We start from the raw sequence: 45573 nt of genomic DNA, 5'->3' as shown, positions 1-45573 counted from the left end.
GTATTCTGATTTACCGATTACATATGTCTTTTTCATTATCTAGAATCTAGCGTTTTTACTATTTTAATACAGCTAATGGATCCCATCCATTAGAGTCTTAATTCATCCAAATTAGGAGAAGATTATTACTTTTTTTGCATTCTTTTCCCAATGCAATTCTCTTCCACTTCCACTTATTCCGTTTAGATTCAGCATGCCTCTTTTGGTTCGTTTCAAGAACGAAGGTAAGCCGTGTTACGGATTCTAAAGGCCATAGCGAGTTTTGAAAAAATAATATCTAGCCCCTTCGGTAGTATTTTTTTTCCAAAAACCTTTTATCCTCCTAGACACTAACCTTCTTCTGTTCCCGAAAACGAAGCAAAAGCATACTCCGGCTCTTTAGACGAAGAAAAAAAATGTCAGCTATGAGAATTAAAACGCATTGGAAACAGAATAAAAAAGACAATGAAAACAAGCACCTCCTCCCATTGCCGAATAAATCTAAAAAATCTATTCAAGGACCATTAAAACATTAAAGACATGACACATCAATTAAATATCTCAGAATTTAGGGTTTATGTTGGGACATTCCATAAGTACAATAATGGATCTCTATATGGTAAATGGCTTGAATTATCTGACTATTCAGACATAGAAGAATTTTACGATGCCTGTAAAGAACTCCACACAGACGAGGCAGATCCAGAATATATGTACCAAGATTACGAAAATCTTCCAGATGAGCTAATTAGTGAGTATGGTATTAGTGCGAATATTTTTGAAGTCCTTGAAGCAATAGAGGGAATGGATGAACGTCATCGGGAACCATTTTTTGTATGGTGCAATAACCGTAGTAAGAACTTAGCCAAGGAAGAAATCTATGTCCTCATATCCAATTTTGAAGAAGACTATCAAGGGGATTACGATGATGAAGAGGATTTTGCAAGGGAGATCGTTGAAGAGCAGTATAATATACCCTCAATTGCCAAACAATATTTTGACTACGAGGCATTCGCACGGGATCTTTTCATGACTGACTATTGGTTTGAAGACGGCTTTGTTTTCCGTGAATCGTAATTAATTTTTTAACCAGGCGATTCGTCCTTGGGTCGCCTATAAAATTCAAACAGATGAAAACAATAATTAACAAGAATAATATAGGGGTACTGACATTTAGAAAATTCGATGAAAATGTATTGCTGAATTCCAGCTTCGATATCGAACAGCTATTCAAAATTATCTTATATGATGTAGATTTCGAACGATTCGAGATATTCGACAAAAACAAAAAATTACTGCTGACAACAAATAAGTTTGAAGATGAACTTGATGTTGTTATTATTCATCCAGCGAAAGTAGAGCGTGACGAAGAGATTAAATGGACAAATTTCAACGCCTATCACACTCCTATGTATACCTATGGTAAAAAAATCGAATGGAAGGTGAACGGTAGGATCTTTAAAACCAAGAAATCAGCCGCGGCCTTTGCGCAGTTCTTGATTAGTGATGTAGCTTCAATCATAGAAAAATTCATTGACCGAGGCTAGCGGGAAAAAACTAAAAACAAATTTATAAATCAGGAAATCATGCTTAATCAAAATTTTTCAATAGAAAGTGTTCTATTTGGGATAGAAAATATCAAAGGACCAATTCAACTGGTTCAATTTGCAAACCGCTTGGCATCACATGAGGGTATTAGGTCATTTAATAGAATGGCGGTTATAAAATTATCCAACCTCAAAATAAATAAGGCCCTTCCAAACTCTGTTCCGACAGATGAGACTTTGATAATAGCGAATGAGATAGGTCCGTACTTGGATATTTATTTGTGTATCAGAAGTGGAAAAAGTTGCTGTAGAATCGCTACGGCACATTTTCCTGGTGGTGAAGTTTATATACATGACGAGTATCGGCATACTATACTCTTAGACAAACTTAGCGATGAGGAAATCAAATGTCCATTTAATATTGTTTGTGACGATCCTTCCATCATTCAGCCAAAACCTATTTTTACAGAGTTGTAAATTATTTTAAAAGGAGGATTATGTCTTTTATAATTCTCCTTTTTAATAAAAGAAAAGGCCCCTGCACTTTCGCACAGAGACCAGGTTCTCAAATCTTAATATTTTCTATTAAACTTGAAAAGTTAATTGACAATTTTTCAAGTTTAATGTTATGCCTCTATGAACTTTTATTGTCCTTAATAATCTCGATTAGCTCTTTCACAAGATCTTTAAGGCCGATATCGCCGGAATAAGTGCCAATATAGCAATTTACACTATTATTATAGTTACCTGATCCTGTATTTATATATATCGGTTGTTTATTTGATGTTAGAAAAGCTGGTAATGGGATATTGTAAACTTGGGAGAGCTTAGCGGCTTGTTCATAGTTGGGAACTTTGTTTCCAGAAGCAATGTCTCTGAATTCATCTATATTAATATCCGCTAAGGTAGCTACTTCATCGTTACTCCAACCCCTTTTCTTGTTTTCATTTTCAATAATTACTGCTGCTAGCATGATGTGTTATTTTTGATTATTTAATATTCTTTCAAGCAAGTTCGTGAATTTCTCACGTTCTTTCCTGGATTGCTCTATTTCATCTTTTAACAACTGGAAGATTTCCTTATTTAACTCTCCATTACTATTGTCATATTTTTCAATATTACTCTGAATACTGTTATGATAGTTCCCCTGACCGTTGTTATAATATACTGCGCTTGCTTCAGAAGCATAAAAATATTCAGGATCAATTTCATAGAGCTTAGCTAACTGTTTAGCTCTTTCAACCGTCAATCTTATTTGTTCAGCTTCTAATTTATAATAAGTGGATTGGCTAATCCCAAGTTCTGTTGCGATATATTCTTGACTAAAACCTTGATCTTCTCTTAATTTTCTCAATTTACTTCCAATATTCATAACAATCTATATTAATTGGTAATAATTATGAATAATTATATTCATAATTGTAATTGCAAATATACTGTAAAATGCTCAATTTTACGTGATTTATATTTGTAAATGTGAAATAATTTATTTGCTTATAAAAGTATTAATGTAATAAATTGGAATAGATTATTAAAAATAATAATCTTAATTTTGAGAACTTCATTGTCTAAATGACAGAGTTTTCATTCAAGACTCTCGTTCATGAAAACCGGCTAAATTTTCAAATGGATACGAGATGATAGGATGAGTGCACTGTTCCGACCATATTTATGGCTCCGGGACTGTGTTCCTATCAGCTGCACGTATCCAAGGTCCTTAGCCGGTACCCCATGAACATGCAGACGGGCACAGTCCACGGAGCCAATTTTTTCGCTAATGCGAACCTAAATATGGTATGAATAGAAAACAATTATTTAAGAATATTATAAGATCTCCTGAATAATCTTTCCGAGTAGCCGGCAATGTTTGGCTCTACAGCTATAGGTGCAAATTACCAATAATAAACTTTTTGTGAATCCCACTGAAAGCCCTCTAGCTATTAATTAATCAATTTTATTAAATACAGGTTAGGCTTGAAAAAATAACTGATCATTCAGTATGGAATAGCTATGCCCTAATCTCACGGTTAAATATTCGAAAAAGATGCCCAATTATAACCACTTAGTCCTATTGGACTTGGAGATTTATGAGATTTACCGAACAGGATATGATCCTGTAAGAAACGTTAAAGACTTTTTGGAACTGTATTCCCTAAGTATGATTCACGAATATATAGTAGCATTACAGACATATGTTAGTAATGAGGAAAAAGTAAATCTACAACTGTCTGAATTTTCTGTCTATCTGCTCCGTGTATTGATAGCATATTTCATCATCCATACATCTGAACACGATTTGTGTAAAGTCTCAATTTCGGTAGATCCAAAGCAGTAAGAGTTAGAGGCATTTAAAAGGATCTATGATTTCTTTCAACGTTTATCCCCTTCTAATCCCAATTCCTAGAATTATGAAAAAGACACATCTACATTCCAATAGCAGCACACTGCTATTTATCCACATACTTAAGATCGCAGTACTTGTGATCCTGTATACTTTAGTTTCTATGTTTAGTTTATCAGCTCAAACGCCCCGCAAGGACAGCGGGGCCGATGGGCTATCTGAGTTGAAGGCTTTAAAAATTGGCGACAAGGTTCCTCAATCACTCTGGGATACGCCATTGCAGGTGGTCAACCATCCAACTGGTCAGAAAACAATAAAGCTCAGCGAGTACCGTAATAAAAAGCTTATTGTATTGGATTTTTGGGCTACTTGGTGCAGTGCTTGCATCGCTGCGATGCCACGCATTAAAGAACTAGAAAATAAATATCAAAAAGATGTTGAAGTTATTGCAGTAACGCGAGACGAAGCTTCAAAAGCACAGAAATTTTTAATGACAAATGAGACTATAAAATCTCTCGGGATCTACTCCATTGTTGCAGACACACTGCTTCGAACAGTATTCCCGCATCAGCTAATACCACATTATGTGTGGATCTCGTCAGAGGGGCTGCTTGGAGCGGTAACGTCCAGCAGTCAGTTGACCGAAGGAAATATAGTCAATTTCTTGGCTGATAAGACAGCACAGATTCCTTCCCGTGAACTGATCGATCCCGAGAGACCACTTTTTTTATCGGACAAAATGCAATTAGATGATCTTAGTTTTTTCTCCGTACTGACCCGAGATGCGGTAGATGGGCTTCCTTCTGGGAATCGCTATCGTAAGGAAAATGGAATAATCAGAGGTCGTGCAATTACAAACTCTTCCCTAGAATTTTTATTTTCATCGGCTGCCAGGGGAATTTTGCAGGCGAAGGGCAAGCAGCTGCTGGACAAGGAGATATTTGTAGAAGTGAAAGATTCCTCACGTTTTTATCCGGTCACAGATAGGGATATACTATCCAATGTATTTAACTACGAACTTGTTGTGCCTCTGGAAAAGGCGGATTCTCTCTATCAGTATATGCTGGCAGACCTCAATCGCTATACATCGTATAGAGCTAGCTTGGAAAAACGCAAGATAAAATGTTTGGCATTGCGCAGAAAAGGGGACTTGAGCTTAATCCGGTCGAAAGGGGGGAAACACGAAAATACGCTTCCCTTTAATAAACCTTCAAAAATAACCAACTATCCGCTATCGTCCTTGGTCTTGCGTCTCAACGATCTGGATTGCTTTGCGCTGCCTGTCATTGATGAAACTGGATATATGGATCATATAGACTTGTCTTTTTCAGGCGATTTAGATCCTAAGATACTTAAGCCCGAACTGAATGCACAGGGATTAGATCTCAAAGAGGTAACTCGGACACGTGAGGTGCTGGTGATCGGGGATAAATATTAAAAGCGTAATGAAAATAAGGTCATGAAAACAATAATATTCTGTATAATAGTACTTTTGTTGCAGTGCCATCTGTCATTTGCACAAAAAATATTTTTGGGCGAACTGCGCTCTAAAAATGATGATATCCCAATTGTGGGGATGAGCGTTAAGATGCTCCAAACGGGCGAAACTATACAGACAGATCAGAAGGGAACTTTTAAGATTCCTATTGGGGATAATCTCCTGCAAATTGAGATAGGAGGTATTGGATTTAAAAAAATAACAGCTTCTATTTCAAAGGATACCTTGAACAAGGTCTTCTATCTTGAAGCCAATACGATCTTGATGGATGAGGTACAAGTGTCCACTGGATACCAGACCTTACACCGTGAACGGATGACGGGTTCCTTCAACCAACTGGGGGAGAAGCTGCTGTCGCAGCAGGTGAGTACGGATATACTGAGCAGATTGGAAGCTGTAGCGAATGGACTGACCGTAGATCGGGGGACTTCGCGCAATGGTCGGATAGATATTCGTGGCATCAATACACTATCGGCGGGAATGATGGGGCCATTGATCGTGGTCGATAATTTTCCCTATGATGGTGATCTTGATAACATCAACCCTAATGATGTGAGCACGATTACCATTTTGAAAGATGCGGCCGCATCCTCCATCTGGGGAGCCCGGGCAGCTAATGGGGTGATCGTCATCACTACTAAGAAAGGACATTTTGATCAGCCTATTGTAATCAACCTGAACAGTAATGTGCGTATTGCCAGTAAACCTAATCTGTCTTATCTACCACAGATATCGTCCAGTGATTTTATTGATGTGGAAAAGTTTTTGTTTGAAAAGGGCTATTATACTTCGCAGGAAAATTCTGCCAGCCATCCGGCTTTGTCGCCAGTGGTTGAATTGTTGATCCACCAGCGAAACACGGGCGAGAGCCAACAGATAGATGAAGCGATTGACTATCTTCGGAAATATGACGTGCGTGATGATTTCTCCAAGTATCTTTACCGCCCTTCCGTACAACAGCAATATAGTCTGGATCTCTCCGGTGGCAATGGCCGCTTTGCGTGGATAGGCTCGGGCGGATGGGATAGGAATGTAGATAATCTGGACGCCAAAATGGATCGGTATACTATACGGTTGCATAATACTTACCGCCCTTGGGACAGACTTTCGCTGACCAGCGGAATACAGTATACCTTTAGAAAAAATAAAGCTGGGCGACCGGGATATGGTGATATTGGCAAAAGTGCTGGTTCGCTCTATCCCTATGCTCGCTTTGCAGATGAGGATAGTAACGTGCTTCCGGTAGATATTGATGTAAGGTCGCTGTGGGCTCGTCAGCAGGGAAATAGTAGTTTACTGGATTGGAGCTATTATCCGCTCAATGATTATAAAAACCAACAGAGAACGACGACCACGGATGATGTTTTGCTCAATTTTGGCGCTAACTATCGTATTATACAGGGATGGGATATAGATGTCAAATATCTTTTTGAACGGCAGTATACAAATGGTTATAATCTGTACGATGCAGAAAGCTATATCGCACGTAACATCGTCAATCGCTTCACCCAGTTGGATCCGCAAGGCAATAGAACGCTTATTGTTCCAGATGGGGCAATATTGGATCAGTCGAACGCACGGCTACAGTCAAAAAACCTACGTGTGCAGACCAACTATACTAAGACTTGGGGCGACCATCAGTTGGCAGCCATAGCAGGCTGGGAGATCAGACGCTCACATACGACAAGTGACCGGTCACGTCTTTATGGGTATAATCCAGCTAAGCTAACGTATGGCAATGTGGATCTGGCAAAACAGTATCCTGTATTGAATAGCAGTTCATCCCAGTTTGTGACAGATAACACGGGGATTACCGATGGGACAACAAATTTTATCTCCAATTTTGGGAATGCCTCCTATACGTTCAAAAAGCGGTATGTGGTATCTACGAGTTTACGCCGCGATGCTTCCAATTTATTTGGGCTGCGGACCAACGATCAATGGAACCCATTTTGGTCTTTGGGTGCCAGCTGGCACCTGTCTGAGGAGCCCTTTTTTCCAAAAGAATTATTTCAGAATCTGCGGCTTCGCTTGACCCACGGGGTGTCGGGTAATATCAACCCCGAAATGGTGGCAGCTACTACAATCAGTTACATCGGTACAAATTCATTTACCAAAAGCCCTATCGCAAACATATCCAATTATTATGATTCGGAATTGCGGTGGGAGAAGACCCGAATGACGAATCTTGCCGTTGATTTTACAGTATTGGCTGGTAGGTTGTCAGGTAGCGTGGATCTGTTTTTTAAACAGTCCAAAGATTTATTTGGGCCCGCTGTACTTGACTATACGGCTGGCATTGGGCCTACGAAAATAAAAAACGTGGCTGATATTAAGGGGAGCGGAATTGATATTGAGCTCAATAGCAAGAACTGGGAAAACCAGCATTTTCATTGGAACACACGTCTCAACCTCAGTACAGTCCGTGATCAGATTACGGATTATCATCTCTCCAATTTACAGGGAAGTAATTTTATTAGCACAGTTTCTCTTGCCCGTATCTCTGGTGTCATAGGCAAGCCAGTCTATGGAATGTATTCTTACCGTTGGGGTGGGTTGAATCCTGAAACTGGTCAGGCTCAGGGTTATCTGAATGGTGAACTGAGCAATGATTATGCTAAACTTGTAGGGACAGGTACGCAACTGGATGATCTGGTGTATCACGGTTCTGCGAGTCCCCGTGTCTATGGATCATTGGGCAACTCATTTACTTATCGAGGTTTCTCCTTAGACGTAGCCCTGCTGTTTAAATTTGGCTATTACTTCAGACGGCCATCGATCAATTATCAGCAGCTTTTTAGCAATTGGACGGGGCATAAGGACTATGCAGCACGCTGGCAGCAGCCGGGGGACGAGACAACAACAGACGTGCCGGCACTGATCTATCCGACCAGTAGCAATGCCAATAATTTTTATGCGGGCTCCGAGGTGCTGGTTGAAAAAGGTGATCATATACGCCTACAGTATATCAATTTGAGCTATGAACTGAGCCGTCTTCCCAGATTCAAGGAAATGTTCAGACGCTGTGAACTCTTTGCTAACGTAAGTAATCTAGGACTGGTCTGGCGTGCAAATAAAAAAGGCATCGACCCCGATTATAACTTTGGATTAAATAGACTCAGGCCGCCTGCGATATATGCTTTAGGACTGCGGTTTGGACTTTAATAACGAACGAAAAATAAAAGAAATCATGAAAATAGATAGACTGATCAGGACAATTATTTGGATTGGCTTTGCCCTTATGACGGCAAGCTGTGAGAAATATCTGGAGGAGCCCTCCAGCAAGAGCTTTGCGGTCATCGAGACGCTCAATGACCTTGAAGCTCTGCTGGATCATTCCTCCATGAACCTTTCACCTAATGCGCAGGAAATCAGTGCTGACAACTATTACCTGAGCGATAATAGCTGGAACGCACTGCAATTTGAACAGGAACAGAATATGTATATCTGGGCGAATAACAATGTGTTTAGAGACGGTAATAGTACCAACGACTGGAGTAATATCTATCGTGCGGTTTTTACCGCCAATACAGTACTCGAAAGTCTAGATGCGATACCCGTAAAATCGAATGAAAAGGAGCGGCGGGATCGAATTAAGGGAGCCGCATTATTTTTCAGGGCATTTAGCTTTTTGGATGCGGTGCAGATCTGGAGTGTAGCATATGACCGAAATACTGCTGATAAAGATGTCGGTATCCCACTGCGGCTCCGCTCCGATTTTAATATTACATCGCCGCGGGCAAATGTAGCCGAAACTTATGATCAGGTAGTTAAGGATTTAAAAGCCGCTGTGCAGTTGCTCCCCGAAAAGGTTGCTTCGAAAACAAGGCCATCTAAGCCAGCGGCATATGGTCTGTTGGCACGTACTTATCTCTGGATGGGAGAGTATAACCAGGCAAAACTGTATGCGGACTCTTGTTTGATGCTAAATAATGTGTTATTGGATTATAAAACGTTGAATAGTGCTTCAAACTTTCCGGTTCCAAGGCATAATGTAGAGGTAATTTTGGAGCGACAAGGATCAACGGGGTTGATTTTAGGGGTACAGAATGCGAGGGTACTGCCAGAGATTTATGAGAGTTTTAAGGAGGATGACCTGCGTAAAACGGTCTTTTTCGCAAAAGGAAATGATGCTCAAATTGCTTTTAAAGGTTATTATTTCGGTTTTTCAGCGCTAATGACAGGAGTAGCTACTGATGAAATTTTGCTGACCAGAGCTGAATGTCTGGCACGTATGGGAATGTTGGATGAATCTTTGACAGATCTAAATAAGTTACTTAAAAGCCGCTGGTCTGATCAGGTCAACTTTGAACCTGTGGATGTTAGACTGCGGGACGATGTACTTCGAATAATATTGGAAGAGCGTCGAAAGGAATTGTTGTTTCGTGGTCAGCGATGGATGGATATCAAAAGGCTGAATAGGGAAGGTGCGGATATAAGTCTACAGCGTACAGTTAATGGTAAAGTATATGAGTTGAAAGCAAACTCGCCCCGATTTGCTTTACCGCTTCCCGATGATCTGCTTGGATATTATTAATTACAAAAAAGGAGAGCATCGTGTGTGCTCTCCTTTTCTTCCAATGGATGTGTAGACAACCGTTAAGGCGTAACGTAAGGACGTTTTGTTGGACTGTCCTGCATGATGCCCGAGACTCCCCGAGAATTCAGGTAGTCTTGGAAATCGCTTTCGTTTTCGGGAGCATTATTAACTGAACAAGGTAAATCTGTTCCTTGATCACATTGCTCATGCGGGCTTCCCGTGTCGCTTCTTTCCCAATTGTCAACATTAAGAATTTCAGCATTTGAGTTTCCACCTTTGTAAAACCATGTTGTGGTAAACTTAACTTCTTTTTTATCATTGTCGTTTTTCATCACTACACCTGCAGCATACGTACCGATTGCTAGCAGTGCTAAGATTAAAGTGAAGAGTGATGCCTTCACTGCAAATTTATTTTTCATCATAATCGTGTTTTTTGATTATGATGCTAAATTACAGTAATATGAATTCGAGCGTTAGGTAGAAAGGGAAGTGCAGGGAGGTAGAAAAGTATTTAATCATTGCTAAGATTTGTTTTTTGAAATTGTTTAAAGTTTAAAGAAGTAAGACCGGTTTGCTTTTTAATAAAAGCATTCATTTCGGTTGTACTACTAAAACCACATTCTTCTGCTGTGGCCAGTAGTTTATCGTTACTAACAATTATAGAAGCAATATGGTCTAATAAAACCTGATGTCGGTAACTAATAAATTTACATCCGTAATGTTTTTTATGCTCTTCATTTAGATGATGCCTAGTTACTATGAGAACCTCAGCAATATCACATAATCTAGCCTTAGCCCCCTGATGCAGAATCATCAATTGTAGTAAATTGCGAGCTCGGTCAATCAGCATTTCATGTCCATCATCACGTAATTTAAATCTACTGAGTTGAATTAGAAAGATAATGTGCTTTAAGATCAAATGCTCGTTGTCCAGTATATTGGGATTGATTCTGCTAAATAGCAATTTTAATTGACGTTTAGTGATTTCACCTACACGAAAAGTGACACTAGTAATCGACCGTTTTGACTGCGCCTTTTTAGCGATTATCAAATCTTGCAAAAAGCTAAAGTGTCTATTGGCAGGTGGCCGAAATAATCCGGCATCTAGAATAAAGCCGACCATAATATGATGCCCTTTGGGTATTTTCAATGAGTATTCACCTTTAGCGAGGTAAAGATAAGCACCTCGTCCTTCCACAAAATCTATTACGAAATCTTGAGCGCTATGGATTTGCAGGAGAGGAGAATTGCTCAATAAAGGATAGACGAGATGTAGATCACCCATAGAGGTATAGACTGGAATATTTTCTTCGCGCTCCATCCAGAATTCGTAGCAATAAAGATATCCATATCGCCCATCGAAGGTAAGCTCACTTATGCTGTTCTGTTGATTCGTCCAATGTCGTTCTTGCGCATTACGAATTGGATAGGTAACAGATTGTCTTGGCTGATCAACAGCTCGATATTCTTGTGATAAGGTGAAATCATAACTTCTTTCCATAAACTCCTCTCTGTTAATGTTGGAATAGGTTTAATAGCTTGATTAACCGTTATTTAATAGTTAAGATGTTATTTTACTAAAATTTTAATGAGTGACCAAAGATATATGTAGAAAGGTTTTGGTAACCTGTGAAGAGATGTTTAGATACTGTGAATTTTTATGTATATGGAAATTTTTGATTCACAGGCTCACAGAACCTGTGTGTTCAAAAATGAATCTTTTGTCTTGTTTTTCTACCAAATTAGCCTTGTGATCACAACGCTTTCATGGCCTGAAAGCAAAAGTGACCAAACTGGGCAAGTTTGGTGCTGAGCTAAAACAAAAGATGATAAAGATAATGGAACAGCTTTTTAATGAAATGCAAAAATTAGCTGATCAAGCACTTTATACATTTTCCAATTCGGAAACATTAAAGTTCATGATCGAATCTGCAGAAGAAAAATGTAGTCTATACTACTTATAAAATCTAATTGGTGATCCGGACACCTTTTTTTTTACCAATTTAAACAGATAGAACATGAATTTCATTAACCAAAATTTTAGTCAAAATGCTAAGTCATTAAATATCGAGCCTTCTTTTAGTTGTGTAAACTGGATTAGAGGACTGAAATGCGCTTCTCTTTTTTATCAGTGGGAGCTTGTTAAAAACTATGAATCAGTTTTCAAATTATTAAAAATCTATCAGCATTGGTTTGGCCAGGACCGTCACCAGGCTAACGATTTGTATTTAAAACATCTTATCGATATTTGGCCATTTACTGGTAAAAGCATTCGCATATGGAGCTGTATGCATATCGGACCATATGGAATGATCGCTAGGGTCCTAATTGTACTTGGATTCAAAGTAGCTGTGTTGCTTCGCTCAGATGTCTATGAAGAGCAAGTTGCTATATATAAAAAACAATTTGAACTTTCATTTGGAAAGGATGCTACCGAAAGTGAACTATTATTTATAAAATCGGACGTTGGAAATCCTTTACTAAGGTTAAAGGATGCCATTTCCAAAGGATTTCAAGTAGTTATATTTATTGACGGACACCTTAGTCAAAATGAGCATGGAAAGGGATGGGGTACAGTAAATCTTTATAATTCAGATATAAACCTAAGGGAAGGTATTTTAGCGTTGAGTTATTGGACCCAGACTCCGATTACAAGTTTGTTTTTAACAATTTTCGGTGAGGAAATCAAATTGCGATATGTTAATAATATCGTAGTAAAAAAGAAATTAGATTTTCATAGAATTCTTCAAAATATTTTCGAACCAATACATGATCTCGAAATTGAAGAGCTTATTCAGTGGGAGTTTTTGCCAATTATATTTGATCTTACAACCATACAACAAGGAAATAAAAATATCGGATCTAGTTTATGGTTACCCTTGTATATGCAAAATAAAGAAATGCTTTTTGATATTACGACTGGCCGTTCAGTATGGGTTTCACAAAATGAATATAATATTATATCTAGCAAGTTTAGGAAGTTTTTTTAAGTAGCTAGATTACTTTTTTGAGAAAGAAGTGTTGGTTTCTTTAAACTTTAAATTATTATTTTTGCTAATTTTACATTTATTGAAATTAATATTCGTTCTAGTCACCTAAACTTATAATGATTAAACAAAGTCTTCTTAAACCTTTATCGGGAAGTGTTCATTTCGCATTTTGGGCAATTTATTTTTTTTGGATTTTAGCAGTTAATATTTATAAATATGGTTGGGAACATACTTATGTTATCTTGTTTTTGTGCCCGATAATGTTAATAATTAGTTATTTAAATAGGAGGTGGTTACGTCAGTTGTTATTTAGAAAAGTTCAGATATCGCAAGTCATTGTATTAATAGGTTACTTTTTGGCAACAGTTTTTTTTGTTTATCTGATATTGTACGAATTCCCAACGGAGCTCAGTAAAAGAGTGTTAAAAAACCCTCAAATATTTAAGATTGCAGATTTTGCCATAGATATTGTAACGTTTTATCTAACCTTTGCTCTAAAAGGTGGGGTATTATTGATAATCGAAATTTTATACAATATCACAGTAGGGATATTCATTTTTTTAGGATTAGTTCGCTCAAATAATAGGGAAGCCACAAAAGTAAAGGTCTTTCGTAATTGGATTACACATTTCATGGGTAATTTGACACAGAGTTTCACGCGATTGGTTAGAAAAGTTCCGTCAAACTTTACACATGTAGACTCTTTGCTTAAAATCGAAGGTTATGCTTTGCGACAGTTGAATTTTCGGAATGACATCTTGGGAAATTTGCAAGATGAAATAAAATATCTAAGGTTACTGATGGTTTTATATGATGAAAAAAATATTAAACTACAATTAGATATTGAGAATATTAACAGACGTATAATACCGATGATGTTAATGAGCTTATATAAAAATATGGTAAAGCATGGAGATTTTAGCCATAGTAATATACTAGCCATTATTTCAGTGTCAACCTTTGACGATAAACTTGAAATTAAATGTAAAAATAAAATTTCGGAAAAGTCTGCATGGATTTATGGCAAAGGGGGAACGGGATTGAAGCAACTTCAAACGTTGCTACGTCTTGAATATGATGAGGCCTTTACTTTTTTGGAAAAAATAAACGATGGAATGTATTATCTAAATATTGAGATAGATTTTAATTATGAAAACGATAAAGAGGGTGTTAAAGCAGGAGAATAGACGTAAAAAAATAAGAGTCGGAATTTTGGATGATGATCCAGAGATGGTAGATGAACTGAAAGAATGTGTTGATCTTACAGTCAATTTTGAATGCGTATTTTCATCGACTAATCCAACAGAAACATTATTGGCACTAAGAACGCTCAAACTTGACGTGTTGTTTTTAGATATAGAAATGCCTGTAATCGGAGGCTTGGATATTTTACCTCAGCTTGAGGATCTAAAGGTGTGTAATCCTGGAATTGCTAATATGCAGGTTGTAGTATGCAGTACCAATGAGGCTGTAGGTGATAAAATGTTCCTCTATGGAGTAACTGATTACTTTTTAAAACCTTTTGAAAGGGATCGTTATTGGAAAGCTATTAAGAACGTGAAAACGAAACTTATGGGAGTTGGGTTAAATGATCTTGATGAAAAAAATAATTGTTTTTTTTACGGTAGACGTGGAAAAGAAAGGCGGCGGTTAGAATATGACGATATACTTTGTATTGAAGCTAAAAATGAGCAGAGTTGGATATGGTTAGATGACAAAACTTTTATTGAGGTTAATGAAGCTTTTGGAGATATTCTTACACGATTACCAAAATCAAAGTTTGCGCAAATTCATCGCAGTTTCGCTGTCTCTCTTGACCAAGTAACTGGCGTTACCTCAACAAATGTGTATTTGTCGGAAATTGAACTTAATAGAGGGGAAAAAGGGAAGTACAAATATTTTGATAAATGGATCGAAGACAACATTATCACTGGCATACTGAATAAATCTGGGGAAATACGACTGAAAGCCAGAAATCATCACGATAGTGATTAAGAAATTATATAATTGATTGAGACTTTTTTTAAGTGAGTTGTTTTGAACAAGACAGGGTATTCTAATTGGTCCACTAGTAAATGGTTGTACAAAATTGAAGAGATATTTTGTACAACGCAATTTTCAAATCATTTAAGTATAACTTTGACAGATTTTTTAGGGTTTCTAAAAGCTAATATGATTTATTTTCTTTCGAGCTTTACAGAAATAATGGGGGCTTCCGCTAAAAAAGCGAAGATAGCCCTTTCACAGTTAATTTTAACCGCTAATAAGATATATGGAAACCTTAAAAATATTACGAAAACCAATGTCCCTATAGAAAGATATAGCTATATAAGAAAGATTTATATCGAAATGCTGTCAATTATAGATTCATTATTAAATGACTGTGAGCGCTTAAATGAAAAATTGCTTAGAGATCTACCCTTAACTAAATACTCTTCTTTTGTAGGAAAGGATCTGTTTAAAAAAGACCTAGCATTATTGAAATCAAAAATACATAACTCATGTATCAATCATGATCTTTCCAAACTTGTTTTAGGAACACTTCGCAATGTAATAGAAAAGAAGGAAATTAAGAGAGGTGAGATCAATTATTTGATGTTGATTTTACAGGAACTTTTAAATATCGAGAATCTTGATACACAAAAGATTGAAAATTTGCTGATTCAATATGACTTTAATTCCCCAAAGTTTTTTAATTACTGTGCTAAAAATTGCCTTTCTCAAACAGCCGAAAATGTAAGCTTACATACCCAAATGGAGGTGCTTATTTCGTTGGAAGACAGATTGAATACTATACCACAAAAGCGCTTCCTGAGGCTTACGGTGGAAGATGAATCTATTAGACAACAGTTAAAAAGTTTTTACAAAGAAAAAAAGGAAAGCCTGAAGGAAAGAATGGAATTGCGGAGAAATGAAATATTAGATTCGAAACTATGGCAGGATAATGAAAAAGCTTTGATAAATCTTTCAGTTCCACAAATGGGGCTTATTATAAGATTATTTATGGAACAGGGGATTATTCCACGTGAGGATGTCGGAAAGACTTTTAGTTATTATGCTAAACATTTCAGGACCCCTCACGCTAGTTTTATTTCTGCCGAAAGCCTACAAAAAAAGTCGACAGACGTAGAATTTGCAACGGCGAAAAAAATGAAAAGTCAGTTAATCGGTATGGTGAACTGGTTGAACGAGCATTATAATACTTCCAACTACAAAGATTCATAATTTCCTTTTTTCAAATTCATCCAATAAACCTGCTCTTTCCAATAGCAAAAGAAGATCAGAATACCATATGTAATTGAAGTTCTTGTCTTTTCGTAATTCTGGTAGATTAACATTCATGATATCTTCTAAGGTATTCATACCTAAAATAGTTGATCGGTCGAGAAAATCCTGTTCAATATTTAGAGAAGATAGGTCAATTTTTGGCGTATTCATAGTTCTAAATTAAAGCAAAATTAGCCATTGCTAACTAATATTGATATCCATTATAAATATAAAAAATCTATGTATATCGCTATTCATTATTGATTAAATTTCCTCATTCTCATATTTTTCATATGAATATCTAAGTAATGAAATTTATGGAAATATGCATTTAATGCCACTCAAGCTTTTTTTTTGAAAGGGGGTGAAAGGGTTCTTTTCACCCCCTTTCACTGTTTATGCCTACCTCATTTTTCTTGCTTTGCAACCAATGGGGCAATAAACCCATGGGAATTATGAAAACAATGGAACTGTTTTTTTTAATGAGGCAAGCAACAGAGGAAGGTGTATCTAGAGCATTATCAATTACTGGCTCTATGCCTAAATCAATTAACAAATCTCAAGCATATAGGCAGTACGGCCGTAGCAACATTGATAGATGGATCCTTGAAGGTATCCTAGTCCCCTTATCGCATCAATCTTCTCAAATTTTATTTGACCCAGAAGAATTGGAATCTATTTCTGATTCAAGCAACCGCATTACCTATCTGCAAGTGGCAGAAAGATAACTCAGCTTGCCGTGAGGCAGCAATTCTTGTTCTTTGACATTTGGGGATGAAGCATTATCCTGATAAAAAAGGAAATTATGTGAAGAGAGAGTTTTTTCATTTGGAAAAAGTCTCTCGAGAGCACATAGGCAGGCAATAGCCCGATCTGTAGAGATTGACGTGAGTAGTCCCGACCATTTAAAATATTAAATTTTGATTGAATAAATACTTTATGTAATAACAATTTTTAATACACTATTCATTACCTAAATGAATATTACCATTACATCTTATCAATTACAGAAACTACTATCTGATGCTTCGGAACTTGGCGCGCTCAAAGCATTAGCAAAAGTTGGGACGATTAAACCATACCTGAAAAAATCAGAAGCTTTTCGGCGTTTTGGACGGAATAACGTAGAACAATGGATCAGTCATGGATTGATTACTCCTCGTAAAGATGGAAATCACTCAGCGGCCTGGCGAATAGACAGAATCGAAATAGAAATCATCTACAAGGCTAAATCCGCGATGAGTTTCTTTTAAAATATCAACGTATTATGACAACAAATAGAATACTATCTGATGTATCATCTTCAAAGCAAGAATTTATCTCCATCAAATCATTATTGAACCATCTAGGATTTAAACCAGTTGTTTCAAATGATAAGGAGAGTTTTTACTCAAATATATTTACTTCCAATAATTTAAAACCAAACAGTTTTAGGTTAGACCATGCATTGGATGTGTGGTTTGATAAATCCATAGGAAAGGGGGGAGGTATACTGGATTTCGCTAAATATTATTGGCCTAATCTCAACCTCGATGGAGTACGAGAAAAATTAAATTCTTTTTCATCTTTCAAGGAATATCATTACATGTTTCCGGTAAACGATAAGAAAAAGAGGAAAAGAAAGCCAATTAAATTGCCTTATTATCAGGTGGCAAGTATACGGAAGCTTGGTCTCACTAATGAAGTGTCCACATTTCTTCAGGATGCCGAATTATGGGAAATTGCAGATTCAAATTTGGTCGAAGTTCATTATTATGTTAAGGACGAAAAAGGTAAACGCAGAGATTTTTGTGCAGCGGGATGGCCGAATGAGAATGGAGGCTGGGAAGTATACGCCAAAAATTTCAAGTCCTGTATCGGACCTAAGGGAATGACATTTTTTGAAGCCTCTACGAGAAATATTGCCATCTTTCAGGAGTTTACCGACTACCTAAAACATAGAGATCAATTGTATTCACTTTACTCTTCGATTTTAGTACTTAACTCTCCTCAATTTGTTTCTGCCGCCATTAAAAGGGCCAGTAAATATGATAACGTTAAATTTTATTTTGATTGGAAACGGGAAGGTTATAAAGAAACTGAAATAGCAGTACAGAGTAGTCTACCTAATTGCATTTTTCTTCCGCTTTAAATCAATCTCTTTAATGACAAATTATATCGACCGAAAAACTGTCGAAGGGTTATCCATTGTGGATTTCCTAGGCCGATTGGGATACTTCCCTGTCAAAAAATCTGGCAGGGAATTTTTTTACCATAGTATGCTCCGGGAAACCGGTAAAAACACACCATCTCTAACAGTATGGGACGAAGGAGGGAAATGGATGGATCATGGTGGCGCCAATCATACTGGAATTCATGGTGGCGGGATTGTACAGCTTGCGATGGCTTATTGGCCGAAACATTCTTATTTTGAAATTTTACAAAAAATCCATCACACTTTTGACAATTTTGAAAAAGCCGAAATTCCAGTCTTTGAGTCAAGTAAGGCCCCCAATAGGGAAACAGAAAATATCCTAGAATTTTCACACAGTCAGAAATTGGGTAGAAATTATGTTCTTTCTAGGTATTTACAGGAACGAGGGGTTAACTCTGTCTCTAACGGGCTTCTATGGGAAGTTTACTATAGCAATAAACTCTATCCCGATACTACGAAGTTATTTTATGCAATAGGTTGGAAGAATGAAAAAGAAAATTGGGAAATATCCAGCCCAAATGGATTTAAAGCTAGTATCGGAAATAAAGATATTTCAATTATACGGGGCAGAACAGATCATCTAGCCATATTTGAAGGCTTTTTTGATTATTTAAGCTGGCTGAGATTAGGTAAAACTGAGTTTCCACCTACCGTTATCGTGCTTAACTCGGTTTCTTTAGTCAAACGTGCTATGGAGCGTATGTGTGAATTCAATAAGATAGATCTTTATCTGGATAATGATGTAGTTGGGAAACAATGTACTTCAACGATAAAAGAGTTTTACCCTTACGCGAATGACCGAGCGAATGTTTATTCCGGTTATAAGGATTACAACGAAATGTTAATGGACTCATTGAAGAATATCCATATCCATAAAAATAGATAATTATCGGTATTTACAAATAATTATATTTCTATATATCCAATTATCTGGATGCCTATTTTTACAGCTATATCGTATTGAGTAAATACAACTTTCTAGACATATCAATATAGAAATATCTATTCCATTAAATGGATATATTGCAATAGATTAATGTTTATTACTCGATATGTATATGGCAATATATACAAATAGCTGGATTTTTCCTTATCTGGCTATTTACGCATTGATCTATGTGTACAACGGAAATCGGATTAAAGAATAACGGAATATCACGAGTATTAGGGATCAGCCATGTTCGGTAATTATTCCGATTATATTCCTAAAACCCTAATTAAAATTTGATCCGCTTGATCCTCTGAAAGGCTTTCGCCGTTGACAAGCCAGCTACATCTTTTCTTGTTTTGTTTTAGGCAAGTTGTGTCTTTGTACGTACAAATTTCGCTCTGCTGACCTTGTACCCACAAAAACGAACTTGCCCTGAATCTTATCACCCTTTTAGGTTGACAAGGACCAGGGAAGGAAAAATGTCGCAACTCCATTTTTCTCTTTTCTAAATCTTGCCCCCTTGTTCTAGGGGCACTTTTCCTAAATCTAATCCAAACACTATGTTAAAAAAACACTGCAGCCTATTCACGGGAATAGGTAAGCAGTAGGAGTTACGGAATGCTAAATTTCTCCAGTTAGCCTATGAGATTTTCAGGGCATTGCGGCAGTCAGTATTTAAAAGAACCGATATATGGGAAGAAACAAACCACTCAAAACTGAAACACAAAAAAATAATAGAGTCTTCCGGTTTGAACTGCGCCTGACGGAAAACGAGAAGGCACAGTTCCTAGCCCTTGAAAAATCGCTTGGTATAAATCGGTCAGAAATTGTAAGGAATAGGGTTTTAAACCGTTCATCCAGGACATTGGTCGATTCTAAAACCATACTCCAGATGCTCGATACACTGGGCTCGGAACTGGGAAGATCAGGAAATAATATCAACCAACTCGCCCGCCACATCAATACATTGAAGCTACAGGGTAAACTGGAACCCGGCGAACTATCCCGATTTCCATCTCTCATAGCTGATTATATTAAATATCAGCGACAGATTGAACAGGAATTCAGAAATCTAATGCGGTTAATCAAAGGGCAGCGATGATTGTTAAAATATTATCCTCCGCTAAAAGTTTTGGCGGTGTTCGCTATAATACAGACAAGATTCAGCAGGATAAAGGTGAACTGGTAAAAGCAGCCAATTTCGGTGCGCTTGGAGCCATGACCAGCTTGCGCCCATCTGATTATATCAACTATCTGGAACTACAGACCAGTGCGAGCAAAAAAATAAAGAACCCACAATTTCATGTTGCGATTTCATGTAAAGGCCGCAGCCATAGTAAAGAAGAATTAACAGAAATTGCGGAGAAGTGGTTAAAAGGAATGGGATATGAAAATCAACCCTATTTGCTGATATTTCACAAGGATACAAAAAATAATCATATTCATATCGTCTCAACACGTGTCGGCAGGGACGGGAAAAAAATCAGCGATAGCTATGAGAAACTTCGTTCCTATGAGGTCCTTAACCGGGTGATGGGAAACGACGAAAAAATAGAAGCTTTGAAATCCATACAAAATACCCTCCAATACAGCTTTTCCACACGGGCACAGTTTATGATGATTTTGGAAAATCAGGGCTACAGCATTACGCTTAACGCTGGAAAGTACCAGGTTTCCAAATTCGGTAAGAATGTTGGTGAAGTATCGCTGGATGTCATTGACAGTAAAATCGGGCAGTTTCAGAAAGACCTTGATAGATTATCCCAAATACGAGCAATTTTCCACCGCTATAAATTGGCACATGATCCATCCGTGAGAAATTTGTATCGGGAAAACCCGGGTGGAGAAAGAACTATTGATGTTGGTTACACTTCCGATCTGGCAGAACTGTTCAAATCAAAATTCGGCATCCAGATCCTTTTTCATGGAAAACCGGGAAAACCTCCTTATGGTTATACTGTAATTGACCATGCGTGTAGGAACATCTATAAAGGTGGCGACCTGATGCCACTTTCAGAATTTATCTCCGCAAATAATAGCGATAAAACGTTGGAACCTGCCAGGTCTGAAGATTCCGCACGATATGGGTTTAATCCGCCAGCTAATAAATCATCTAGTACTGAAAATTCAATCGTTCTCGATGACATACCGGAAAATGGCAGTTTTCCGGTACCTGATTTCCAGATCGACATTCGGGATGACGTCGATGATGAAGCCATTCATGGCAGAAACCGGAGACGTAAAAGAAAATCCCACACCAATACGCGTTAGCAAAAACATTATTGACCAAACTCTAACATTATGCTTGTACTTATTGGAAACCAGAAGGGGGGCTGCGGTAAAAGTACCCTTGTGCTTCTGCTTGCCAATTTTTTGGCAATTGAGAAACGCCAGGCCCTGACCATTCTTGATATGGATTATCAACAATCCCTATTTGCAAAATCGCAGAAAGCTAAAATTTTGGAAAATGACCCGTTTTATGAAATTATTCCCGCCGCACTTGATGACTTCCCATTAATGAAGAAGAGACTTCTAAAATCTCCAAAGGACATCATTTTAATTGATCTTCCCGGAAAAATGGATGATGATGGTCTTCTTCCGATCTTCACTTCCGCCGATCTCATTATCTGCCCATTTGCGTATGACGAATTTTCAGTCGATTCAACAGTGCTATTTTCAATGGTCGTCAAAAAACTGAACAGACGTGCAGAGGTTCTTTTTATCCCCAACAGGATTAAGACAAATGTAAAATACGAAACCAAGGAACAGGTACAGAATGTTCTGCGGAATTTTGGAACAGTCCTTTCGGAAATTTCGGACAGGATAGATTTTCAAAGAGTCTCAACAGTACATACACCCGAAACGATCCGTCCGGTATCTTATCCGGTGCTTTCCCATATCTATGACCATTTTCTTAAAAGTGACTAATGCCCATGAATATTAAAACATTAGCGGATGAACTGAGGGAAACCATTCGGAAAGATAATAATGAAGGGACAGGCAAGACAGTCCCTAAAAAGAAACCTGTCCCAAAAAACGCATTAGATCCTATCGTCGAGGAAATACGTGCCCACAGGCTGGTCGGAAAAGAAAAACTGCTGATCAGGCTCGACGATAAAACCTTATTTCTCCTCAAACAGCTCAAGGTTACCCAGGGAATTGACATGAACAAGATCATTTCCTATTCCCTTCAATACTTCCTCCAAAAACATCCCCAAATTTCAAATCATATCAAAGAAACCCTAAAAAATCTCGAACTATGAACTGGATTCAATTTACACTCTATCTCTCTACGCTTTACCTTGGATACTATGGACTGAACCTTATGTATGATTTTTATCGCAATAATAAATCGGGTAATGAACCTAAAAACGTCAGGCAAGGTGAAATCTCATTTCCTGAATTTCATTCCTCCACGAAGGTGAACCTACCGGATGAAGATATTCTGGACGACAGCTTCGAAAATGCCGGTGCGATCACAAGTGGCCCGATAGAAAGTTCTGGTGGCGTATCCATCAAGGAATTGTTCTCCCTTGCTCAAAATGACCTGATCGAATTCACAAAGGCAATTGCTTATTAATCAATAATGAACAAAAAGAAAACGATATGGACGGCAATTGCCGTCTTTTTTTTTGTCCACAACCTTGTCGCCCAGCCGGGCCTGTCCGAATTCAGGCAGGTCAGCTCCGAGATCAGGGGCTGGTATTTTAATTTTTCAGACTTCGCCCTGGTCCTTGGGGCTATCTGTGGACTGATAGGAGGGGTTCGGATCTTCTACAACTGGCAGAGCGGAAAAGATCATCATATTGATGCCCAGGTCATGGCCTGGTTTCTCTCCTGTCTTTTTCTTTCCCTACTGAGTGTATCCCTAAAAGCACTCTATGGAATCAGCTAAAACGCCAATCTTTTTTTCCATTCACTTTTTTAATTCCTATTTCTTATGAGAGTAAAAGCAAGCAAGTTACTTGTTTTGGCCGCAATCTACCTTTTTGCGGAACGTTCCTTCGCCCAAGGAGGAACAGTTGGTATTGACGCCGCCACATCGTCGTTAAATACCTATGTCGATCCCATATCGACATTGATACTGAGTATCGGTGCTGTCGTCGGGCTGATAGGGGGAATCAGGGTCTATATCAAATGGAACAGCGGTGACCAGGATATCTCGAAAGAACTGATGTCGTGGGGCGGTTCCTGTCTATTTCTCATTCTGGTCAGTGTGGTCATCAAGGCATTTTTTGGCGTATGATCCAGAAAAACTATCAATTTTATAAGGGGCTCCAAAAGCCCCTTATTTACAGGGGTTTTAAAGGGAAATTTATCTATTACGCTGTCATATCCATCATGGGCGGCATGCTTTGCGGAGGTCTTATTGGTGCATTTACCAACATGATACTTGGCTGTCTGGGCATCCTCGTATTCATGACCCTGGGAATGGTGTATACGATCAGTAAGCAGAAAAAGGGGCTATTCGACAAAACCCGTCACAACGGAATTATTATCCATCCTTCCAAAACACTGTTCAGAAATGAAAAAGCAAAGTAAGCATGCCTTTAATCTACCTTTTGCGGGCATTGATGAATTTATGGGCTTCCCGATCCTCTTTGGGGATAAGGGGGACTATTCAATTATCCTTGGTATTACCAATCCGGTCATCCAGTATGATGCCGATGAAACCAAGTATTCCGTCTATCACCATGCACTCTCCAGTGTGGTCAAACTTTTGGGGGAAGGACATATAATCCAAAAGCAGGACGTATTTATCCGTAGAAAGTATCGACCAGTTCCATCGGAAGTGTTTTTGGAACAAAAATATCAGGAACATTTTAGCGGTCGGGAATTTACCGAAATCAGAAGCTACATCACCTTTACCAAACAGGTAAAGAAAGGCACATTCTATACTTTCGATGAGAAGATGCTCCATAAGTTTATAAGGGATCTTGGTAAAGTAATTGAGGTATTGAATGCTGCGGGGCTTCATCCAAGGGTTCTTGGAAAAGCAGAAATCAATCGTCTTTTTTACAGGATACTTTCATTTGATTTTAAGGGTACGGAAACAGTATTGGATAATTATCAGTGTCAGGACAATCAGATAAATCTGGGGAAAAGATCCATCAGATGCATTAGTCTCATAGATACGGATATTGTTGAATTGCCGGATACGATCAGTGCGTATGCGATACGGAATGAAACAAACGGCTTGATGAATTTTCCTGTTGACAATTTATTTTTTCTGCACAGGGTGCCAGATTATAAGGTCATGATCTATAATCAGGTGATTGAAATTCCAGCTCAGCAGTTTACACTGAACAAACTGGAACTTAAAAGGAAGAGGCATTCCAATATGCCCGATCCGGCCAATCAGCTCTATGTTGAAGATATTGATAATTTATTGGCCGATGTGGCGAAAGACAATCAGTTGCTCGTTAATACACACTTTTCCATTTTGATCGGCTGCGATTCTGAACTGCTGGAAAGGACATCGAATTTTATTGAATCGTCCCTATTTCAGCAGGGGATTATTCCCAGCAGAAATGCTTACAACCAGTTCGAATTATTCAGGTCTTCATTACCCGGCAATGCCGTGGAACTACAGGTTTATGACTTGTTTTTGACTCCGGTAGATGCGACGCTCTGTTATTTCTTTAAGGAATCACTGCCCTGCGATGAAAAAACGGATTTTCTGATCCGGTTTACGGACCGACAGGGGATACCACTTGCATTTGATCCTGCTGACCTGAGTACAAACCGTATTTCCAACCGTTCGAAATTTGCGCTGGGGCCTAGTGGTACCGGAAAATCTTTCTTCATGAATGCGCTTCTGGAACAGTATTATAGGTATAACATGGATATTGTCATCGTCGATACCGGCGATTCCTATCAGGGGCTCTGTACTTTTCTAGGAGGAACTTACCTTACCTATACTGAGGAAAACCCGATATCCATGAATCCTTTTGCCCTGACTCAGGAAGAGTTTAACCTAGAAAAAAAGGATTTCTTAAAAACTCTGGTAGCGCTGCTCTGGAAGGGAGCCGACGGAAAACTGTCCCAGGTAGAGGATACACTTTTATCAAACGTTATATCCTCCTATTATTACGAATATTTTTACCTCGATCCCGGTCCGCAAAACCCCCATCGTCCTGACGAATTAAATTTCGACTCTTTTTATGTGTATTCCGTTGACAAGATCAAGGATATAATGGACGATGAATTCTTAAAGTTTGATCTGGATGAATACAGGTATGTATTGAAGAAATTCTTTTCCGGACAGGAATTTGGTACCGTTCTCAATAAAAGCGCTGATTCCTCTCTTTTTGAAGAGAGGTTTGTGGTGTTCGAAATCGACAATCTGAAAGAGAACAAGACCCTTTTTCCAATCGTTACGCTGGTCATTATGGATCTATTCCTACAGAAAATGAGACATCGGACATTCCAGCGTAAAGCCCTGGTGATCGAAGAAGCATGGAAGGCCATTGCAAGCCCATTAATGGCGGGTTACATTGTTTACCTGTATAAAACGGTAAGAAAATTTTATGGTGAAATCGTGGTCGTTACGCAAGAATTAGGCGATATTTTGGGCAATCCAATAGTCAAAGACAGTATTTTGGCAAATTCGGATACAATTTGTTTACTCGACCAGTCTAAATTCCAGTCCAATTATGATGAAATAGCAAAACTGCTGTCCATTACCGATGTAGAAAGACGCAAGATCTTTACCATAAACAAATTACAGAATAAAGAGGACAGGTCACGTTTTAAAGAAGTCTACATCCGAAGGGGGACAGTAGGGGAAGTGTATGGCGTGGAGGTATCCTTATTTCAGTATCTCGCGTTTACCACCGAAAAACCCGAAAAAAGTGCCGTAAAAATCTATGCGGACCATTTTGGAAATTACAAAGATGGCCTTACCGCATTCGTCAAAGATCTGGAATATTCTGGCAAAGCCCTGAACGATTTTGTTGGGGAAGTTAACAGAAAGGGAATTCAAACTTTAAATCTTATGGCCAATGATTAGAATAATTATGATTTTGCTGATCTTATTGCCAAGCTTGTCTGTAAAAGCACAGATCTATACCGATCCGGCAGTCGCAGCGGCAACGGGAGCACATGCCTCGATGATGAATAGGCAATTGGATCATGTCAACGATAACCTGACACTGATCCAGCGGGGTCAGCTTGCTGTTACCGGACAGTTACAGATCGTCAATGATCTACAGGATAAAATTTATAAAGGACTCTCCGAGGTCTCTTCTGTGGTCAGATCACTGCTGAGCATAAAAGAGATTGCTGGAATTACCGTCGATATTATTGAGGATGTCGAAAAAGCAATGGTACTTGCAAAGGGGAATCCTGTGCTTTTACTTTTTGCCGAAGCCGGTGCAAGGGAATTTAAGAACAGGGCGACAAACCTTGCAACGGAGGTAGGGGCTTTTGTGCTCAAAGATGGAAAGGAGAATCTGATGGACTCCGGTGAACGGGCAAAATTACTCAACCGGATACAAACAGAATTGACCATTCTCAGAGGCGTTGCGTATGGAATGCACCGAAATATGTATTGGGCCAAACAGCGTGGAATCCTCAATTCCTTAAATCCCTATGCTAGATTTATCAATATAGATAAACAGATCGCGGATGATGTTATCAGAAATTCTAGACTCGTAAAGAAGTAATGCAATGAAATGGAGAATTATCTTTTGTTTCTGTATTCTTTGCTTATCCAAAACTGCAAGTTGCCAGCTGAATGTACAACTTTTGCACCAGCTGGTAGGTCACAGCAAAGATGAGTATGAACGACAGAAAGAGGCCCGTGACCGCCAGGGAGTGGCTACGGCAAATGAGCAGGTAAATACTTCGGGTACCACGAAGCTCAAAAAGCGGTACCGGGAGATCCAGAACAGGTTCAGTATCCTGCATACGGCATTACAGGGACTGAGTATGGGAATCGAATCCGGACCGATCATTGAACGGATTATTGCTCATCAGGACAGAATAATAAGTATCGCATCTGACCATCCTGAATTTATTCCACTAGCCTTAAATAGCGAAAAGGAAATCGTAGATAGGTCAGTTCAATTGGGAAGATATATTGCCGGCCTGTTTTTGACAATCGGGGATCTCAACCAGATGAAAACCAGTGATCGCCGTTTGCTTTATGCGCATATACTGACTGAACTCCGACAGATCGAAGGAGCATCCAGGGCACTGACATCTACCCTTTATTACTCCACAAGGAAGAAAATACTGGATGGTCTTAATCCCTTTAAGGAATATATAAACACCGACAGGAGAATTGTGGAAAATATATTAAGAAAATTAGAAAAGAAACCATGAAGTATTATCTCATAACACTGATTATTTTCTGTTTTGATTTTTTGTATGGGCAAGGTTATGTGACAATAATTTCAGATACCAAACATCTGGCAATCGTAAATGAAAACGGTGCGGTCAGACTGGCTTCCGAATCAGCGCATAACAGTATGCTAAAGCAGATCAATCAAAATGTTGAAGACATCAATCTCAACCTGTCTTCCCTGGTAATCGTTCAGCAGGTGATCCATAGATCCCTAACGGAAGTAAACAATGCTTTGAAGTCCGGTAGATCTGTGTTACAGGTTTCTTCTCTGACCGCTGAAATTATTAAACAGTCCAATAGCCTTATCGAGATTTCAAAAGAAGAACCCTGGCTGCTTTTAGTAGCGGAAGGAACAGCTAGGCAACTAAAAGAAAGGGGAATAAATCTTGCTACGGAAGTTTCTGATTTTATTCTCAGGGAAGGCAAAAATGTCTTAATGGATTATGAAAAGCGGGATTTTCTTTTGCGGAAGATCATTATCGAATTAAAGGTGATGCGCGCGCTTCTTTTCAGTATGGAACGTTCGGTTTATTGGACAAAAATAAATGGATTACTAAAAACGGTGAATCCTTTTAAAAATTTCGTCAATAAGGACATCCAAAAAGCAAACGAGATATTAAGGAACTATGGCGCAGTAAAACATTGAATTATGTGGAGAATATTAGCTATTGTTATTTTTCTGCTTGGATCTAAACCTGTCATTGGCCAGCGGATCAAGCGTCAGACCGATAAACATATTGTCAATCAGCAGGAGCGCATGGTGCATAAACAGTGGGACCGAAAGAAATTTACCCCGACTTCTGGATTTCTCGGACTGAATTATCAGTATTGGCTCACCTGGGGCCTTCATCCAAGTTATCCCAAGCTGGACAGGCGCCCCCTTTCAGGCTCAGGGCCCCAGACCATGCGAATGGGTCTGGTGATGGCTATGCAGCAGACCAATGATTCCTATAAAATGCAGTCCGATACTATCCGAAATACTGCTATCAAGGAACTTACCAATTATTCAGGGGCTGTGAGTGCCGCAGATCCACTTTGGATGCTATACTATAAACATGAGTTCGCCCCCCTAGAAAAGGATGAATCCCTAATCCTTCAGGGGATCAGTTCAGAGGTAAAAGAATATCTGATAAATAAAGGTACTTATGAATGGTATACCAGTGAAAGATCGGGCCTCATAGAACGTCTGGAAATCCTGAAAACAGCAGATCTTGAAAGGGGCAGCAGGATCTTGGGCTATCATCGCCTATTGTCGGAATATAGGGTTCTTGAATCGGGGTGGGAATCCAAGAAAAGCAACGCCCTGAAATTTCTATCACTATCAAGTGACCTGTCTTCCATTAAGGAGATAGATCCGGTCATGCCGCTCCCACATACTGGAAAATCTGATATTGAAATTGCGGACAAAATCCTAAATAAGAGCAGATGATAAATTAATTTTTTATGACATATACATTTTTTTTACAGGCATCTCCAGTGGGGGTGCCTGATTCATTTAAGGATACTTTCACTTTCCTACAGGGAAATGGGGTATACGAGGAAGGGGTAATGCACTTCCTGAAAGGGATGAAAGATACGATATGGACCCATTACGATACTTTTATTACGGATGCACAGGCGCTAGCGGCAATTTTTATGCTCATATTTTTTGCCATTAAGAGCTATGAAATGATGTCCGGCGATAAAAAAATGGAGATTATGCCCTTGCTCAGGCCATTTGGACTGGTCATGGTCATTATCTGGTGGGGAGCTTTCACAAGGGTGATCGCTTATCCTACGGATATTGTAGCTGCCAAAACGGAAAGCCTTTTTGATAGCGGACAGACCGAAGTCAATAGCCTTCGGCTCCAACGCGCAAAACTCATGTATGACATAGCCAATTCCCTGACCCAGATCCAGGCGGAAACCGAAGTCGCAAAAAACGAGGCGGATACATGGTACGGAAAGGCTTGGGATGCGGTCACCTCAACCGTGAAAGATGGATTTACTTCCGTATGGAACAATGTCGTGGAGCTAAGAAACAGGATGCAGATCAATTTGCAGCTATGGATGACCTATACACTGGAAACTTTGGCAGTCTGGGTACTTCGGATCTGTGTTTATATCATATTCATGATCCAGATACTCTATTCGACCATTCTGATCATTTTAGGCCCATTCTCCGTTGCGGTAAGTATTCTTCCCGCTTTCAGGGATTCCTTCGGAACCTGGATCGCACGGTTCGTGTCGGTCAATCTCTACTCTGGGATTGCCTATCTGGTGATGCATATAACCAGTCTTTTTCAGCAGTATGCTCTAGAAGCTGAGATCACCCGTTATCAGGAATTATTATCGACTTCTGGCGATAGGCTCGAAAAACTTGGCTGGCTTGCCGGAAATGGAATAATGTCATTTGGGATCGTCATCGTAACCTTCCTGATCGGTGGGCTGACAATGCTCACGGTGCCAAGTATAAGTACATGGATCGTATCCACTTCTGGAATCACTTCAGCCGCGGGTACAATGGGCCGTGGGGCATCCGGTATGGCAAGAACAGCTAGAAGGGTGATCGCAAAATTCTAAACTTAAATAAAGAACATGATTATCAAAAATATAGAATCAAAGATTCGTCTGGCAACCCTTATTGCCGTCGGGAGTTTAATAACGGCCTTTCTGTTGGTGTCCATAGTTTCTTTCTTTGCCTTTAAACAGGTGGAAAGTGCAAGAAAGTCAGTATATGTACTGGATATAAATAATGTGCCATTGGCCGCGCAGCAGACCAGTGTTGAAATGAACCGTTCAGCCGAGTACCGAACGCATATAAATTTATTCCATAGTCTTTTTTTTACTCTGACACCGGACGAGAAGTTTATAGAATACCAGATGAAGCGAGCGATGTATCTGATTGATGAATCAGGTGCTTTACAATACAATAACCTCCGTGAGAAAGGATTTTTTAATTCCATCTTGTCTTCCAGTGCGGTACTTACGATCCAGACGGATTCAATCCACCTTGAAGGAAACTATTTTCGCTTTTATGGTAAACAGACCATAGACCGACGGAGCTCAACCGTCGTTCGTAGTCTCATTACAGAAGGATATTTAAGGGACCTTAAAATCAGGACAGACAACAACGCGCATGCAGTTCTGATAACGAGATGGAAAACATTGGAAAATAAAGACCTCAGTTATGTTCAAAAAAATAACCTCTAATAAATCCGAAAGCAGTGTCTGGAAAGAGATCGGCAATGAATTTTCCAGGTATACTGTCCATCTTAGAAAATGTGTAAGGTCAAAATTGAGTACATATCCCAAACAGGTTTTCATGTTCATGGTGTTATGTATCCTGATTTCAATCTGCTGTTTTTTTATGCTGCCAAGGCAAAAGGAAGCAAAAATGGTGAAGAATCCGAAACTCTCTGCACCTATTGCGGATGGAATGGGAAATATATTTGGTTCAATCTCCGATCTAAAAGAAGTACTTGAACTTCAGGCTGTCCTAGAAGGGCTTTCAAAAAAAGATAACCTGGATAAACAGGATAGTATGATCCTTATCCAGATAAAGGATAGGCTTTTGTCGCTGGAAAACCATAATGCGAAGGATTCGATATCCAAAGATTGATCCAGCATTTTTTCCCTAAACCTGCTTAGTATTTCTCAATTCTAAATCAAATTATATTATGAAATTAGACCTAAAAAGGCCCAAATATATCATACCGATTATCGTCCTGCCTTTTATCTGTATTTTCTTTTACGTTTACCAATCCGCATTTTCAAAAGAGCGTGCTGTAAAAGATAATGGGCCCCAGCTAAAAGAACAGATTTCGGAAGTCTCCCCAGAGGTGAAAAATAAAGCTTTAACCGATAAGCTTAACGCTTACCGGGAAATGTACCGTCGAGGGGACGGCTATACCGCGGTGAATCAATTGCAGGAAGACAAAGTAGATGGATTCCGTTTTGATGAAATGTACAATGATAAAGAAAAACGCAAGTTAGATTCCATAAGGGATAAGCTTAAACAGGAATCACTAATTTCAGTTAATGCTCCAAGGGCTGTGCATGGAAATGAAGACCTGGACCGTGTCCTGAGTTCCCTTGTTCCTAAATCCAATCCAGAATCTAGAAAAGAACCAAAAAGGACAGAAGAAGATCCGATGCTTCTATTCCGCCGGCAGATGGAATTTGCCGATAGTCTGGCAAAGGCAAATGATCCGGAAGAAAGGGCAGCGAGAGAGGAGAGGCAGCGGATCGAAATGGCGAAAAAAGAAGAAGCGGATCTACCATTGCTTAATGTCAGAAAGGCCGACGATACCGAATCCGTTTTCAATACGGTTAGAGACAATCCGAACGATTCTTTTATTCAGGCCATAATTGACGAGAATATGACCGGATATGTGGATTCCAGGTTGCGGATCAGGCTCATGGATAATTTATTGGTGGGAAGCAATCTGATTCAAAAAGGCACCTATTTATACGCAAAGATTAGTGGATTTACCGGCCAGCGTGTCCTTTTGAGCATTACTTCAATTATGCAGGGAGGTAAGATCCTGCCCGTAAAACTTGATCTGTATGATAATGATGGTCTTCAGGGCCTTTATGTGCCCGCATCCGCTTTCAGGGAGTTCAGCAAAGAGCTTGGCGCAAATTCTTCTCAGGGAATTTCAATACAGGGGGGAGAAAACCAGAACCAGATCATTATGGGCGTGATCCAAAGGATGTTTCAGTCGACTACTACAGCAGTTTCCAGGTATATCCGGAAAAACAGGGCGAAAATCAAATATAATACGCTGGTCTATCTGATAGACCCACAAGCACTTCGTGAAAATCAAAAACAATACAAATAATCATTCATCATTTTCAATTATGAGAAATCTATTTCTGTTTTTATCGGCGATATTTTTGCTCGCCGCAACCCCGACAATGGCACAGTCAGGTGGAGACCATTTACTTAGCGACCTTAAATCTATCAGGATTTCCAAGGGAAACACAGTTCACATCCTTTCACCGGAACCGATCAAATATGTGGATATCTCTTCCAAAAGAGTAGTGGCAGATTTGCCTATAGATAATTTGCTCCGGCTTAAAATTGTTTCAGACAGCATGAATCTAGATGATTCGGGGACAGAACTCGGCAGCATTACAGTGGTCGGAGAAAATTTCATGACACAGTTCCGGGCCTTGAAAACTGGTCAGGATATTGAAGCACAGTCGCCGGTTCTTTATGAAATAAATCCTTTATCTACGGTTCCGCTGGAGCCTTCGGAAAATAACCTGAGCAGGAGCCAGATGAGGTCCTTATCCTATACTCTTTTAACCCAATCCGGTAACCGCCCAAAGAGGAAGGAAGAGAAGTTTGGAATAGGGATCTATCTGAACGGTATCAGAACGATCGGTGATTTCATTTTTCTGGATCTTTCATTTGTCAATAATACGAACCTTTCATTTAGGCCAGATCAGCTACGTTTTTTTGTGGAAGATAAAAGAATCACCAAGGCAACAAATGTCCAGTCGGTTGAGATAGAACCCATCTGGCAATTTCAGCCATTCGACCTCCTAAAGAAAAAGAACCGGAATATTTATGTTCTTAAAAAAGTAACATTTCCGGGCAATAAAATATTGCGGGTAAGTCTCACTGAAAAACAGTTGTCAGGCAGGGCAATTGACCTGAAAATCAAATACCAGGATATCCTGAATGCCGATTCTCTATAATCAATAAAAAAATGGAAGAAACAAAAGAACAACAGGGCCTTTATAGATTCTTCCAGTTCGCCATTTATCTTTCCATTTTTCTGGAGTTCTATCTCTTTCTTTATGTTGAGAAATCCCTTGAATATGGGATTCTAAACAAAACAAATTTACTTTTTGCAACCAAGCTGGCAAGGATGCCTTTTTATTCGGGACTGCTGGCCAGTAAGCTATTTACTGTTTTTTTGGTCATACTGGTTTCTATCGGTACCCTGAGTAAAAAGAAGAAAGATCTAAATCCCAAGAACCATATTGTTTATCCCCTCACGCTTGGATTCTTAATAATTGGGCTCGCTGTATGGCTGCACGGTCAAAAAGGGAAACCGGTTCTATACGGGCTGAATTATTATGATCTTGGTTATGTATTCAGCTCTTTTCTGGGGATTGTCCTGATCCATGTTGCATTAGACAACATTTCAAAGATTATCAGCTCTAGATTAGGGAAAGATAAATGGAATATCGAGGAAGAATCCTTTATGCAGCCCACCCAGGCGAAAATCACGCCATATTCTGTCAATATCCCTATGTTGTTTTATTATAAGGGAAAGGTTAATCAAGGCTATATTCCACTGGAAAACTTATTTAGGGGCTGTTTGGTCTGCGGAGTTCCGGGAAGCGGTAAAAGTTTTGGGGTCATTATGCCAATTCTGCGTCAAATGATAGCAAATTCATTTACCATGTGCATTTATGATCTAAAGTATCCTGATCTTGGGAAGATTGCTTACTATCATTACCTGCTGGCGAAACAGGATGGAAAAATGCCGGATTATGAATTCCATGTCATTAACCTAAATGATCCATCTAGAAGCCGCCGGGCAAATCCATTTAAACCGGAATATTTGCAGACCCTCGCAGATGCAAATGAAACTGCCGAAGCATTGGTAGAGGCCCTTAAAAAGGGTGATAAAAGTGGAGGAAGCGACCAGTTTTTTACCCAATCTGCCGTGAACTTCTTAACCGCCTGTATCTACTTCTTTTGTAAGTATGAAAATGGATGCTATTCAACCTTGCCACATGTTCTGGCATTTTTGAACATGTCCTACGAAGATGTTTTTGACACACTCTTTAGCAACGAAGAACTTAATTCGCTCTTGTCTCCTTTTATGACAGCTTATAAGGCGCGTGCTTTTGAGCAGCTGGAGGGACAGGTAGGAACGCTAAAAATCTTTATCAGCAGGCTAGCGACAAAAGAAACGTTCTGGGTTTTTGGAGGAGATGACTTTGAACTACAGGTCAGTAATCCCAAACATCCCGGAATACTGATCTTGGCTAATGATCCCGCTACCCAGAGCATCAATTCCGCATGTTTATCGGTTGTCGTGAACCGTGTTACAAAATTGGTGAATTCCAAAGGAAACCTTCCTGTTGGAATAGTCGTTGATGAAGCTCCAAGTTTATATTTATACCGTATAGAACAGGTCCTTAGTCAGGCTCGAAGTAATCTTGTGGCGACAGTCCTGGGTATCCAGAGCTTACAACAATTTCAGCAGCAGTATGGCAAAGAAACTTCCGCAACGATTACTTCGGTAGTGGGAAATGTTCTATCAGGAAGCGTGCAGAACAAAGATACGCTTGAGTGGTTGGAAAGGATCTTTGGAAAAGTAAAACAGCAGAGCGAAAGCCTTAGTATCGACAGGAATAAAACTTCTATATCCCTGTCAGAAAAACTCGAACCCCTTATCCCCGCCGGTAAAATCGCAGCACTGCCTGCTGGTCAGATGGTAGGACTTGTCGCTTCTGATGCCGTAGAGAAATTCACCGGAAAATTTAGGACCTCAGCCGTTAACTGCCGAATAAATATTGATGTTGGAGCGATAAAACAGGAAGAGCAGCATTATAGAGAATTACCCATATTCTATGATTTTGGAGAGAAAAAAGAACAGATACTGCTGGCAAATTTCAAAAAGATCAAAGAGGAAGTTAATTCAGTTGTTGAAGCAGTTACCGGATTTCGGTATACCGAGCCTACCGAAAAAGAATCCTTAGCGGATAAGTACAAAAATTCATCGGAATAATTTTCAGAACACTGATTTAATTTCATTATGTATAATATTCGTTGCCCTGTTTATTGTAGTCCAATAATCTGGGTATTTCTATTGCTTTTTATTTCCTTAAATACCGTTGGGCAATCCCTAGATTTTAGTCTCCCGCTTGAAAAAATGCGGGTTACGTCGCCTTACGGTTTTAGGGTACATCCGATAAAATTTAAACCTATTCATCATAACGGTGTAGATCTTGCCGCCAGAGATTCACCCATCTTTAATATAATTTCAGGAAAAGTGGTGAATGCCGCGGAAAGTCCTACGCTGGGTAAATTTCTGGTAATAGAATCAGGTGATGAAATCCAGGTTATATACGGACATCTATCTCGACTATTGGTCCAAAAAGGCGAATGTTTACCGCCCGGTCATCTACTTGGTGTAAGCGGTAGAACAGGTCTGGCGACCGGAGAGCATCTCCATCTCTCAGTCAAAATCCGGGGTCAATTTATTGACCCCATTCTTTTTCTTAAAAAACTCAATGAACTCAGCTTAAATCCTTTAAACGAGCAAAAAAATGAATAAATCTTTTGAAAGCCTTAATGAGAAACTTAGAATTCTGAAAGAAGGCGAAGAAATTGGGCTAACGCCCGAAGAGGCAGTCATATACGGAATATCTTATGGTGACGAATTTCCTTTTGACGAGGAAAATAACGAGGAAGGGGAGGAGGATGAACAATAAGGTAAAATCGCTACACGAGCAGGTTGCCGCGGCCCTCATAGAAAAATTGGAAAAAGGAACAGCTCCTTGGCAGAAACCTTGGAATTCCGTCTCAACCGATTTCAGTCTTCCTTATAACGCAATTACCGGAAATAGATATAAAGGAATCAATATCTTTTCATTGCTGAATTCAGGCAGGGAAGACCCCCGATGGCTGACTTTCAAGCAAGCGGATTCCAAAGGCTGGCAAATAAATAAGGGTGAAAAGGGTACGCTTGTTCAATTTGTCAAAACCCATGATCTTATCCCGAAATTAGATGAAAACGGGAAAAAAGTCCTTGATGAAAATGGCAAAAGCATAAAAGTACGGACGCCTTTGGAACGTGCCATTGTCACAGCGGCTTGGGTCTTTAACGCTGAGCAGGTCAGTGGAATTCCTAAATTAGAATTAAAACCCCAATTGAAATCTGATTGGGACCCAATAGTCCGTGCGGAAGATCTGGTTCTCCTTTCCGGTGCGGTGGTCAATCACAGAAAAGGAGATGAGGCGTATTATAGCCTCCGTTCTGACAGTATAACGATGCCGTTAAAAGAACAGTTTGCCACTCCAGACCGCTATTATGCTTCCCTTCTTCATGAGCTTGGGCATTGGACTGGCCATCAGGATAGGCTCAACAGGTCCCTGTTTAATAGGTTTGGAAGTGAAGGGTATGCACGGGAAGAATTAAGGGCTGAGATTGCCTCTATGCTGATCGGTGATGAGTTTAAGATCGGTCATGATCCTGGCCAGCATGCTGCTTATGTAAAAGGGTGGATCGAAATGTTAAAAAATAATCCTTATGAAATCCATGCGGCGGCAACGGACGCGGAAAGGATATTTTCTTATCTGCTGGATTTTGAGCGTAAACGTGAACTTAACCAGCAAACCACTAATAAAAGCTCGCAAAAAAATGAATCCAAACTCTTTATTGGCGATATCATTACGTACAAGGATTCGGTTTATAAAGTAACCAGTCAACTGAAAAGAGGAAGGCTTCAGATGGAAGTAGAGGACTCCGGAAAGAAATTTGTACTCTCAAAAAACGACAGACTCTACCAATCGTTGCTAGATGTCAAAAACGGCAATGATATAAAAACTCCAGCAATTTCTAATAGTAACGAAGAAGTCCAAAAGGCTTCTTATGGTTTAAAACGTTAATCCTATAACTCGATAATAATATGAATCAATTTAAAGACAACGAACTTCCCCTTGGTGAACTTGAAAAATTGGGCCTCTACATTCAGGGACGGATACTTCTCTCCAGGGACAACATCAATGCACTTCTTACAGGTAGAAGAACTGAAATGACAAATTTTAAAGACCTTAAATTTGATGGGCTTTCTATTCCCGAACTCGATGCGAAACTATCTTTAAAGAAAAATGACGACGGAAGTGTGAGCCTGAATGTGCATCCAATATATAAGGTGGCTAAAGCACATGAGCTTCTGGATGAAAATGAAAGCCAGAAACTTCAAAATGGTGAGATTGACAATATTGCCAAAGAGCAAGAAGTACAAAAGGGTAAGGTCAGGAAAATAATCATCGAATATGATGAACAGACCAAAGAATTTATTTCCTATGATCCTGAAAAAGTAAATGTTCCATTAGCTGTAAACTCAGAGACGCTTACCGAAGAGCAAAAGAAAAAATTTAAAAATGGTCAGATTGTGAAATTATCCGATGGTACCAGGTTTCAGCATACGGCGCTTAACCCCCAGGGATTAAAATCGGATAATAAAAGACTAGCACTTTCGGTCCTGTTTGATGCAGGCATCTCTTACCTTGTATATAGAGGGATTCAGGCCCTGAAAAACCGTGCTGCCAAATTCCAATCCGAAGGTTATACTAATGGGTATAATCAGGCCATTGCAGATATGAAACAAAAAGGAAATGTAGTCGATTCTAATGTCACCATCCAGCAATTAATAAATAAACATATCCCAAATCAAGAATCTAGAGGATATGGACGCTCATCGTCCCGTTAATGAATGTAGATAAGTTGGATCAGGATGTGATCCGATTCTTTGAACCCTTTTTTGAAAGATCTCCTGCCGGTTTTGAGTTCAGCTATAGATATCTTTCAGATCAGCAAAAGGAAGTTTGGACTAACAACGTGTGTGTTAAAGAGGTAGCTAGTGGTATATGGAAAGCTTATAATCATTTTCCATCTTCGGTAACTGATTTATTTATAGCTCCAGCTTGTCTAGATATTTTATGTTTTACACATTTTTTTCCACAATATGTTGATAACTCGTTGTCTGTTGCCTTTGCTTCGATGGGTTATCTCCCATGCAAAGTAAATTTTAGGGAACTCATTTGTGAGTTCCCTAATGCGAAAATCCATCTGATAGCTGAAAATAGCTTGATTGGGAAAATCTTTGACTGCAAGATTGCTCTTTGGAACCGTAGTATTGACTCAAAATTTTGGATCAATGGTGATTTAATAGAAATAGAATTTGGCTCGCAAAGTCTTGTATTACCGATTGAGAGGTTTTCCCTAAACTACTTTGAGGTGATTTCTGGTAAACGGTTCGCCATCCGAACTCATAAACCGGTTAAGGGATTCTTGAATTTCCCTCATTTATTTACTGCTTTATAGTCTTCAGTGCCAATAAGGCTGATTGTTATCCGTCTAGAACTTGTGGATTTAACCACATTTAGAATTATATTTTATGAATATTGAACTTAAAAATATAAAACACTCTCCTTCATTAAGCGAAGAGACAGAGGCGTTCACAGCTTCTTTATATATAAATGGTAAACATGTTGGTTATGCCAAAAATGCAGGACATGGTGGTTCAACTGACTATTATCATAAAGATGCTAAAGGAAAAGAACTTATAAAGCAGGCCGAAGACCACGCAAAATCTTTTAAAAAACCAGATGATCCTTTTATTAATATGGCTTTAGAAGAGAAATTAAATGATCTACTTTATGATCATTTACAGAAAAAGGAACTCGAAAAATTCAATAAGAAACTTGCTAAAATAACCGACAATGGAATTGCCTATGGTATTCCAAATGATTCGTATTCTTATTTTACTTTCAATCACTCGATGGAAAAATTCCTAAATAATATTAAAGGGATCGAACATATCAAGAATTTGATAAGGGATAAAATTATTCCAAAGCTAGGGTCCGATAAAATTATTTTAAATACAAATATTCCTGAAACACTCCTTTTGGAATCTGGTCTCAAAAAAGGCCAGTATGCCCAACCTAAAAGCAATATTGTAACTCAAGCCAATTTGGATTCACAGAATGAGCAAATTAAAAGAAGGAGGTAGTATGTTAAAATAGGGAGAACCCTAACCTGTTTTCTAATCAGAAAATCCGCTTTTTTATTCTGTAGTCCCACCTATGTTCGAATTAGGTGTAGAATTTGATACCATTCAGAAATTCAATGATCAATTAATTCATAACATTTTGATCGTCTGGATATTGTGCTGAGAGATTAGGAAATCGTCTTAGAATCGAATTGCATCTATACCTGAAATATCCGATTAATTGTCTATTCTAAGCCATACGTTTCGGCCTGATAAGCTATTTTTCTCGAAGCTATAATCATTAGATGATAACCTTGCTCGGAAGAAGAAAATTATCTCAGTTCTAATATGGTTTTTATCAAAATTTTGGTAATCAAAGCGGTCTAGAACTTTAACTTTTATAGATTATAATTTCAATAAAATTTAAAACGTTTTACTTAATTTTAGATCAATTTAAACCGAAATATTAAGTAACTTAAAAAATTGCATCAATTCATAGTATGAATCTTAGACAAATTTTAAATAATTCTAAAATTGGATTGTTAGAAAAAATCAATTTTATAAAAACTCAAATAGATCCAGGTAGCTATAATAAGATATTTGAGAGTAATAGAATTTTAAGACATTCATTAAATAGGAATTTATTTCCCAAAAATCTTGAAAACATTAAAGTTAACGATCCATTGTATTTTACAAATGATTTTGTCTCTGAATTTCAGTGGGTTGCTAACAAGATATTATTAAATGTTTCGGATATTAATCAATTTGTTGTTTTAAAAGAAGAGTTTGAGATTTCAATTTTAAAAGGTGATTTTCCTACTGCTAAATCCCTTATTTCACAAATTGTTTCGAATTATGGATTTAGTATATGGTCAATTGAATCAGAACTGCATATCTCCGAGGAAGAAATTGGTTCAAGTGAAAACTGGTTAAAATTGTCCAATTATTTAAATATTATAGGGAATAATTTTTATGAATTCTGTATAAATGCGAGTAGTAAAAAAATTGAAAACTCTGTATCTTTTGAAAGTTATGTCAATCAAATACAGAATGATATAAATACTATAAATGCAAATGAGCTAATAAAAGATTTTTTTGTATTCAGCAATTTCGTATTTGCTAATTATAATTATTATTATTCTGATTTACGAAGCGCTATTTATATCTGTAACTTATTTTCTATAATAGATCAATATAATAATATTATAAATGTTATTACTGTAAACCTAAACAATAAAAATTGTGAATATAGAGCCTTATTTAAATCATTTGTTTCCAAATTAATTAAAGCGGGGAATTCAGATATAAGAGTTATCAATATTTATAATCATCTGTGGGATGAAAAATATATTGAAAATAAGAATTGGACTCTAATAAATGAGATATTAGAAATCTATTACAAAGGAGATTTTAAATCATCCCTGAAACTTAGTAAAATATTTATAATAGAATATCCTTTGGAATTCGAGGTCTATGAGATTTATATAAAGTCAATAATAAATTTAAAACAAGAATTTGAGCCTTTAGGACTAAGATCTATTGATTTAGTGTTAATGGAATTATATCAATATTTATTATTTAAAAAAAACAATGAAAAATGTGGTAGAAAATTAATTAAATATGCCCTCAAGTATTCGAATGGCAATCTAGGAATGCAAATAATGGATTTTCTTTCTAATATAGATAACAACAAAAATCAATCAATTAGATATTCTTTTTATTCTAATTCTTATAAAGTTGCTTTAGAAGGATTTAACTCTGCTATAGGTGATTTATTCGGGAATAATAACTATTTTGAATATAAAAAAATTTTGTATGGGCTTAAGGATGTGGAATATTCGAAGTTTGTTTCAACAGATAATTTACTGAAACTTGTTGCAGAAGTTGCTTATTATTACTATAGCAATAATTATTCTAGTGTAATAAGTCTTGTAACAGAAAATTTTTCAGTTATAATCTCCAGTAATTACTACAAAGAGCGTTTTTTGTTTTTTTTATTCGATTCTTATATAAAAGATAACAAAATTGAAGAAGCTCTCGATCTATTTGGATATATGATGTTTGATGAAGACACCTTTTACATCAAGACAAATTTCCAAGAACTATTTGAGCTAGCAATAGAGAATGATGATAAATTTAAATTCATTAGTAGTATAAATACTTTGATTCTATCATCTTTGTATTATTTTGAATATAATTTATATGAATTTCTAGATGAGTTTTTATGCTCAAGAAATTATGATTTAGAAGATGTATTACATCTCGAAAATTTAGATCCAAGTATTAATGTATATTTATTAAATAAGATATGCACGATAGATACCATCAAGTATTACTTTAATCGAATTAATGATACCGAGGAATTTAGATTGAAAGTTTTGTTTCGTCTAATAACTATAGATAAAAAGAATAAGAAAATTTATAGTGATGAAATCGATGAGATAAATAAAAAGATTTCTGTAAGAAATGTGATTAAAGAAGTTAATAATGGAAGATTATTCGTAGATATAGATAGACTCAAAGAACAATTAGTTGAGAAATATAATGATGATTTTAACCGTCTTTTAAGAATAGCCACAGAAAAGAAAAGCAATAAGTTGGTAAGTTTCAATGCTTCAAAAGCCAGAAACTGGGAAACGTCATTGAAAGAGCAGGTGCAAGATGATTTTAATAATTATAATGATGCTGATTTTGTGGCTTTTAAAAATATATATTATGAAGTTCGCGAGCAATTTTTATTTAGCAAAGAATATGGATTAGACAGTAGTTTGAGTACAAAAATTCGACATGGCGCATTGGAAAACCAAATTAGAAGTGTATTTGAGAAATTAAATTTGGTAACAACAAAGCTATCTGGCGAGTATATTGACTCTGAATACTGGAATTCACAAAAAGTTGAACCAGATTGCTTGGAAACTATACAGATTCAAATAAAAGTTTTTAGCAAACAAATAGATGATCTCACTGGGAATTTAAAAAACCATGCGATACAAATTACTCATGAAAGATTGAATAATCCAATTGCTGTATTTAACTATTCTACAAATGATGAGATCCTTTACAATTTTTATAAACAACATATCGATTATTTAAAAAATACAGACGATATTGTTGAAATTTTATTAAATGATTTAGCATACTATACGAATTTGAAATTGTGTATTGGTATTTACGAATATTTAGAAAATGAGGTCTATCAACTAATTAGTGATCTGGTCGAGAACTTTAGAAATAGCCTTCCTAAATCATTGCCTAGAAATATCATGCTTTATGAAAATTTAAATACGTCTTTGACAAATTTGCAATTGTGTCTTGAAGATGTTTCTGAGTGGTTTATATTAGAAACATCTTCAACCTCCAAATTATTAATGCTTGAAGATATAATAAATGCCAGTGTTGAAATTACAAAGCAATTAAATATAAGTATTACTGTTGATTATGAGGTGGATATGAAGTTTAAGAGCGTTTCTGGTTATAGTAGTTTGATCTATGTGTTTAATATTCTATTTACCAACGCAATTATTCACTCTCAATCCGATAATAAGATAAAGTTAACAGTTAAGAGTGAATTGATTGATGGTCAATATATTAAAATTGATGTTATTAATACTCACAATATTAAAGATCTTCAAAAAACAAAAGATAATTTGAAAATTATAAAGGATAATTGGAATGATTTAAAGAAAATAGAACGCTCTAATATTGAGGGGGAGAGTGGGTTCCATAAAATTAAACGAATAATGATATATGAAGCAAAATGCATAACAGAAAAGTTCGATTATGAAGTAAATAGTGAAAATATCACAATCTCACTTTTTTTAGTTTATAAAAAACCAGATAATCATGAAAATATTAATTATTGAAGATGATAGAATTAAGATCGATAAGTTAACATCCTTATTGTATAAATGCGATTTTGACTTAAGAGAGTCATTTCAATCAGGATTGGAAGCATTAAGATCGAACAACTATGATGTGTTAATTTTAGATATGACCATACCGCTTTGGGAGAAAGAGAATAATGATATTAATCAAAATTATGAACAATTTGGTGGAGAGAAGATATTACGCGAAATGAAGAGAAAAGCTATTATTGTTCCAGTAATCTTGTTTACTATGTTTGACAAATTTCCTATAGGTAATGATGTATTGACTTTCGAACAGATTTCTGCAAAATATAAACAGAATTTTGATTTTTATGTTGACGGGGTATATTATGATTCAAGAAACGATGATTGGAAGAGTAATTTGTTAACTCTAATAGAAAGTATAAAATAAATGAATCCTAATATTTCGATTTTGATCGTAGATGATGATATGAATAAAATTCAAAATATTATCACTACAATAAAAGCCCAGATTAAAGATGTGCCATTAAGAATAAATCAAGCCATTAGCATATCGGAAGCCAAACAATATTTAAAAAAAGATAAATATCACTTATTAATTTCAGATCTACAGATGCCGTTACATGAAGGGGGAGAATTAATACCAAAAGCCGGGGAAATCTTAGTTAGGGAAATTTATAAAGTAAAAAATAGACTCAATGTACCCTTATATATTATTGGTTTAACCCAACATCGTCAATTTATCTCAAATTTTAATAATCTTTGGAAGGTACTTTTTTATAACATGTCTGAAGAAAGTTGGAAGATATATTTACGAGATCTAATTTTTCATATTTATTTAATTAAGTCAAATTTATCACAATTTATTATTGAAACAATTTTCGTTGAAGGTGTAAATGATTTTAAATTATTACAAAAAACAACCGAATTATATTATGAAGAGTTATTGACAATGTTTAAAATCGAATATATTGATTTTGGAGGCGGTACTTCTTGGGTAGAACGAAAAATTCAGATATGGAGTAAAACTCTTAACAGAAAAGAAGACGGATCTTATTTGAAAAGTATTGGCTTGTTTGATCATGATCTTCCCGGTCTTAAATCGATTGAAATTATAAATCAAAGTATAAGAGTTGATTCTGCAGAAAGAAATACCTTCACTATTTTATCAACATCAGCAAAATATTCTCCATTATTGAAATCAATCAAATCGAAGGGGATTAATTTCTATACTACTATGGAGGATTTAATCGGAATAGATATTTGGCAATCAGCGAAAGAAAATGGATGGTTAGAGTCAAGAAAAGAAACTGACTTTATTAACAATGTTAAAGTAGATGAGGAATTTTTATTATCCGAAGGATTTACAGAGGAAGAAATTTTACAAATCTTGTTTAAAGTAAAAAGTGACTTCTGTCTATAACGGAGGTCAATGGGCCAGTTGATTCGGTTTGATTTGCCAATTATTTCGGAGGTCAATGGGCCAAATAATCTTCTTAAATTCGGAGGTCGTTGGGCCACTTTCCATTAAACTGCTTAAGTTGGTGTTGTATAATCATATGATCACAGCATGGCAGGACAACGGAAAGACAAAATGGAACTCAGAACACTTATCCTTCTAAAGAAAAAAGGACTTAGTAACCGTAAGGTTGCCCAGATAATGAACATCAACCGTAAAACGGTGGACAGCTATATTAAGCGGTTTAAAGTACTAGAATTAGATCATGCTGAACTTCTAGCTATGGATGATGCAAATCTTCATGATCTTTTTACCCAGGATGACCAAACCGAAAAGATGCGATATGAACACCTGTCATCTCAGTTCAGTAAGATACAGCAAGAGCTTAAGCGCCCTGGGGCCACCTTGCAGACGTTATGGCAAAATTACCTACTTGAATATCCTGATGGTTACCGCTATACCCAATTTACCACCCATTACAGAAAGTGGAGAGGCAAGATCAAAGCTTCGGGGAAACTGGATCATAAAGCGGGTGAAAAACTTTTCGTAGACTTTACAGGCAAAAAGATGTCCTATGTTGATAGGTATCCATTCTACCAAGTACATATTGACTTAGATCGGCTCAGTGGTTAGCTTTGCTGTTATGAACAACCTTCAAGAAAAACGTGAGCGTATGCTGTCTATGATAGCAGACTGGCAGCAGAGCGGAAAAAGCAAGAAAGCGTTTTGCACGGAAAATGGGATCAAGGAAGCGACTTTTTATTATTGGTTTTCGCGCAGTAAAGAAAATGACACTACCGGAGGGAACTTTATCACAATCGACAACGCGACCCGAAGGAACGATGTTGAGATTATCTATCCCAACGGTGTGCGTATAAAGGTCGAAAATGATCTTGCCC

At 37.7% G+C, this 45573-nt stretch carries 50 protein-coding genes; 45 read left to right on the top strand and 5 right to left on the bottom strand.

From position 1 onward, the window contains the following. The first annotated feature begins 519 nt into the window (after window positions 1-519). The 3 genes from B3297_RS07020 to B3297_RS07010 are packed head-to-tail and all read left to right on the top strand — an operon-like array spanning window position 520 to window position 2003. A complete protein-coding gene (locus B3297_RS07020; RefSeq protein ID WP_286778662.1) occupies window positions 520-1056 on the top strand; it encodes an antirestriction protein ArdA in 537 nt (178 codons plus the stop codon). Window positions 1057-1109: 53 nt separating this feature from the next. After that, window positions 1110-1526: a hypothetical protein gene (locus tag B3297_RS07015; protein WP_286778661.1), complete on the top strand. Its 417-nt coding sequence runs from the start codon at window positions 1110-1112 to the stop codon at window positions 1524-1526. Between the two features lie 39 nt (window positions 1527-1565). Beyond that, on the top strand, window positions 1566-2003 hold the full coding sequence (locus tag B3297_RS07010) for a hypothetical protein (protein ID WP_286778660.1): 438 nt from the start codon (window positions 1566-1568) through the stop codon (window positions 2001-2003). 157 nt (window positions 2004-2160) lie between these two features. Here B3297_RS07010 and B3297_RS07005 read toward each other — a convergent pair whose 3' ends face one another. Then, window positions 2161-2499: a helix-turn-helix domain-containing protein gene (locus B3297_RS07005; RefSeq protein WP_286778659.1), complete on the bottom strand. Its 339-nt coding sequence runs from the start codon at window positions 2497-2499 to the stop codon at window positions 2161-2163. Between the two features lie 6 nt (window positions 2500-2505). Beyond that, the gene (locus tag B3297_RS07000; protein WP_286778658.1) at window positions 2506-2898 is read right to left on the bottom strand and encodes a helix-turn-helix domain-containing protein; all 393 of its coding nucleotides are present in this window, start codon (window positions 2896-2898) and stop codon (window positions 2506-2508) included. Window positions 2899-3570: 672 nt separating this feature from the next. Between B3297_RS07000 and B3297_RS06995 the strand changes: the two genes are divergently transcribed. The 4 genes from B3297_RS06995 to B3297_RS06980 all read left to right on the top strand — a co-directional run bounded on the left by B3297_RS06995 (window position 3571) and on the right by B3297_RS06980 (window position 9902). After that, on the top strand, window positions 3571-3861 hold the full coding sequence (locus B3297_RS06995; RefSeq protein ID WP_286778657.1) for a hypothetical protein: 291 nt from the start codon (window positions 3571-3573) through the stop codon (window positions 3859-3861). Between the two features lie 73 nt (window positions 3862-3934). Beyond that, complete coding sequence (locus tag B3297_RS06990) at window positions 3935-5305, top strand: TlpA disulfide reductase family protein (protein ID WP_286778656.1); 1371 nt, start codon at window positions 3935-3937, stop codon at window positions 5303-5305. Window positions 5306-5326: 21 nt separating this feature from the next. After that, window positions 5327-8530 (top strand): SusC/RagA family TonB-linked outer membrane protein, encoded by a 3204-nt coding sequence (locus B3297_RS06985; protein WP_286778655.1) that lies wholly within the window; start codon window positions 5327-5329, stop codon window positions 8528-8530. Between the two features lie 25 nt (window positions 8531-8555). Beyond that, window positions 8556-9902, top strand: coding sequence for a RagB/SusD family nutrient uptake outer membrane protein (locus B3297_RS06980; protein ID WP_286778654.1), 1347 nt, complete (start codon window positions 8556-8558; stop codon window positions 9900-9902). Window positions 9903-9964: 62 nt separating this feature from the next. On the opposite strand, the gene B3297_RS06975 is transcribed toward B3297_RS06980, so the two are convergent. Both B3297_RS06975 and B3297_RS06970 read right to left on the bottom strand, forming a co-directional pair. Continuing rightward, a complete protein-coding gene (locus B3297_RS06975; protein ID WP_286778653.1) occupies window positions 9965-10327 on the bottom strand; it encodes a hypothetical protein in 363 nt (120 codons plus the stop codon). An 89-nt stretch (window positions 10328-10416) separates the two neighbouring features. Continuing rightward, the gene (locus B3297_RS06970) at window positions 10417-11406 is read right to left on the bottom strand and encodes a helix-turn-helix transcriptional regulator (protein WP_286778652.1); all 990 of its coding nucleotides are present in this window, start codon (window positions 11404-11406) and stop codon (window positions 10417-10419) included. A 517-nt stretch (window positions 11407-11923) separates the two neighbouring features. Here B3297_RS06970 and B3297_RS06965 point away from each other — a divergent pair. From B3297_RS06965 to B3297_RS06950, 4 genes are all read left to right on the top strand, one after another. Then, a complete protein-coding gene (locus tag B3297_RS06965; protein WP_286778651.1) occupies window positions 11924-12895 on the top strand; it encodes a hypothetical protein in 972 nt (323 codons plus the stop codon). 116 nt (window positions 12896-13011) lie between these two features. Then, window positions 13012-14082: a hypothetical protein gene (locus B3297_RS06960; RefSeq protein ID WP_286778650.1), complete on the top strand. Its 1071-nt coding sequence runs from the start codon at window positions 13012-13014 to the stop codon at window positions 14080-14082. Beyond that, window positions 14045-14890 carry a LytR/AlgR family response regulator transcription factor gene (locus B3297_RS06955; protein ID WP_286778649.1) on the top strand — a complete coding sequence of 282 codons (846 nt, stop codon included), beginning with the start codon at window positions 14045-14047 and terminating at the stop codon, window positions 14888-14890. The genes B3297_RS06960 and B3297_RS06955 overlap by 38 nt, the downstream gene beginning before the upstream one ends. A gap of 42 nt (window positions 14891-14932) precedes the next feature. Next, entirely contained in the window at window positions 14933-16120 is a 1188-nt protein-coding gene (locus B3297_RS06950) for a hypothetical protein (protein ID WP_286778648.1), read from the top strand. On the opposite strand, the gene B3297_RS06945 is transcribed toward B3297_RS06950, so the two are convergent. Then, window positions 16115-16333, bottom strand: a complete 219-nt coding sequence (locus B3297_RS06945; protein ID WP_286778647.1) for a hypothetical protein — start codon at window positions 16331-16333, stop codon at window positions 16115-16117. The genes B3297_RS06950 and B3297_RS06945 overlap by 6 nt on opposite strands. Before the next feature lie 284 nt (window positions 16334-16617). Between B3297_RS06945 and B3297_RS06940 the strand changes: the two genes are divergently transcribed. The 34 genes from B3297_RS06940 to tnpA all read left to right on the top strand — a co-directional run. Then, window positions 16618-16890: a hypothetical protein gene (locus B3297_RS06940; RefSeq protein WP_286778646.1), complete on the top strand. Its 273-nt coding sequence runs from the start codon at window positions 16618-16620 to the stop codon at window positions 16888-16890. A gap of 249 nt (window positions 16891-17139) precedes the next feature. Next, a complete protein-coding gene (locus B3297_RS06935) occupies window positions 17140-17415 on the top strand; it encodes a hypothetical protein (RefSeq protein WP_286778645.1) in 276 nt (91 codons plus the stop codon). Window positions 17416-17429: 14 nt separating this feature from the next. Further along, complete coding sequence (locus B3297_RS06930) at window positions 17430-18293, top strand: hypothetical protein (RefSeq protein ID WP_286778644.1); 864 nt, start codon at window positions 17430-17432, stop codon at window positions 18291-18293. Between the two features lie 13 nt (window positions 18294-18306). Further along, window positions 18307-19242: a toprim domain-containing protein gene (locus B3297_RS06925; RefSeq protein WP_286778643.1), complete on the top strand. Its 936-nt coding sequence runs from the start codon at window positions 18307-18309 to the stop codon at window positions 19240-19242. Between the two features lie 736 nt (window positions 19243-19978). Continuing rightward, window positions 19979-20389: a plasmid mobilization protein gene (locus B3297_RS06920; RefSeq protein ID WP_286778642.1), complete on the top strand. Its 411-nt coding sequence runs from the start codon at window positions 19979-19981 to the stop codon at window positions 20387-20389. Then, window positions 20386-21558 (top strand): relaxase/mobilization nuclease domain-containing protein, encoded by a 1173-nt coding sequence (locus tag B3297_RS06915; protein ID WP_204990821.1) that lies wholly within the window; start codon window positions 20386-20388, stop codon window positions 21556-21558. Before B3297_RS06920 ends, B3297_RS06915 begins: the two co-directional genes overlap by 4 nt. A 30-nt stretch (window positions 21559-21588) precedes the next feature. Continuing rightward, window positions 21589-22215: a ParA family protein gene (locus tag B3297_RS06910; RefSeq protein WP_286778641.1), complete on the top strand. Its 627-nt coding sequence runs from the start codon at window positions 21589-21591 to the stop codon at window positions 22213-22215. Window positions 22216-22220: 5 nt separating this feature from the next. Next, entirely contained in the window at window positions 22221-22550 is a 330-nt protein-coding gene (locus B3297_RS06905; RefSeq protein WP_286778640.1) for a hypothetical protein, read from the top strand. Then, the gene (locus B3297_RS06900) at window positions 22547-22867 is read left to right on the top strand and encodes a hypothetical protein (protein ID WP_286778639.1); all 321 of its coding nucleotides are present in this window, start codon (window positions 22547-22549) and stop codon (window positions 22865-22867) included. The genes B3297_RS06905 and B3297_RS06900 overlap by 4 nt, the downstream gene beginning before the upstream one ends. Window positions 22868-22873: 6 nt before the next feature. Beyond that, complete coding sequence (locus B3297_RS06895; RefSeq protein WP_286778638.1) at window positions 22874-23182, top strand: DUF4134 family protein; 309 nt, start codon at window positions 22874-22876, stop codon at window positions 23180-23182. A 45-nt stretch (window positions 23183-23227) separates the two neighbouring features. Next, window positions 23228-23533 carry a DUF4134 domain-containing protein gene (locus B3297_RS06890; RefSeq protein ID WP_286778637.1) on the top strand — a complete coding sequence of 102 codons (306 nt, stop codon included), beginning with the start codon at window positions 23228-23230 and terminating at the stop codon, window positions 23531-23533. Next, a complete protein-coding gene (locus B3297_RS06885; protein ID WP_088162661.1) occupies window positions 23530-23829 on the top strand; it encodes a DUF4133 domain-containing protein in 300 nt (99 codons plus the stop codon). Before B3297_RS06890 ends, B3297_RS06885 begins: the two co-directional genes overlap by 4 nt. After that, the gene (locus tag B3297_RS06880; RefSeq protein ID WP_286778636.1) at window positions 23813-26299 is read left to right on the top strand and encodes a TraG family conjugative transposon ATPase; all 2487 of its coding nucleotides are present in this window, start codon (window positions 23813-23815) and stop codon (window positions 26297-26299) included. The genes B3297_RS06885 and B3297_RS06880 overlap by 17 nt, the downstream gene beginning before the upstream one ends. Further along, complete coding sequence (locus tag B3297_RS06875; RefSeq protein ID WP_286778635.1) at window positions 26292-26954, top strand: hypothetical protein; 663 nt, start codon at window positions 26292-26294, stop codon at window positions 26952-26954. Before B3297_RS06880 ends, B3297_RS06875 begins: the two co-directional genes overlap by 8 nt. A gap of 4 nt (window positions 26955-26958) precedes the next feature. After that, on the top strand, window positions 26959-27615 hold the full coding sequence (locus tag B3297_RS06870) for a hypothetical protein (protein ID WP_286778634.1): 657 nt from the start codon (window positions 26959-26961) through the stop codon (window positions 27613-27615). Next, the gene (locus B3297_RS06865; protein ID WP_286778633.1) at window positions 27612-28283 is read left to right on the top strand and encodes a hypothetical protein; all 672 of its coding nucleotides are present in this window, start codon (window positions 27612-27614) and stop codon (window positions 28281-28283) included. The genes B3297_RS06870 and B3297_RS06865 overlap by 4 nt, the downstream gene beginning before the upstream one ends. Window positions 28284-28286: 3 nt before the next feature. Next, a complete protein-coding gene (locus tag B3297_RS06860; RefSeq protein WP_286778632.1) occupies window positions 28287-29066 on the top strand; it encodes a hypothetical protein in 780 nt (259 codons plus the stop codon). A 14-nt stretch (window positions 29067-29080) separates the two neighbouring features. After that, on the top strand, window positions 29081-30199 hold the full coding sequence (locus tag B3297_RS06855) for a plasmid transfer protein (protein ID WP_286778631.1): 1119 nt from the start codon (window positions 29081-29083) through the stop codon (window positions 30197-30199). Between the two features lie 15 nt (window positions 30200-30214). Beyond that, window positions 30215-30829 carry a conjugative transposon protein TraK gene (gene traK / locus B3297_RS06850; protein ID WP_286778630.1) on the top strand — a complete coding sequence of 205 codons (615 nt, stop codon included), beginning with the start codon at window positions 30215-30217 and terminating at the stop codon, window positions 30827-30829. 184 nt (window positions 30830-31013) lie between these two features. Beyond that, on the top strand, window positions 31014-31238 hold the full coding sequence (locus B3297_RS06845) for a hypothetical protein (RefSeq protein WP_286778629.1): 225 nt from the start codon (window positions 31014-31016) through the stop codon (window positions 31236-31238). A gap of 58 nt (window positions 31239-31296) precedes the next feature. After that, complete coding sequence (locus B3297_RS06840) at window positions 31297-32460, top strand: conjugative transposon protein TraM (RefSeq protein ID WP_286778628.1); 1164 nt, start codon at window positions 31297-31299, stop codon at window positions 32458-32460. A gap of 19 nt (window positions 32461-32479) precedes the next feature. Continuing rightward, window positions 32480-33325: a conjugative transposon protein TraN gene (gene traN / locus B3297_RS06835; RefSeq protein ID WP_286778627.1), complete on the top strand. Its 846-nt coding sequence runs from the start codon at window positions 32480-32482 to the stop codon at window positions 33323-33325. Window positions 33326-33336: 11 nt separating this feature from the next. Next, the gene (locus B3297_RS06830) at window positions 33337-35376 is read left to right on the top strand and encodes a type IV secretion system DNA-binding domain-containing protein (protein WP_286778626.1); all 2040 of its coding nucleotides are present in this window, start codon (window positions 33337-33339) and stop codon (window positions 35374-35376) included. A gap of 144 nt (window positions 35377-35520) precedes the next feature. Continuing rightward, complete coding sequence (locus tag B3297_RS06825) at window positions 35521-35925, top strand: M23 family metallopeptidase (RefSeq protein ID WP_286778625.1); 405 nt, start codon at window positions 35521-35523, stop codon at window positions 35923-35925. Next, on the top strand, window positions 35918-36082 hold the full coding sequence (locus tag B3297_RS06820; RefSeq protein ID WP_286778624.1) for a hypothetical protein: 165 nt from the start codon (window positions 35918-35920) through the stop codon (window positions 36080-36082). The genes B3297_RS06825 and B3297_RS06820 overlap by 8 nt, the downstream gene beginning before the upstream one ends. Next, complete coding sequence (locus B3297_RS06815) at window positions 36072-37259, top strand: ArdC family protein (protein WP_286778623.1); 1188 nt, start codon at window positions 36072-36074, stop codon at window positions 37257-37259. The genes B3297_RS06820 and B3297_RS06815 overlap by 11 nt, the downstream gene beginning before the upstream one ends. 20 nt (window positions 37260-37279) lie before the next feature. Next, the gene (locus tag B3297_RS06810; protein ID WP_286778622.1) at window positions 37280-38086 is read left to right on the top strand and encodes a DUF4099 domain-containing protein; all 807 of its coding nucleotides are present in this window, start codon (window positions 37280-37282) and stop codon (window positions 38084-38086) included. Beyond that, window positions 38086-38700: a hypothetical protein gene (locus B3297_RS06805; protein ID WP_286778621.1), complete on the top strand. Its 615-nt coding sequence runs from the start codon at window positions 38086-38088 to the stop codon at window positions 38698-38700. Before B3297_RS06810 ends, B3297_RS06805 begins: the two co-directional genes overlap by 1 nt. A 73-nt stretch (window positions 38701-38773) precedes the next feature. Further along, window positions 38774-39388, top strand: coding sequence for a hypothetical protein (locus B3297_RS06800; protein WP_286778620.1), 615 nt, complete (start codon window positions 38774-38776; stop codon window positions 39386-39388). 479 nt (window positions 39389-39867) lie between these two features. Continuing rightward, a complete protein-coding gene (locus tag B3297_RS06795) occupies window positions 39868-43230 on the top strand; it encodes a hypothetical protein (protein WP_286778619.1) in 3363 nt (1120 codons plus the stop codon). After that, on the top strand, window positions 43211-43645 hold the full coding sequence (locus B3297_RS06790; RefSeq protein WP_286778618.1) for a hypothetical protein: 435 nt from the start codon (window positions 43211-43213) through the stop codon (window positions 43643-43645). The genes B3297_RS06795 and B3297_RS06790 overlap by 20 nt, the downstream gene beginning before the upstream one ends. Beyond that, the gene (locus B3297_RS06785; protein ID WP_286778617.1) at window positions 43646-44638 is read left to right on the top strand and encodes a hypothetical protein; all 993 of its coding nucleotides are present in this window, start codon (window positions 43646-43648) and stop codon (window positions 44636-44638) included. 147 nt (window positions 44639-44785) lie between these two features. Beyond that, a complete protein-coding gene (locus B3297_RS06780; RefSeq protein WP_286778616.1) occupies window positions 44786-45307 on the top strand; it encodes a hypothetical protein in 522 nt (173 codons plus the stop codon). Between the two features lie 10 nt (window positions 45308-45317). Then, on the top strand, window positions 45318-45573 hold a 256-nt coding region (gene tnpA, locus B3297_RS06775), incomplete at its 3' end, for an IS66 family insertion sequence element accessory protein TnpA (protein ID WP_286778615.1).

It is taken from the genome of Sphingobacterium sp. UBA3519 (assembly GCF_002377215.1).
Lineage (GTDB): Bacteria > Bacteroidota > Bacteroidia > Sphingobacteriales > Sphingobacteriaceae > Sphingobacterium > Sphingobacterium multivorum.
This window is presented reverse-complemented; position numbering and strand designations above follow the sequence as displayed.

Coding starts and splice junctions, on each gene's coding strand:
- B3297_RS07005 (WP_286778659.1), bottom strand. CDS start 2,499: ATGCTAGCAGCAGTAATTATTGAAAATGAAAACAAGAAAAGGGGTTGG.
- B3297_RS06900 (WP_286778639.1), top strand. CDS start 22,547: ATGAACTGGATTCAATTTACACTCTATCTCTCTACGCTTTACCTTGGA.
- B3297_RS06810 (WP_286778622.1), top strand. CDS start 37,280: ATGAATCAATTTAAAGACAACGAACTTCCCCTTGGTGAACTTGAAAAA.
- B3297_RS06940 (WP_286778646.1), top strand. CDS start 16,618: ATGAAAACAATGGAACTGTTTTTTTTAATGAGGCAAGCAACAGAGGAA.
- B3297_RS06890 (WP_286778637.1), top strand. CDS start 23,228: ATGAGAGTAAAAGCAAGCAAGTTACTTGTTTTGGCCGCAATCTACCTT.
- B3297_RS06965 (WP_286778651.1), top strand. CDS start 11,924: ATGAATTTCATTAACCAAAATTTTAGTCAAAATGCTAAGTCATTAAAT.
- B3297_RS06795 (WP_286778619.1), top strand. CDS start 39,868: ATGAATCTTAGACAAATTTTAAATAATTCTAAAATTGGATTGTTAGAA.
- B3297_RS06840 (WP_286778628.1), top strand. CDS start 31,297: ATGAAATTAGACCTAAAAAGGCCCAAATATATCATACCGATTATCGTC.
- B3297_RS06800 (WP_286778620.1), top strand. CDS start 38,774: ATGAATATTGAACTTAAAAATATAAAACACTCTCCTTCATTAAGCGAA.
- B3297_RS06895 (WP_286778638.1), top strand. CDS start 22,874: ATGAACAAAAAGAAAACGATATGGACGGCAATTGCCGTCTTTTTTTTT.
- B3297_RS06910 (WP_286778641.1), top strand. CDS start 21,589: ATGCTTGTACTTATTGGAAACCAGAAGGGGGGCTGCGGTAAAAGTACC.
- B3297_RS06985 (WP_286778655.1), top strand. CDS start 5,327: ATGAAAACAATAATATTCTGTATAATAGTACTTTTGTTGCAGTGCCAT.
- B3297_RS06915 (WP_204990821.1), top strand. CDS start 20,386: ATGATTGTTAAAATATTATCCTCCGCTAAAAGTTTTGGCGGTGTTCGC.
- B3297_RS06970 (WP_286778652.1), bottom strand. CDS start 11,406: ATGGAAAGAAGTTATGATTTCACCTTATCACAAGAATATCGAGCTGTT.
- B3297_RS07010 (WP_286778660.1), top strand. CDS start 1,566: ATGCTTAATCAAAATTTTTCAATAGAAAGTGTTCTATTTGGGATAGAA.
- B3297_RS06825 (WP_286778625.1), top strand. CDS start 35,521: ATGCGGGTTACGTCGCCTTACGGTTTTAGGGTACATCCGATAAAATTT.
- B3297_RS06820 (WP_286778624.1), top strand. CDS start 35,918: ATGAATAAATCTTTTGAAAGCCTTAATGAGAAACTTAGAATTCTGAAA.
- B3297_RS06975 (WP_286778653.1), bottom strand. CDS start 10,327: ATGATGAAAAATAAATTTGCAGTGAAGGCATCACTCTTCACTTTAATC.
- B3297_RS06980 (WP_286778654.1), top strand. CDS start 8,556: ATGAAAATAGATAGACTGATCAGGACAATTATTTGGATTGGCTTTGCC.
- B3297_RS07015 (WP_286778661.1), top strand. CDS start 1,110: ATGAAAACAATAATTAACAAGAATAATATAGGGGTACTGACATTTAGA.
- B3297_RS06990 (WP_286778656.1), top strand. CDS start 3,935: ATGAAAAAGACACATCTACATTCCAATAGCAGCACACTGCTATTTATC.
- B3297_RS07020 (WP_286778662.1), top strand. CDS start 520: ATGACACATCAATTAAATATCTCAGAATTTAGGGTTTATGTTGGGACA.
- B3297_RS06905 (WP_286778640.1), top strand. CDS start 22,221: ATGAATATTAAAACATTAGCGGATGAACTGAGGGAAACCATTCGGAAA.
- traK (WP_286778630.1), top strand. CDS start 30,215: ATGATTATCAAAAATATAGAATCAAAGATTCGTCTGGCAACCCTTATT.
- traN (WP_286778627.1), top strand. CDS start 32,480: ATGAGAAATCTATTTCTGTTTTTATCGGCGATATTTTTGCTCGCCGCA.
- B3297_RS06995 (WP_286778657.1), top strand. CDS start 3,571: ATGCCCAATTATAACCACTTAGTCCTATTGGACTTGGAGATTTATGAG.
- B3297_RS06960 (WP_286778650.1), top strand. CDS start 13,012: ATGATTAAACAAAGTCTTCTTAAACCTTTATCGGGAAGTGTTCATTTC.
- B3297_RS06855 (WP_286778631.1), top strand. CDS start 29,081: ATGACATATACATTTTTTTTACAGGCATCTCCAGTGGGGGTGCCTGAT.
- B3297_RS06805 (WP_286778621.1), top strand. CDS start 38,086: ATGAATGTAGATAAGTTGGATCAGGATGTGATCCGATTCTTTGAACCC.
- B3297_RS06875 (WP_286778635.1), top strand. CDS start 26,292: ATGATTAGAATAATTATGATTTTGCTGATCTTATTGCCAAGCTTGTCT.
- B3297_RS06870 (WP_286778634.1), top strand. CDS start 26,959: ATGAAATGGAGAATTATCTTTTGTTTCTGTATTCTTTGCTTATCCAAA.
- B3297_RS06830 (WP_286778626.1), top strand. CDS start 33,337: ATGGAAGAAACAAAAGAACAACAGGGCCTTTATAGATTCTTCCAGTTC.
- B3297_RS06945 (WP_286778647.1), bottom strand. CDS start 16,333: ATGAATACGCCAAAAATTGACCTATCTTCTCTAAATATTGAACAGGAT.
- B3297_RS06860 (WP_286778632.1), top strand. CDS start 28,287: ATGTGGAGAATATTAGCTATTGTTATTTTTCTGCTTGGATCTAAACCT.
- B3297_RS06790 (WP_286778618.1), top strand. CDS start 43,211: ATGAAAATATTAATTATTGAAGATGATAGAATTAAGATCGATAAGTTA.
- B3297_RS06935 (WP_286778645.1), top strand. CDS start 17,140: ATGAATATTACCATTACATCTTATCAATTACAGAAACTACTATCTGAT.
- B3297_RS06925 (WP_286778643.1), top strand. CDS start 18,307: ATGACAAATTATATCGACCGAAAAACTGTCGAAGGGTTATCCATTGTG.
- B3297_RS06880 (WP_286778636.1), top strand. CDS start 23,813: ATGAAAAAGCAAAGTAAGCATGCCTTTAATCTACCTTTTGCGGGCATT.
- B3297_RS06920 (WP_286778642.1), top strand. CDS start 19,979: ATGGGAAGAAACAAACCACTCAAAACTGAAACACAAAAAAATAATAGA.
- B3297_RS06815 (WP_286778623.1), top strand. CDS start 36,072: ATGAACAATAAGGTAAAATCGCTACACGAGCAGGTTGCCGCGGCCCTC.
- B3297_RS06865 (WP_286778633.1), top strand. CDS start 27,612: ATGAAGTATTATCTCATAACACTGATTATTTTCTGTTTTGATTTTTTG.
- B3297_RS06780 (WP_286778616.1), top strand. CDS start 44,786: ATGGCAGGACAACGGAAAGACAAAATGGAACTCAGAACACTTATCCTT.
- B3297_RS06845 (WP_286778629.1), top strand. CDS start 31,014: ATGGTGAAGAATCCGAAACTCTCTGCACCTATTGCGGATGGAATGGGA.
- B3297_RS06955 (WP_286778649.1), top strand. CDS start 14,045: ATGAAAACGATAAAGAGGGTGTTAAAGCAGGAGAATAGACGTAAAAAA.
- B3297_RS06885 (WP_088162661.1), top strand. CDS start 23,530: ATGATCCAGAAAAACTATCAATTTTATAAGGGGCTCCAAAAGCCCCTT.
- B3297_RS06785 (WP_286778617.1), top strand. CDS start 43,646: ATGAATCCTAATATTTCGATTTTGATCGTAGATGATGATATGAATAAA.
- B3297_RS07000 (WP_286778658.1), bottom strand. CDS start 2,898: ATGAATATTGGAAGTAAATTGAGAAAATTAAGAGAAGATCAAGGTTTT.
- B3297_RS06930 (WP_286778644.1), top strand. CDS start 17,430: ATGACAACAAATAGAATACTATCTGATGTATCATCTTCAAAGCAAGAA.